The 48,721-nt window shown below is 58.5% G+C and carries 42 protein-coding genes and 3 tRNA genes (1 of these 45 cut by a window edge); 16 read left to right on the top strand and 29 right to left on the bottom strand.

The window, feature by feature from the left end; all coding sequences use genetic code 11:
• The coding region (locus FJW00_RS16875; RefSeq protein WP_140925018.1) for an aminotransferase class V-fold PLP-dependent enzyme at positions 1 to 691 on the top strand (691 nt) is incomplete at its 5' end.
• A 2-nt stretch (positions 692 to 693) separates the two neighbouring features.
• Positions 694 to 1,149: a cysteine desulfurase sulfur acceptor subunit CsdE gene (csdE, locus tag FJW00_RS16870; RefSeq protein ID WP_046102473.1), complete on the top strand. Its 456-nt coding sequence runs from the start codon at positions 694 to 696 to the stop codon at positions 1,147 to 1,149.
• Here csdE and tcdA read toward each other — a convergent pair.
• Both tcdA and mltA read right to left on the bottom strand, forming a co-directional pair.
• Positions 1,128 to 1,940, bottom strand: a complete 813-nt coding sequence (gene tcdA / locus FJW00_RS16865) for a tRNA cyclic N6-threonylcarbamoyladenosine(37) synthase TcdA (protein WP_046102474.1) — start codon at positions 1,938 to 1,940, stop codon at positions 1,128 to 1,130. The two genes, csdE and tcdA, sit on opposite strands and share 22 nt — an antisense overlap.
• Positions 1,941 to 1,988: 48 nt before the next feature.
• Positions 1,989 to 3,137 (bottom strand): murein transglycosylase A, encoded by a 1,149-nt coding sequence (gene mltA / locus FJW00_RS16860; protein ID WP_009087006.1) that lies wholly within the window; start codon positions 3,135 to 3,137, stop codon positions 1,989 to 1,991.
• Between the two features lie 203 nt (positions 3,138 to 3,340).
• Here mltA and FJW00_RS16855 point away from each other — a divergent pair.
• The 3 genes from FJW00_RS16855 to FJW00_RS16845 all read left to right on the top strand — a co-directional run bounded on the left by FJW00_RS16855 (position 3,341) and on the right by FJW00_RS16845 (position 3,690).
• A tRNA-Met gene (locus tag FJW00_RS16855) sits at positions 3,341 to 3,417 on the top strand.
• Positions 3,418 to 3,477: 60 nt separating this feature from the next.
• Positions 3,478 to 3,554, top strand: a tRNA-Met gene (locus tag FJW00_RS16850).
• 59 nt (positions 3,555 to 3,613) lie between these two features.
• A tRNA-Met gene (locus FJW00_RS16845) sits at positions 3,614 to 3,690 on the top strand.
• Positions 3,691 to 3,802: 112 nt separating this feature from the next.
• Here FJW00_RS16845 and amiC read toward each other — a convergent pair.
• Positions 3,803 to 5,047: an N-acetylmuramoyl-L-alanine amidase AmiC gene (gene amiC, locus FJW00_RS16840; RefSeq protein WP_046102475.1), complete on the bottom strand. Its 1,245-nt coding sequence runs from the start codon at positions 5,045 to 5,047 to the stop codon at positions 3,803 to 3,805.
• Between the two features lie 232 nt (positions 5,048 to 5,279).
• Here amiC and argA point away from each other — a divergent pair, with 232 nt between their 5' ends.
• The gene (gene argA, locus FJW00_RS16835) at positions 5,280 to 6,608 is read left to right on the top strand and encodes an amino-acid N-acetyltransferase (protein WP_009087010.1); all 1,329 of its coding nucleotides are present in this window, start codon (positions 5,280 to 5,282) and stop codon (positions 6,606 to 6,608) included.
• A gap of 52 nt (positions 6,609 to 6,660) precedes the next feature.
• Here the strand turns inward: argA and recD are convergent, their stop codons facing one another.
• The 12 genes from recD to rppH all read right to left on the bottom strand — a co-directional run bounded on the left by recD (position 6,661) and on the right by rppH (position 25,035).
• On the bottom strand, positions 6,661 to 8,502 hold the full coding sequence (gene recD, locus FJW00_RS16830; RefSeq protein ID WP_058958013.1) for an exodeoxyribonuclease V subunit alpha: 1,842 nt from the start codon (positions 8,500 to 8,502) through the stop codon (positions 6,661 to 6,663).
• Complete coding sequence (gene recB, locus FJW00_RS16825; RefSeq protein ID WP_140925015.1) at positions 8,499 to 12,038, bottom strand: exodeoxyribonuclease V subunit beta; 3,540 nt, start codon at positions 12,036 to 12,038, stop codon at positions 8,499 to 8,501. The genes recD and recB overlap by 4 nt, the downstream gene beginning before the upstream one ends.
• Positions 12,035 to 14,926 (bottom strand): pitrilysin, encoded by a 2,892-nt coding sequence (gene ptrA / locus FJW00_RS16820; RefSeq protein WP_140925013.1) that lies wholly within the window; start codon positions 14,924 to 14,926, stop codon positions 12,035 to 12,037. The genes recB and ptrA overlap by 4 nt, the downstream gene beginning before the upstream one ends.
• Before the next feature lie 108 nt (positions 14,927 to 15,034).
• A complete protein-coding gene (gene recC, locus FJW00_RS16815) occupies positions 15,035 to 18,412 on the bottom strand; it encodes an exodeoxyribonuclease V subunit gamma (protein WP_140925011.1) in 3,378 nt (1,125 codons plus the stop codon).
• 101 nt (positions 18,413 to 18,513) lie between these two features.
• Complete coding sequence (locus FJW00_RS16810) at positions 18,514 to 18,753, bottom strand: prepilin-type N-terminal cleavage/methylation domain-containing protein (protein WP_033736452.1); 240 nt, start codon at positions 18,751 to 18,753, stop codon at positions 18,514 to 18,516.
• A 46-nt stretch (positions 18,754 to 18,799) separates the two neighbouring features.
• Complete coding sequence (locus tag FJW00_RS16805; RefSeq protein ID WP_140925009.1) at positions 18,800 to 19,204, bottom strand: DUF2509 family protein; 405 nt, start codon at positions 19,202 to 19,204, stop codon at positions 18,800 to 18,802.
• On the bottom strand, positions 19,201 to 19,728 hold the full coding sequence (locus FJW00_RS16800; RefSeq protein WP_181161953.1) for a prepilin peptidase-dependent protein: 528 nt from the start codon (positions 19,726 to 19,728) through the stop codon (positions 19,201 to 19,203). The genes FJW00_RS16805 and FJW00_RS16800 overlap by 4 nt, the downstream gene beginning before the upstream one ends.
• The gene (locus FJW00_RS16795; RefSeq protein ID WP_140925007.1) at positions 19,725 to 20,195 is read right to left on the bottom strand and encodes a prepilin-type N-terminal cleavage/methylation domain-containing protein; all 471 of its coding nucleotides are present in this window, start codon (positions 20,193 to 20,195) and stop codon (positions 19,725 to 19,727) included. Before FJW00_RS16795 ends, FJW00_RS16800 begins: the two co-directional genes overlap by 4 nt.
• 189 nt (positions 20,196 to 20,384) lie before the next feature.
• On the bottom strand, positions 20,385 to 21,179 hold the full coding sequence (thyA, locus tag FJW00_RS16790) for a thymidylate synthase (RefSeq protein ID WP_009087035.1): 795 nt from the start codon (positions 21,177 to 21,179) through the stop codon (positions 20,385 to 20,387).
• Positions 21,176 to 22,057, bottom strand: coding sequence for a prolipoprotein diacylglyceryl transferase (gene lgt, locus FJW00_RS16785; protein ID WP_140925004.1), 882 nt, complete (start codon positions 22,055 to 22,057; stop codon positions 21,176 to 21,178). The genes thyA and lgt overlap by 4 nt, the downstream gene beginning before the upstream one ends.
• 191 nt (positions 22,058 to 22,248) lie before the next feature.
• Positions 22,249 to 24,495, bottom strand: a complete 2,247-nt coding sequence (gene ptsP / locus FJW00_RS16780) for a phosphoenolpyruvate--protein phosphotransferase (protein ID WP_009087039.1) — start codon at positions 24,493 to 24,495, stop codon at positions 22,249 to 22,251.
• 12 nt (positions 24,496 to 24,507) lie between these two features.
• On the bottom strand, positions 24,508 to 25,035 hold the full coding sequence (gene rppH, locus FJW00_RS16775) for an RNA pyrophosphohydrolase (RefSeq protein WP_009087042.1): 528 nt from the start codon (positions 25,033 to 25,035) through the stop codon (positions 24,508 to 24,510).
• 684 nt (positions 25,036 to 25,719) lie between these two features.
• Between rppH and mutH the strand changes: the two genes are divergently transcribed.
• The 4 genes from mutH (at position 25,720) to FJW00_RS16750 (ending at position 28,736) form a co-directional block, all read left to right on the top strand.
• Positions 25,720 to 26,397, top strand: a complete 678-nt coding sequence (mutH, locus tag FJW00_RS16765) for a DNA mismatch repair endonuclease MutH (RefSeq protein ID WP_058958022.1) — start codon at positions 25,720 to 25,722, stop codon at positions 26,395 to 26,397.
• A 99-nt stretch (positions 26,398 to 26,496) separates the two neighbouring features.
• A complete protein-coding gene (locus tag FJW00_RS16760) occupies positions 26,497 to 27,207 on the top strand; it encodes a TerC family protein (RefSeq protein WP_046102486.1) in 711 nt (236 codons plus the stop codon).
• A 118-nt stretch (positions 27,208 to 27,325) separates the two neighbouring features.
• Entirely contained in the window at positions 27,326 to 27,544 is a 219-nt protein-coding gene (locus FJW00_RS16755) for a YgdI/YgdR family lipoprotein (RefSeq protein ID WP_009087047.1), read from the top strand.
• 151 nt (positions 27,545 to 27,695) lie between these two features.
• Positions 27,696 to 28,736: an NADP(H)-dependent aldo-keto reductase gene (locus FJW00_RS16750; protein WP_009087049.1), complete on the top strand. Its 1,041-nt coding sequence runs from the start codon at positions 27,696 to 27,698 to the stop codon at positions 28,734 to 28,736.
• Between the two features lie 38 nt (positions 28,737 to 28,774).
• On the opposite strand, the gene FJW00_RS16745 is transcribed toward FJW00_RS16750, so the two are convergent.
• Positions 28,775 to 29,224 carry a GNAT family N-acetyltransferase gene (locus FJW00_RS16745; protein WP_046102487.1) on the bottom strand — a complete coding sequence of 150 codons (450 nt, stop codon included), beginning with the start codon at positions 29,222 to 29,224 and terminating at the stop codon, positions 28,775 to 28,777.
• 70 nt (positions 29,225 to 29,294) lie between these two features.
• Positions 29,295 to 30,554, bottom strand: coding sequence for a diaminopimelate decarboxylase (lysA, locus tag FJW00_RS16740; protein ID WP_140925000.1), 1,260 nt, complete (start codon positions 30,552 to 30,554; stop codon positions 29,295 to 29,297).
• 102 nt (positions 30,555 to 30,656) lie between these two features.
• Here lysA and FJW00_RS16735 point away from each other — a divergent pair, with 102 nt between their 5' ends.
• Positions 30,657 to 31,577, top strand: coding sequence for a LysR family transcriptional regulator (locus FJW00_RS16735; protein WP_140924998.1), 921 nt, complete (start codon positions 30,657 to 30,659; stop codon positions 31,575 to 31,577).
• Here the strand turns inward: FJW00_RS16735 and FJW00_RS16730 are convergent.
• Positions 31,574 to 32,737, bottom strand: a complete 1,164-nt coding sequence (locus FJW00_RS16730) for an MFS transporter (protein WP_111208376.1) — start codon at positions 32,735 to 32,737, stop codon at positions 31,574 to 31,576. The two genes, FJW00_RS16735 and FJW00_RS16730, sit on opposite strands and share 4 nt — an antisense overlap.
• Positions 32,738 to 33,086: 349 nt before the next feature.
• Between FJW00_RS16730 and FJW00_RS16725 the strand changes: the two genes are divergently transcribed.
• Positions 33,087 to 33,713, top strand: a complete 627-nt coding sequence (locus FJW00_RS16725) for a S1 family serine peptidase (protein WP_046102490.1) — start codon at positions 33,087 to 33,089, stop codon at positions 33,711 to 33,713.
• Here FJW00_RS16725 and FJW00_RS16720 read toward each other — a convergent pair.
• From FJW00_RS16720 to xerD, 6 genes are all read right to left on the bottom strand, one after another.
• On the bottom strand, positions 33,710 to 34,204 hold the full coding sequence (locus FJW00_RS16720) for a cupin domain-containing protein (protein ID WP_033736044.1): 495 nt from the start codon (positions 34,202 to 34,204) through the stop codon (positions 33,710 to 33,712). The two genes, FJW00_RS16725 and FJW00_RS16720, sit on opposite strands and share 4 nt — an antisense overlap.
• 145 nt (positions 34,205 to 34,349) lie before the next feature.
• Entirely contained in the window at positions 34,350 to 35,870 is a 1,521-nt protein-coding gene (lysS, locus tag FJW00_RS16715) for a lysine--tRNA ligase (RefSeq protein ID WP_009087062.1), read from the bottom strand.
• Positions 35,871 to 35,879: 9 nt separating this feature from the next.
• A protein-coding gene (gene prfB / locus FJW00_RS16710) for a peptide chain release factor 2 (RefSeq protein ID WP_111208374.1) occupies positions 35,880 to 36,978 on the bottom strand; the annotation gives its coding sequence in 2 pieces (ribosomal slippage) (positions 35,880 to 36,902 and positions 36,904 to 36,978; 1,098 coding nt in all).
• A gap of 225 nt (positions 36,979 to 37,203) precedes the next feature.
• Positions 37,204 to 38,940 carry a single-stranded-DNA-specific exonuclease RecJ gene (gene recJ, locus FJW00_RS16705; protein WP_046102491.1) on the bottom strand — a complete coding sequence of 579 codons (1,737 nt, stop codon included), beginning with the start codon at positions 38,938 to 38,940 and terminating at the stop codon, positions 37,204 to 37,206.
• A 3-nt stretch (positions 38,941 to 38,943) separates the two neighbouring features.
• Positions 38,944 to 39,657, bottom strand: a complete 714-nt coding sequence (gene dsbC / locus FJW00_RS16700) for a bifunctional protein-disulfide isomerase/oxidoreductase DsbC (RefSeq protein WP_009087068.1) — start codon at positions 39,655 to 39,657, stop codon at positions 38,944 to 38,946.
• 21 nt (positions 39,658 to 39,678) lie between these two features.
• Positions 39,679 to 40,572 carry a site-specific tyrosine recombinase XerD gene (xerD, locus tag FJW00_RS16695; protein ID WP_140924996.1) on the bottom strand — a complete coding sequence of 298 codons (894 nt, stop codon included), beginning with the start codon at positions 40,570 to 40,572 and terminating at the stop codon, positions 39,679 to 39,681.
• 102 nt (positions 40,573 to 40,674) lie between these two features.
• Here xerD and fldB point away from each other — a divergent pair, with 102 nt between their 5' ends.
• The gene (fldB, locus tag FJW00_RS16690) at positions 40,675 to 41,193 is read left to right on the top strand and encodes a flavodoxin FldB (protein ID WP_046102492.1); all 519 of its coding nucleotides are present in this window, start codon (positions 40,675 to 40,677) and stop codon (positions 41,191 to 41,193) included.
• 110 nt (positions 41,194 to 41,303) lie between these two features.
• On the opposite strand, the gene FJW00_RS16685 is transcribed toward fldB, so the two are convergent.
• Positions 41,304 to 41,714, bottom strand: coding sequence for a protein YgfX (locus FJW00_RS16685; RefSeq protein ID WP_140924994.1), 411 nt, complete (start codon positions 41,712 to 41,714; stop codon positions 41,304 to 41,306).
• Positions 41,689 to 41,955, bottom strand: a complete 267-nt coding sequence (gene sdhE / locus FJW00_RS16680) for an FAD assembly factor SdhE (RefSeq protein ID WP_009087078.1) — start codon at positions 41,953 to 41,955, stop codon at positions 41,689 to 41,691. Before sdhE ends, FJW00_RS16685 begins: the two co-directional genes overlap by 26 nt.
• Before the next feature lie 226 nt (positions 41,956 to 42,181).
• Here sdhE and ygfZ point away from each other — a divergent pair, with 226 nt between their 5' ends.
• Positions 42,182 to 43,168 carry a tRNA-modifying protein YgfZ gene (gene ygfZ, locus FJW00_RS16675; RefSeq protein WP_140924992.1) on the top strand — a complete coding sequence of 329 codons (987 nt, stop codon included), beginning with the start codon at positions 42,182 to 42,184 and terminating at the stop codon, positions 43,166 to 43,168.
• Between the two features lie 47 nt (positions 43,169 to 43,215).
• On the opposite strand, the gene trhA is transcribed toward ygfZ, so the two are convergent.
• Positions 43,216 to 43,881: a PAQR family membrane homeostasis protein TrhA gene (gene trhA / locus FJW00_RS16670; RefSeq protein WP_140029505.1), complete on the bottom strand. Its 666-nt coding sequence runs from the start codon at positions 43,879 to 43,881 to the stop codon at positions 43,216 to 43,218.
• Positions 43,882 to 44,049: 168 nt separating this feature from the next.
• Between trhA and FJW00_RS16665 the strand changes: the two genes are divergently transcribed.
• A complete protein-coding gene (locus FJW00_RS16665) occupies positions 44,050 to 44,769 on the top strand; it encodes a MurR/RpiR family transcriptional regulator (protein WP_140924990.1) in 720 nt (239 codons plus the stop codon).
• A gap of 115 nt (positions 44,770 to 44,884) precedes the next feature.
• Complete coding sequence (locus tag FJW00_RS16660; RefSeq protein WP_058958029.1) at positions 44,885 to 46,324, top strand: 6-phospho-beta-glucosidase; 1,440 nt, start codon at positions 44,885 to 44,887, stop codon at positions 46,322 to 46,324.
• A 30-nt stretch (positions 46,325 to 46,354) separates the two neighbouring features.
• Here the strand turns inward: FJW00_RS16660 and FJW00_RS16655 are convergent, their stop codons facing one another.
• Complete coding sequence (locus FJW00_RS16655) at positions 46,355 to 47,098, bottom strand: SDR family oxidoreductase (protein WP_140924988.1); 744 nt, start codon at positions 47,096 to 47,098, stop codon at positions 46,355 to 46,357.
• Between the two features lie 63 nt (positions 47,099 to 47,161).
• Positions 47,162 to 48,721 carry the 3' portion of an aminomethyl-transferring glycine dehydrogenase gene (gene gcvP / locus FJW00_RS16650; protein WP_140924986.1) on the bottom strand. It continues 1,314 nt past the right edge of the window, so the window shows 1,560 of its 2,874 coding nt (coding positions 1,315-2,874); its start codon lies beyond the right edge, outside the window; it ends in the stop codon at positions 47,162 to 47,164.

The following is a 48,721-nucleotide window of genomic DNA, read 5'->3' as shown; positions in this document are numbered from 1 at the left end:
TGGCGGTTGTCCCGATCTCGCCGGGGCGATTCAGCTGGCGCACGATGTGGGTGCCAGGGTGATGGTCGATGGCGCGCAGGGGGTGGTGCACTGCCCGCCCGATCTGCAGGCGCTCGATATCGACTTTTACGCCTTTTCCGGCCATAAAATTTACGCGCCGATGGGCATCGGTGCGCTCTATGGTAAAGCTGAACTGCTGGAGGCGATGGAACCCTGGCAGGGCGGCGGCAAGATGATTACCGATGTCGATTTCACGGGCTTTACGCCGCAGCCGGTGCCGTGGCGCTTCGAGGCAGGAACACCGAATGTGGCGGGCGTGGTGGGCTTAAGTGCCGCGCTGAGCTGGCTGTCGCAGTACGACCTGACGCAGATGGAGCGCTGGAGCCAGCAGCTGGCAACGCTGGCCGAGGAGCAGCTGGCGGAGCTGCCGGGTTTCCGCAGCTTCCGCTGTGGCAGTGCCAGCCTGCTGGCCTTTGATTTTGCCGATCAGCATCACAGCGATCTGGTGACGCTGCTGGCCGAACAGGGTATCGCGCTGCGGGCCGGTCAGCACTGTGCGCAGCCGCTACTGGCGGCGCTGGGCGTCAGCGGCACGCTGCGGGCTTCTTTTGCCCCCTATAATAACCTGCAGGATGTTGATGCGCTGGTGCGCGCCATGAAGAGCGCCGTCGCGCTGTTATCGGAGTTTTGATTATGTGTTCATCGCTGTTAGCGCCACACCCGTTTGGCGAGCAGATTACCGTTGCCAGCCTGACAGAGCGTTTCAGCCACTTTCATCAGTGGGAAGATCGCTATCGTCAGCTGATTCAGCTGAGTCGTCAGCTGCCGGCTCTGCCGGAAGCGCTGAAAACCGCGGACATTGAGCTGAGCGGCTGTGAAAACCGGGTCTGGCTGGGCAGCCAGCTGCGTGAGGATGGCGCGCTGCATTTCTACGGTGACAGCGAAGGACGCATCGTACGTGGCCTGCTGGCGGTACTGCTGACCGCTGTTGAGGGCCGGATGCCTGACCAGCTGCTGGCAGACGATCCCCTGACGCTGTTTGATACGCTGGGACTGCGCGCTCAGCTTAGTGCTTCACGCAGCAGCGGCCTGCAGGCGCTGGCCGACGCGGTCCGGCAGGCCGCGCGTCAGGCGCTGACGGCATCCTGACGGGCTGCGCGCGCCAGAAATTTCTTCAGCGCGTGCGAAACGGCGACAAAGCCAAAGCTGGCGGTCACCATGGTGGCCGCACCAAAGCCAGACGAACAGTCCATTCTCTTTGGCCCTTCTGCCGTGGCGCGTGACGCACAGACGCTGCCATCCGCCTGCGGATAGACCAGCGCCTCGGTGGAAAAAACGCAGTCGATGCCCAGTTTTCCTTTGCTGTTTTTCACCACGCCCAGACCTTTCAGTCGCTCACGCAGCTTTGCCGCCAGCGGATCCTGGATGGTCTTCGCCAGATCGGCGACCTGGATCTGGGTAGGATCAATCTGCCCGCCTGCGCCACCGGTGGTGATCAGCGGGATCTTATTGCGGCGACACCAGGCGATCAGCGCCGCTTTAGGCCGCACGCTGTCGATCGCGTCAATCACGTAGTCGAAACCGGCTGCCATCAGTTCAGCGGTGTTATCAGGCGTAATAAAGTCATCAATGCAAATCACGTCACAGTCAGGATTGATGGCGCGCAGACGCTCAGCCATCACCTCTGTTTTCGCCTTACCGACGTTGCCCTGCAGCGCATGAAGCTGCCGGTTGGTATTGGTGATGCAGACATCATCCATATCAATCAGGGTAATTTTGCCAATGCCGGTGCGCACCAGCGCCTCTGCGGCCCAGGAGCCGACGCCACCGATACCGATCACGCAGAAGTGAGCGTCAGCAAACCGTTGCAGCGCATCCTGACCATAGAGACGCGCCGTGCCGCCAAAGCGCTGATGCCAGGCGTCGTTTAACACTTTCATAGTTGAACCTGTTACGTCGTGCGGGCCCGCTGGCCCGCAGAGAAGAAATCAGTTAGCGCCCAGAAGCAGTGAACCACTGTTGCCGTTTTGCGGGCTGGAGAACAGCGGCTGACCGGCCCCCGGCGCGGCTTTGAGCACCCAGACGCGTCCGTAGTGATTATAGAAGCCCGCCAGATGCGCCGCGTCCGGGCCGATACCCTGATAGATATCAAAGTGCTGCCCTTTAATCGCACCGCCCACGTCGAGGGCCACCATCAGGCGCATCTCATACTTACCGTTGAATTTGCCCTTCTCATTCAGCTGTGGCACTTCAGCCAGCAGCACCGTGCCTGCCGGAATGATGGAGCGGTCAGAAGCCACAGAGGCTTTCGCTACCAGCGGCACCGCACTGGCACCGCGCACCGGCGTGAAAGGTTCCGCCTTAAAGAAGACGAAAGAGGGGTTTGTCTCCAGCAGCGCACGCACTTCCTGCGGCGAGTGCTCCTGCGCCCACTGGCGAATCGCCTGCATCGACATATCTTCGCGCTTCACTTCACCGCGATCGATCAGCTCCTTACCGATGCTGTGATAACCCCAGCCATTTTTACCGGCGTAACCAAAGAAGCTCATCGGGCGACCATCGCCAAAGTCGACGTAGCCACTGCCCTGCACATCCATCATGAAGTTATCAATCAGCGAGTTGCTGTAGGCGATGATGTAGCGGTCATCGAGTGCGCCACTATAGATAGAGGCGCGGCTCGGGAGTTTTGCACCACGTTTGCGCGGCGGCATGCGGTAAATCGGATACTGGAATTCACCCTGGCGGGTGTAGCGCGCCTGCACCACCGGCGTATAGTAACCGGTAAACTGCACGTTACCGTAGTTATCCGTGCCCTCCATCTGCCAGGCGTTCAGCCCGTACTGACGAAGCTGCCGGGTGTCGGCGCCCGCCATCAGCCAGCTCTCAATCGCGCTGTAGGTGCCGTTCTGGCGGCCATAGAGCGCAGACGAGGCGGACTGAATCTGACGAACCTGCTCGCCAAAGTCCCGGCCATTGACCGGCGCGCCTTTGGCATTGGGCTGATTCACCAGCGCCAGCGGCTGTTCCAGTTTGCCATCTTTATATTGCTGACCGCGATCGGTCGGTTTAGAGCTACAAGCCGCCAGCAGCGTAATCAACGCGCCAGTGAGTGCATACTTCACCCAATGTAATTTCATTCTCTTCTCTTTTTATAACTGTTCGCCACGCGACGATAGCAAAGCCCCCGGCAGAATGAAATGCATCCGCTTTGACCTCGCGCGGAACAGTTCAATAATTAGCCAGATGGGGGAATCCTTCAGCAACTGGCTGTTAATTTGGCTTTTATCTGCAAAAAGGGGTTGCATCAATCAGCGCGGAGAGTATAGTGCGCTTCCACGGACGCGGGGTGGAGCAGCCTGGTAGCTCGTCGGGCTCATAACCCGAAGGTCGTCGGTTCAAATCCGGCCCCCGCAACCAATACTTCTGTAGCACTCTGGCAGAAGTGACAATGTGAAAAGTCGCAAAGCGCAAGACGGACGCGGGGTGGAGCAGCCTGGTAGCTCGTCGGGCTCATAACCCGAAGGTCGTCGGTTCAAATCCGGCCCCCGCAACCACACTTTTGCAGCGGTTTCACAGATGTCAGAAAATAAAAAGTCGCAAAGCGCATGACGGACGCGGGGTGGAGCAGCCTGGTAGCTCGTCGGGCTCATAACCCGAAGGTCGTCGGTTCAAATCCGGCCCCCGCAACCACTATTTAAACACCTGAAAGGGTGTTTTTTTGTTTCTGCCCTTCCCCTTCTCTTCTGTTTTCTCTCTTCCATGGCGAAAAGTCTGCGGATAACCGGGGCTACCCGCACGTTAATTAGCGATGCGCCAGCGCGGCCCCGCTCTCCACATAGGCTTTGATGCCGTTCAGAATCGCCTCCGCAACCTGATGCTGATAGCGGGTGGTGCGTAACTTCCGCTCCTCCTCCACGTTACTGATAAACGCCGTTTCCACCAGAATAGAGGGGATATCCGGGGCTTTCAGCACGGCAAATCCCGCCTGATCGACAGTGCGCTTGTGCAGATGGTTAATGCGGCCCATGCGATGCAGCACCTCTTTACCGAACTTCAGGCTGTCATGGATCGTCTGACGCTGCACCATGTCGAACATGGTGTGATCGAGATAGCGGTCACCGCTTTTGCTGACGCCGCCAATCAGATCGGATTCATTCTGCGTCTGAGCCAGGAAACGGGCCGCGGCGGAGGTTGCCCCGCTGGTGGATAAGGCAAAGACTGACGAACCGCGCGCCGCCCGGCTGGTGAAGGCATCTGCATGGATGGAAACAAAGAGATCGGCGCGCTGTTTACGGGCTTTAGCAACCCTGACGCGCAGCGGAATAAAGACATCCTCATTGCGCGTCATGTACGCCTTCATGTTGGACTCTTTGTCGATCAGCGCTTTAAGCCGCCGTCCGATCTTCAGCACGATATCCTTTTCACGGGTCTTATATTTGCCGTGCGCGCCCGGATCTTCCCCGCCGTGCCCCGGATCGATCATGATGACAATCGGTCGATCGCGTCCCGCCCTGCCCGGCAGAGGGGCCTGAACTCCGGCGTCTTTCTCCAGCGCGCCCTGATTATAATCTTTCAGCAGCGCAAGCAGCGGATCGTCTTCCGCCTGGTTCTGGGTCGGATAGAGGTCCACCACCAGCCGGTGATTGATTCCGGCGACCGGGGCCAGATTAAAGATCTTCGGCGAAACGTTGCGCTTTAATTCGAGAACGACGCGAACCGTGTCGCTGTCGAACTGGCCGACCCGGGCATGTTTAATAAAGGGATCATCGACCCGCACCAGTTTGTTGACCCCTTTCAGGACCGGATTAAGGTGCAGGCCCTGAATATCTATGACCAGGCGTTCAGGATTGCTCAGCGCAAACTGCTTATATTTCAGCTCAACGCTGGACTCCAGCGTCATCCGTGAATAGGTCGATGAGGGCCAGATGCGCACGGCCACAATGTGATTTTTTGCCGCCAGCCCGGTGCGGCTGACGCTTAACAGCAGTAAGGCGCCTGTCCCCTGTAAAAATCGTCTGCGTGAAAAATGGGAATTAACGTCTGACATGCCGCTCCAGCTGCTGAGTAATGTCTAAAAAAGCGCCAGTTAATAAAATGGCGGCGAAAACTTTATCCAATCCCCGGAATGATGTCACTCCGGAAAACCTAAATAATGCAGGCTGTTAGCGGCTTTGACACTCATAAAAACGTAAATTTTCGTCAGGATTAAGGCTTGCAAAATGGCACGCAAAAGCATAAAAATACAAAAAATACGAATAAACATTCATTGAGGGTTGGCCGTGAAGGAACGTAGTACCGAGCTGGTTCAGGGGTTTCGCCATACCGTTCCCTATATCAATGCCCACCGGGGTAAAACCTTTGTCATCATGCTGGGTGGCGAGGCGATTGAGCATGAGAACTTCTCCGGCATCGTCAATGATATCGGCCTGCTTCACAGCCTGGGTATCCGTCTGGTGGTAGTCTATGGCGCCCGCCCGCAGATTGATGCCAGTCTGGCGCAGCAGCAGCTGGAGCCGGTTTATCATAAGTTTACCCGGGTGACCGACGCGCAATCCCTGGAGCTGGTAAAACAGGCGGCCGGCCGGCTGCAGTTAGATATTACGGCCCGCCTCTCGATGAGTCTGAACAACACGCCGCTGCAGGGTGCGCATATCAATGTGGTGAGCGGCAACTTCATCATTTCACAGCCGCTGGGCGTGGATGATGGCGTGGATTACTGCCACAGCGGCCGCATCCGTCGTATTGATGAGGCGGCGATTCATCGTCAGCTGGATAACGACGCCATTGTGCTGCTTGGCCCGGTGGCAGTTTCCGTGACCGGCGAGAGCTTTAACCTGACCTCCGAAGAGGTCGCCACCCAGCTGGCGATCAAACTTAAAGCGGAAAAAATGATCGGCTTCTGCTCTGAGCAGGGCGTGCTGAACAGCGACGGCGAGATCATTTCCGAACTCTTCCCGAACGATGCGCAGGCCCGCATCGACGAGATTGAAAAGGAAGGTGACTACCTTTCCGGCACGGTGCGTTTCCTGAGGGGGGCGGTGAAAGCCTGCCGCAGCGGAGTCCGCCGCAGCCACCTGATCAGCTATCAGGAAGATGGCGCGCTGTTGCAGGAGCTCTTTTCTCGCGATGGTATCGGTACGCAGATCGTGATGGAGTCGGCAGAACAGATCCGCCGCGCCAACATCAACGACATTGGCGGCATCCTCGAACTGATCCGGCCGCTTGAGCAGCAGGGCATTCTGGTTCGCCGCTCACGCGAGCAACTGGAGATGGAGATCGATAAATTCACCATCATTCAGCGCGATAACCTGACCATCGCCTGTGCGGCACTCTATCCCTTTATGGATGAGAAGATTGGCGAAATGGCCTGTGTGGCGGTGCATCCGGACTACCGCAGCTCTTCACGCGGTGAGATGCTGTTGCAGCGTGTGGCGCTTCAGGCGCGCCAGATGGGGCTGGAAAAACTGTTCGTGTTAACCACCCGCAGCATCCACTGGTTCCAGGAGCGCGGCTTTACGCCGGTAGATATCGAGTCACTGCCGGAAAGTAAAAAAGAGATGTACAACTATCAGCGGCGCTCAAAAGTGCTGATGGCCGACCTCACCTGATTTTACCCCTCCGGGGGAGAGCGATCATGGATGTGAACTCTCCCCCTCTCTTCTATCCTGCTGCGCTCAGGCGATCGACCAGACCACTGCGTCGCTGCGTCTGCAGCTGCACGGCGCGCTGAAACACACCCGGTTCGCTGTAGATAGTCAGCTGACGCCGCGCGCGCGTAATGGCGGTGTAAACCAGTTCGCGGGTCAGTACCGGCAGAGACTGAGTTGGCATGACCAGCGCAGTGTGGTCAAACTCCGATCCCTGTGATTTATGCACCGTCATGACCCAGGCGGTTTCATGTGAGGGTAAACGGCTCGGCTGAATCGCTTTGATCGTGCCATCCGGCAGCGGGAAAAAGACCCGGAGGTTGCCCTCATCATCACGCAGCGCTATGCCAATGTCGCCGTTAAACAGGCCGAGCGCGCTGTCATTACGGGTGATCATCACCGGCCGCCCGGCATACCAGCGGCTGCCGATGCCAGGACGACGGAGGCGCTGCAGCTGCATCAGCCGCTGTTCGATGCGCTGATTCAGCCCCTGCACGCCAAAGGGGCCGTCTCGCAGTGCACAGAGCAGCTGATAACGGCCAAACGCCGCAATCACCTCTGCGGGTGAGGCCTGCTCCCTGATCAGCTGCAGGAAGGGCTGATAACCGGCGGCGACTTCATCCAGCATCGCCTGATAGGCTTCCGCACTGTCCAGCGGCTGATAGCTGACATCCTCATAGGCCTCAGCAAACACCGCCCTGACCTCCTCCGCGTCACCACGATTAATGGCTTTTGCCAGCAGACCGATGCCGGATGAGGCGTCAAAACGGTAACTTTTCTGCAGCAGGCAGATGCTGTCGCGCACCGTCGGTGCCTGCAGATCGTCACTGCCCTGCAGGGTGCAACCGGTCAGCAGGGCAAGCTGTTCTGCCCGCGCCTGGCTGTAGCCACTTTCGGTACAGCGGCAGATGTCGCCCAATACCGCCCCCGCCTCAACCGAGGCCAGCTGGTCGCGATCGCCCAGAAACACCACGCGGGCATGCGGCGGCAGCGCGGCAATCAGTTTGGCCATCATCGGCAAATCGACCATCGAGGCTTCATCCACCACCAGCACATCAAGATGCAGCCGGTTACCGGCATGATAGCGCAGGCGCTGGGTATCCGGTTGCGCGCCCAGCAGGCGATGCAGGGTCGTGGCTTCAGCAGGAAAACGCTGACGCTCTTCGTCACTCACGGCCAGATCCTGCAGTGCCCTGCCCAGAGATTCGGTCAGCCGCGCGGCAGCTTTGCCGGTCGGGGCCGCCAGCTGGATCCGCAGCGCGCCGGGATGCAGACGAATCAGCGCCGCGAGCAGTTTCGCCACGGTGGTGGTTTTCCCGGTGCCGGGGCCGCCGGAGATCACCGCCGTCTTGCGGGTCAGCGCCACCGCCGCCGCAATCTTCTGCCAGTTTTCCGGCTGGTCACCAAACAGGCTGTTGAGCACCTCACCGGCGGCACGCATATCCAGCGCGGAGGTCATCTCCTGAGCGGCAAAAAAGTCGGCGACCCGGCCTTCGCTGTGCCACAGACGATGCAGGTAGAGACGCTGATTGCTCAGCACCAGGGGCGTCACCCGACTGCCGTCGCTGACCGCCGACCAGTCAGCAAGACGAGCTGACCAGTTATCGGGCGCACCAGCAGCCTGCCAGATCGCCTGAGCCAGTGCAGGCTGCCGGCCGGCAAACAGCCGGGCTTCACAGAGGTTGCTCAGCGGTAAACAGACGTGCCCCTCGCCCGCCTCGGCGCTGACGCAGGCCGCCGCGAGCAGCAGCGCAGGCTGTGATTCAGCAGCCACAAGGCGGGCAAACTGAATATCCAGCGGACGCAGGAGACGTTTGTCGACTGCCTGCAGCAGCAGACTCAGCATGTCACTCATCCTCTCTCTCCGTTCTTACCAAACAGTGCATCCATCTCCTCCACACACTCTGCGGAGGGGCGGGTAGCAAAAATGCCGTTGTCGGGCGAGCTGCCATCCATCCCGCGCAAAAACAGATAAAAGACGCCGCCAAAATCGCGATCGTAGCGGTAATCCGGCAGGCGATGGGTCAGATAGCGATGCAGCGCCAGCGTATAGAGCTGATACTGCAGATCGTAGCGGTGCCCGATCATCGCCTGCGCCATCGCCTCCTGGGTGTAAGCGCTGTGGCTTTCCCCCAGCCAGTTCGACTTGTAGTCGAGCAGATAATATTTTCCCTGCCAGCGGAAGACCAGATCGATAAAGCCCTTCAGCATGCCCCGCAACTGACGAAAATCCAGCGAGGCAGCCTGCTGAGAGAGGCTGTCGTGCCGCCGCAGCAGCGCATCCAGCCCGGCTGCCGTCAGCAGATTATCGATCGGCAGATAGAACGCCATCTCGATCAGCCGTTCGCTGCTTTTGATCGCCGACAGCGTCAGCCCCTCCGCGTTGAGCGGGGTCTCTAACACCCGCGCGATCCACGCCTCCAGCACCGGCAACCAGCTCAGCGGATAGCCATTGTGCTGCAGCTGATCTTCCAGCCAGATGCGGTCCGGCGGTTCAGTAAAGTCGATAGACTCAAACAGGCCGTGCAGAAACGTACCGGGTGCCGCACCGCGCGGAAAATGGTGCGGCGTCAGTGCCGTCTCTTCACCGCTCTCCTCTTCGCCCGCCGCGTCAATATCGAAGCTGGGCAATGCATCCAGCAGCGGCGAACTGTGGTGCTGCTGCAGGCCGGAATAACTGGTGACCCGCCAGACATCCGTTCGCGCCTGAGTCACGACGCGGCTGCTCAGGACGTCGTCACCCGGCTGCGCATCCTGCCATCGTTCGCCGGGCAGCAGATCTGCCTCGACCAGCGCAATGCCCGTCCCGGTTAACGCCTGCAGAGAACGGCTGAGCTGCTGCGCATCGGCCGCTTCGCCTTTCTGAATCAGATAGCCGAGCGCGCTCTTGTGCAGGTCGCTTTCGCCCTCTTTTTTGCGCGTGCCTTTGATCAGCGGCGCAATCCCGACGCTGCAGTGATACACCGAGCGGGTCAGCGCCACGTAGAGCAGGCGCAGATCCTCTGCCAGACGCTCCTCTTCTGCCAGCGCCAGGCTTTGTGCATCGCCCTGAACGTCCAGCAGGGCCGCAAAACTTTCGCGGTCGTGGTAAAGCGCACTGGCCGCTTCGCGGAATCCGGCAGCAAACGGCAGCCAGACCAGCGGGTATTGCAGCCCTTTCGATTTGTGGATGGTGATAATCTGCACCAGGTGGCGGTCGCTCTCCAGACGCAGCTGCTGGCTGGCGGCCTGGCTGTTCGGGCGGGCAATCTGCTGCGCCAGAAAACGCACCAGCGCGTGCGGGCTCTCCAGCTGCACTGAGGCTTCCTGCAACAGTTCCCCCAGATGCATCAGATCGGTCAGGCGCCGTTCTCCGTTCTCCGACGCCAGCATATTCTCCGCCAGCTGCCGTTTGATCATCACGTCGCGCAGCATCGGTAACACGCCGCGCTGGTGCCACAGCTGCTGCCAGACGGCAAACTGCTCGACCAGCGCATCCCACTCGCGTTCATTCTGGCTCAGCGTTTCCAGCGTCGCCGCATCAATGCCAAAGATAGAAGTCGCCAGCGCGCTGCGCAGTAAGCGCTCCTGCTCCGGGGCCTGAATCGCCTGCAGCAGCCAGAGTAATTCACGCGCTTCCGGCGTGGTATAGACGCTGTCGCGGCTGGAGAGGTAGACCGAGGGGATCGCCAGCGCATTCAGCGCATCGCGGATTAAGGTGGCTTCATTGCGGCTGCGCACCAGCACCGTGATATCGGAAGCCCGCACCGGCTGCAGCGCCTCACCTTTACCTGCAAAGGCGCGCCCCTGCTGTCCGGCCACCAGCCAGCGGCTGATGTCGGCGGCACATTGCTGCGCCATAAACTGCTGATAATCACTGCTGCCGACGCCCTCACCGGGTTGCAGCCAGAAGCGTAACGCCGGTTGCGGCTGCCCATCATAAATCAGTTTCAGTGACTGATTGGGTGCCGCAGGCTGCACCGGCTGAAAAGGGATTGCCGAGAACAGGAACGGTGACTCAAGCTGCGAGAAGAGGCGGTTAACGCTTTCGACCATTTCCGGCGAAGAGCGCCAGTTCGTATCCAGCGTGTAGTGAGCACTGACTTCGTTTCTGGCCCGCAGATAGGTAAAGATATCCGCGCCGCGAAAAGCGTAGATCGCCTGTTTCGGGTCACCGATCAGAAACAGCGCCTGCTCCGGCTGATTCACATAGAGCGTGCGGAAAATACGATATTGCTGCGGGTCGGTATCCTGGAATTCGTCAATCAGGGCGACCGGGAAACGCGCCCGGATGGTTTCCGCGAGCAGAACCCCGCCAGGCTGTTGCAGAGCCTCATCCAGCTTACTGAGCAGGTCGTCAAAACCTAACAGAGCCCGCAACCGCTTCTCGCGCTGAACCGTAGCGCGTACATCGATCAGCGCCTGAGCAATGATCACATCCCGCAGCGACAGCGGCTCTGCCAGAAACTGGTCGATCGCCTCAAACAGGGCGTGACGTGGTGCTTCACCCTTTTTGGTTTTCTCCTCCAGCACCTGCTGGCCAAACCGCTCCAGCTCTTTCGGCAGCTGATAATCCAGCGTCTCACTGCTGGCCCACTGGGTGACTCTGGCTACCCAGTTGGGCAGATGTTTACTGCTGTAGCTGCGCTTATCCACGCCTGAGGCGCTGATGATGCCTTCAACGTCGCGACTCAGCGCCTGCCACTGCTGTTTGATGGCTTCGATGCGCGCCAGGTTGCGGGCATGGCGGGAGGCCAGCGTCTCATCGGCCGCGGGCGGTCGTTTCAGTCCTGGCGTTTCGCCCTGAAGCCAGGGACGCAGCGTGGTCAGCAGGCTGTCCGGCCCGCTCCACTCCGCGGCGATAATCCGCGCCACATCCAGCGACAGCGGATAGCACTGGCGACGCCAGAAGTCGGCGGCGGACTGCTTCAGCAGCGCCTGCTCATCTTCGATCAGCTCCTGCTCAAACAGCATGCCCGACTCAAACGCATTCAGATTGAGCATCCGCTGACAGAAGCCGTGGATGGTAAAGATGGCGGCTTCATCCATCTGCCTTTCGGCGGCCAGTAGCTGCGCCGCGGCCTGACTCAGATCCGGCATCTGCTCCAGTAATCGCTGATGCATCGGATTGCTGCTTTTGCCGCGGATACAGGCCAGACGCAGCTGGTGGATGTTCTCGCGGATACGGCCGCGCAGCTCGGCGGTGGCGGCCTCGGTAAAGGTCACCACCAGAATCTCTTCAACCGAGAGCGGCCGGCTGTAGGCGTTTTCTTCGCCCAGCCCCAGCAGCAGGCGCAGATAGAGCAGGCCAATGGTAAAGGTTTTTCCGGTGCCGGCAGACGCCTCAATCAGCCGCTCACCCCTGAGCGGCAGCGTTAAAGGATTCAGCGATACGGGGGGTAACTGCGTCATTGGGTCTCACTCTTCACCGGCAGCGACTGCTGCAACTGCGCCACTTCATCCCAGGTTTTCCAGCCAGGCTGCCGGGCATAGTCAATTTTGCCATTGTTACTGCCCGCAATCTGCGAGGTCATGACCATGCCATTATGTTCGATAACCGCCTTGCGGAAAAAGTCTGCCACGCTGGCCGGGGTGAGCAGCTGCACCTGCTCTATCACTTTCTGCCGGGTATCAAACGTCTCATTCTGACGATCGAAGTCACGGCTGTAACGATCGGCTTCTTCATCCAGCGTCTGGGGACGCTGCTGCAGGTCATTGATCATCGCCTGCTGATACTGCGCAAAATCGGCCTGGCTCATGTTGCGCAGACGTTTTTCCGCCTCGGGATAGAACGCCTGGTAACGCTGCAGCAGCCAGTCGGGTTGCCGGCTGTTACTCTGCAGCAGGAAGCCAACGCCCCACTGTCGGCCGACCGGCATCTGGAAGGCAAACACCGCATAGCCGAGCTGCTCTTTTGTGCGCAGCTGGTTGTAGAACCACGGCTGCACGATCTGGCTCAGCATGGAGCTGTTGGCCATGCTCTGATATTCGCTGTAACCCAGCGGAATATAGAGCGCGGCAAGCGCCGAGTCGGTACTGCTGCCCGGCTGCTGCAGATTGGCCTTCAGCGGTTTATCGAACGAGACATACTGACTCTGCCAGTCGCGGGTCGCGTGACTCTGCATCTGCTGTTTAAGTTCATGTCCCAGCTGCGTTACGCTGTCTGCACTGAGGTTGCCGACCACCAGCATCTCTGGCGTCGCATCGCGGAACAGTGCGTCGCGGTAAGCCGTCACCTCATCAAGCGTGATCGTGCTGACCAGTCTGCGGCGCGTCTCGCGCTGGGTATAAGGCAGCTGAGAGAGCATCTGCATCGGCTGAATCGCCTGTTCAAACGCCTTGCCCTTTTCCGCCGCCTCCAGCCGCTCCAGATACCAGGATTTTGCCTGCGCCAGTTGCTGCTCTGTCGGCTGGAAGTGGGCATACCCTTCGACCAGTTTCTTCAGCAGCACCGGCAGGCGCTGCGTGAAGCCGCTGGCATTAAACACCAGACCTTCATCTTCACCGGTTGAAAAGCTGATGCCGCCCACCGAAGCCTGCGAATTAAGCTCGTCCAGCGCCAGGCTGGAGAGGTAGTCATTCAGGCCGAACAGCACCTGCTGACGCGCATCGCTGATGGCGTGCCTGTTGCGTAAGGCCAGGGTGATCGCCGCCTTTGGCTCGCGGGCATAATAGCGGCTGGGCATCCAGTAAATGCGCATGCCGTCGTCGTTAGCCAGTCTGACCGGATGCTGCCAGGTTTTACCGTCAGCGGGCAGCAGCGTGAAGTCGTCCGGGATATAGGGGTTCAGCGCAGGCATTGCCAGCGCGATCTGACTGGCGCGCTGCTGCCAGTCAGCAAAGGTCTGCGGCGTGATTTTCTCTGCCTGATAAGGCGCGTCCACAAAGTAGGCTTTTTTATTGTGCGGCTCCTGCGGGCTGATGTACCAGATACGCGCACGTTGCGGCGTCATCTCCTGCAGGCGGGCAGCGATCGCGGCGGCATCGTACTGATCGGCCAGGTAAGGCGCATCCAGCGTGTGTTCCACCGGCACCCGCAGCATGGTGTCGGCCAGCCACTCAATGTAATCCATATCGCGGGTGATGGAGGGATAGCGGAAGTCGAGCGCCAGTACGTGAGAGACCTCATCGAAATAGCGCCTATCGTCGCCCTGCTGACGCAGCAGATTGATGTAGCTGAATACCGCCGCTACCACTTCATCACGCTGCGCCAGGCCTTTATCCGTCAGGGAGACCGTAATGGCAAACACGCCGCTGTTACGTTCGGTCATCGGGTCGGCGCCGGCATTGACACCGTCCGCCAGCCCCTGCTTCTGCAGCCAGTCGGTCAGCGTATTTTTGCTGCGATTACTGATTAAGTAGCTGATCAGCGTGTCCGTTTTACTGCGAAAACGATCGCTGTTGTTCCCGATGCGGAATTCAATTTTGAGCTGCTTGCGCGGCTGGGCGGGCACATAGTGAATGATGATGCCCTGCTGGGCATCGGTGACCACCGGCACGTTAATCTCCGGCACGCTGGCATGGTGATTTTTGATGCGGCCAAAGGTTCTGGCCGCAATCGACGCCATCTCCGGCAGCGGTTTGTTGCTGTAGATGACCGCCTTCATCAGGTTGGCGGAGTAATGCGTGTGGTAGAAGTCCAGCAGCGCCTGGTGCAGTTTACTGCCCGGCTTATCTTTCAGGGTCTCTAAATTACCGCCAGAAAAACGCGACGCCGGGTGTGCCGGGTTCAGGGTTTCGGCGCCGACCTGAGCCATGCGCAGGCCATCACGCGCGCGCGCCATGGTCAGCTCGGCATTGACGGCGTGACGCTCGCGGTCAGCGTTGACCGGATCCAGCAGCGGTGCCGCTACGGCATCCGCCAGGCGGTCGACCGCCGGTTCCAGCGCCGCATTTTCCACTTCCAGATAAAAGGCGGTGCGATAAGAGGCGGTGCTGGCATTGTGGCTGCCACCATGCTTTTTCAGGAACTCGGCCAGGTTGTCCGGCTGCGGGTAGCGCTTTGAGCCCATCAGCACCATATGTTCGAGGTAGTGAGCCAGTCCCGCCTGCTGATCGGGATCGTCCAGCGATCCAATCGGCAGCGTCAGCGCCGCCAGCGATTTCGGTGCCACCGGATCGGATACCAGCAATACCGTCAGTCCGTTATCGAGACGGATGGCCTGATAGTTTCGGGGGTCCTGGTCACTTTTGCGAATGGTGTCGTTAACTGGCTGCCAGCCTGCAGATGTCTGCGCCAGGGCTGTGCAAGCCACCAGGCTCAACAGTAGTGCCGCTATCCAGCGTGCGTGTAGCCGCATGTAAACCCCTCTTGTTTCCCGATAAGCCGCCAATTACTGACGCGGCGGCTCAAAGCCAGGCAAAAATTTCTGTGTGTGTAGTCAGTCTGCAAAATGCGCTCTGACCTGCTATTCATCATCCTGATGTGCGGCCAGCACCGGCAAATACCAGCGCTGCGCCGCCTCAGTGATCTGCTGCAGTTGCGCCTCATCCAGCACGCGGCAGAGCCGCTGCAGATAGGGGTCGCTGCCCTCTCCCTCCACCTGGTAGCTGCCTGACCAGGCCGTCAGCAGGCGATTGCGCGCCTTCAGCTGCGTGGCCTCATCCGTGAGTAACTGCTGGCTCTTTTTGTCGTAGCTGGCGGTCAGCCATGCACCGCCACTTTTACTGAGCAGCATCAGCGGCTGACGCAACCCGTCGAGGTAACCGGCGATATAGTCATTCAGGGCGGCCATCGCCTCTGACTGCGGCACGGCAGGAAAACACCAGCGGCTCTGCTGGCGGCCATACATACGGCTGCTGCCGGTGCCGCCCAGCGCGCAGTAAATCAGATGCTCCAGCCAGAGCAGCAGGCCATCGTTCATGTTGAGGACGCCAGGCCGCCAGCGCAGGAGCCCGTCGCTCTGCACCTGCGTCAGCCAGCCGGTTAAGCTGACCTGCTCCAGTTGCAGATTCACTTCCCAGCTCTCGCCGTCGCTGCGCTGGTTCACCACTTCCGCCGCCACTTCCTGCATCTCATCACGCTGCGCCTGCCAGAAGAGTTCGCCAAATGCGCCGTAGGGCAGATTACCGGCGGCGCGATGGTGCGCATAGAGCCGCTGGGTATCCTCGCCTTCGACCAGGGCATTCAGCAACTGGGCATTGATCTGGTAACGCTCCAGGTTGTCGAGCGCAAAAGGTTCGCTGTCGGGCAGCTCATCCTCCTCCAGCCAGAAGCTCACGCCGAGACGCTGGTGGAACCAGGCGCGAACCGGGTGCCGCCAGAAGCGCAGAAAGGCCTCTAAGGTGAGCGCATCAATGTCCGGGGCCGTCAGCGGCTGGACAAATTCGGGTTGCGGCTGCCCCGCCCCCTGGGCGGCAGGCAGCCACTCGCGGGCGAAGCTCTGCAGTCTGGCGGCAGGCTGGAAGTTCTCAGCGGCAAACGGCATCCTGCTGTTGAGGTGCTGCAGATGCGCCCGCACCCGTCCGGCACTCTCATCCAGCTCCAGATGACCATCCCCCTCCAGGTAAAAACTCTGTCCGATGTAATCCAGCAGTTCTGTGACCAGCACCGAGGGATAGCGTTCCGTATTATCCTGAATCGCCCGGCCGATATAGCTGATGTAGAGCTGCTGCTGAGCGGAGAGCATCGCCTCAAGAAACAGGTAACGGTCATCATCACGGCGGCTGCGGTCGCCTTTACGGGACTGCTGCTGCATCAGATCAAAGCCTAACGGCGCAAGCGTGCGCGGATAGACGCCGTCGTTCATTCCCAGCAGACAGACCAGCTGGAACGGTATTGAACGCATCGGCATCAGGGTACAAAAGTTGATCTGCCCGGCCAGAAAGCGCTGGCTGATGCGCTGCTGATCGAGCCGGCTGCGCAGGTCGTCGCGCAGCAGCGCCACCGGGATCGCCTCCTCAAACCGCGCATCCATTCCGTACTGAATCAGTTGCTGCCACTGCTCTTCCACCAGCAGTAAAGCGGCCTCGGTTTCCGCGTCAGGCGTGAAGAAGGCGTTCAGCAGTTCCCGGCACATCGGCAGCCACTCCGCCAGCGGGCGGGGTTCCGCCAGCCGCTCACGCCAGTGATTCAGCCGCGCGAGCAGCTCAGCCAGATGGCCCGCCAGCTCCCCCACCAGGCCACTCGACTCGTCATAAGGTAGAATCCCCTCCCAGTCGCCGTTGTGGCTCTCCATCGCATAACCCAGCAGCATACGCTGCAGGCCAAAGCGCCAAGTGTGCTGGCCGGTAATCGGCAGTGAGAGGGCTTCAACGCTGGCATCATCCAGCCCCCAGCGAACGCCTGACTCGCTGACCCAGCGCCGCAGCAAACGCAGGCCGCTTTCATCAATGGCGAAGTGGGACGCCAGCGCCGGCACATCCAGCAGCGCCAGCACATCTTCTGAGACAAAACGGCTGTCCGGCAGCGCCAGCAGATGCAGAAACGCCACGATGGCCGGATGCGCCTGACTGGCCCGCCGGTCTGAAATCGCAAAAGGCAGATAGCGATCGGCGGGCGCATTGGCGAACACGGCCTGAATGAACGGTGCGTAAGCGTCGATGTCGGCCACCATGACAATAATGTCGCGTGCTTTCAGCGTCGGATCAGCCTCCATCATCGCCAGCAGATGATCCTGCAGCACCTCAACTTCGCGCTGCGCACTGTGGCAGACCTGCACCACGATCGAACGATCCGCCGGATCGAGGAGGCGCTTGCGATCGCTGTGCGCCAGTTCCGCCGCGTTCAGCCCGATGATGGCACTGTCCTGCAGATTGAGAAGATCGTACTGCATGCAGTGCAGCAGGTTGTCCGGCTCTACATCCACAAAGGCATCGATGTCGTCGCTGGCATCCATCTGGCTGAGCAGAAAGAGGTTGTCACGCCCCAGCTTGCCCCATGAGGCCAGCAGCGGATTCGTCAGTTGCTGTTCACCGGCTTCGTTAAACAGCTGCGGCGCCTGCTCTGCGTCCCGGAACAGTCCACGCGCCGCCTCAGCGTCATGGCGGCGGCGCTGACGGCTTTGCAGCTTCGCCAGGAAGGCGTAGTCCTGAATATCGCCCCAGTAGTCGCGGCAGGGATTGGTAAACAGCAGGTGGATGTCGATGTGACGTCCCAGCGCCTGTAGCGCCTGCAGATAGATCGGCGGCAGTGCGGAGATACCACAGATAAAGACCCGCCTGGGCAGGTTTTCCGGCGTGCTCTTCGCCTGCTCCAGCGTGCGGATAAATCGCGCATAGAGATTCGCGCGGTGCCATTCCGGCTGTCGCAGCGTGCGTGTGTAGCTCACCAGATCGCGCCACAGGGCGGCCTGCCAGCGCTGCGCTTCGCCCAGCCCGTCGATACTTTCGCCGCGCTCCCAGCTGTTGAGCCAGTCAGCGCGATAGACCAGATACTGGTCAAACAGATCCGCCACACGGGAGCTGAGCTGAAACAGTTTGCGCTTGTCGCCGTCGTCATGGAGATAGTGACGTAAGGAGGTAAACTCCTCCTGCTCCAGCATCACCGGCAGCCGGTGCATCAGCTTCCAGCTCATGCTGGCCTTACTGAAGGCACTCTCTACCGGGATGTCGGGCAGCACGCGCACGAACATCTCCCAGATAAAACTGGCGGGCAGCGGAAATTCGATGTTGGCTGCAATGCCAAAGGTCTGCGCCAGCTCCATCTGCAGCCACTGCGCCATACCCGGACTCTGCACCAGTATCATTTCTGACGCGAAAGGGTCATCAAGAGGATCATGTTTAATCACCGCAGCCGCGAGAATCTTCAGCACATCGAGCTGATTTGAGTGATAGACGTGAAACATGACAACTCCTGTGGTAACTCAGAACATGACTGCGGTATTGCGGCCCTGTCACTTTACCGCGTATCGCTGTTGAAACCCATCAAAAGGGCGTCCCGCAGGCGTTAACATCGCAGTCGGCTCAGGGAGGCATGACGCCCGAAGGGACCGGTGACGTCGGCCCGTTCCAGCATGCAGCCCGCGGGCCCCGGCTGCTGTTGCAGCGTGGATTGCCAGCCCGCAACCTCATGCCCCGCCAGGCGCTGTTCAGCGACGTACCAGGCCTCCTGCTGCGCCCACTGCTGACTGAATCCCCGCGCCAGAGCGCGATGATAGTGCAACAGCGTGCTGCTGCTTAATGCCATCAGCAACAGAGCAAATAACACCTCTGGAAGTGAGAAGCCTGCGCCTTTACAGACAGGCGGCGGGAGGGGTGAGCGGGCAGTAGTCAATCCAGCCGTGCGGCAACGCGCGGATCTGATTGTCCCGTAACCGGACCCACTGCCAGACCGCCATGCCACTGCCGCTGGCTTCTCCTTTAAGCAGACCTTCATCTTTTTTACTCCGTTTCAGGCAACTGACCCAGCCCTGACGCACCTCCTGCTGACAGCCTGAATCCGCATGCGCTGACCAGCTCAGCGTTAAGCCCCATTGCAGCGCAGACTGCGCCCGCCAGAAATCCTGGATAAACTGCTGTTCATCCGCCAGCACGCGCATACCCTGCTCTGACAGCCTGCGGCTGGCGTGCAGCGCCACGCTGCCCATCACCATGATCATCAGAACCATGCCCAGCGCGCTGCTGCCTCGCTGCTTCACAGGTTCTCTCCTTCTACCCAGCGCTCTGTCATTTCGTGCCAGCGTCCGGCCCGCCCCTGCAGCGTGATCCTGATCTGTCCGCCCTGTCGGCTGACGCTGAACTGCTCCACGCGCATAAACGCGGGGTCGGAGAGCCGCTCCCAGCCCGCAGCGTGACACTGGTCCACACCCCGCTGCATCTCCAGTTGCTGCTGTCGCAGGCGATAGCCGTAATAGTCACTTTCAGCATGGCCGACCCCTTCCCACTTTCCATTGCTGTTTTCATCCCAGCGCAGCAGCAGGCAGTTCTCATGCAGAGTGAGTGCGCCACTGCCGCACTCGCCGTGACAGTAACCGGCACGCCGCACCGCCTTTTCCAGGGTAGCCATCATCTGCTGTAACTCCTGACGCAGCTGTGCCCGCTGCAGCATCCCAGCGTTCTCTGTCAGCAGCCGCGGCAGAAAGCGCCCGGCACTCAGCATCACGACCGCGCTGATGGCCAGGGCGACCAGCATCTCCGGCAGGCTGAATCCGGCGACTTTCAACGGCAGTTCTCCTCATCGTTCAGGCAAAGACGGATACGGGCTCTGGCGGAGATAATCAGCCAGATGCGCCCGGCAGCATTGCCCAGCTCAATGCTGCCCGCCCTGGCAACATTACGACGACCATAGAAGCCCGGTTCACCACGCAGCCTGTACAGCGTTACCCCGGCATGGGGAGCGATGAAATGGAGCCGTTTTCCGCCGTCACAACCGGCCGCAGGCAGGCGGCCTGCCCCGATGCACCAGGGGATGCCTGGCTGCGACCACAGGATCAGGTCACGGTTTTGCCGGTTGGCCTGCGCACGCAGCCGCAACAGGAAGCCCTGCAGTTGCTGTGCGCTGTCGCGCAGTTGCTGCCGCTGTTGCCAGCGCTGCCAGCCATGCAGTGCGGCAAGGCTCAGCATGCCGGCAATCACCATCACCAGCAGCAGCTCCGGCAGGGTAAAACCCCGAACGTTTGCACTTTTCATGGCATCAGACTGGCGGGAATGAGCGGGTGAGACAAGCCGCAGCGTCACGGGCTGGAGAGGCTGTCGCAGAGAACCGGCGTGACAGACAGGCAATCTCAGGAAGCGTGCGCGCGATGCCGCAGATGTTCCGGACAACAGGTAAAAAAAAAGCCCCGGCGGAGTGCGCCAGGGCTTGATGTTTATCGCGGGTCAGATGGCGACGGGGGCTTTGATCGCAGGATGCGGATCGTAGCCTTCAATCTCAAAATCGTCGAACTGATAGTCAAACAGTGACGCCGGTTTGCGTTTGATAACAAGCTTCGGCAGCGGACGCGGTTCACGGGTCAGCTGCAGACGCGCCTGCTCCAGATGATTGCTGTAGAGGTGCGTGTCACCGCCGGTCCAGACGAAGTCACCCACCTCCAGATCGCACTGCTGCGCCACCATATGCACCAGCAGCGCATAGCTGGCGATATTAAACGGCAGGCCCAGGAAGATGTCGCACGAGCGCTGATAGAGCTGGCAGGAGAGCTTGCCGTTCGCCACATAGAACTGGAAGAAAGCATGGCAGGGTGCCAGCGCCATCTGGCTCAGTTCGCCGACGTTCCAGGCTGAAACGATGATCCGGCGTGAGTCGGGATCGCGCTTCAGCTGCTCCATCACCTGGCTTAACTGGTCAATTTCCTGACCGCTGGCCGTTCCCCAGCTGCGCCACTGTTTGCCATACACCGGGCCGAGATCGCCCTGCTCATCGGCCCACTCATCCCAGATGGAGACCTTGTTATCTTTCAGATAACCGATGTTGGTGTCCCCTTTCAGGAACCACAGCAGCTCATGAATGATTGAGCGGATGTGGCATTTCTTGGTGGTGACCAGCGGAAAACCATCCTGCAGATTGAAACGCATCTGGTGACCAAAAATTGAAAGCGTACCGGTGCCGGTACGGTCAGCTTTTGGCGTGCCTTCGTTCAGCACATGCTGCATCAAATCCAGATACTGTTTCATTTTTCCTCGCGAAATTGTGGCTGCGGGCGACGACGATACGCCCAGATCATCATAATTATACCGGCAATAATCATCGGCACAGAGAGGATCTGTCCCATACTGATACCGCCTTCAAACAGGCCCAGCTGAGCATCCGGCTGGCGGAAGAACTCAACGATAATGCGGAATGCGCCATAGCCGATCAGGAACAGGCCAGACACGCTGCCCATCGGACGGGGTTTACGGATAAACAGGTTCAGAATGATGAACAGCACTACGCCTTCCAGCGCCAGCTCATACAGCTGCGACGCATGACGTGGCAGCACGCCGTAGGTGTTGAGCAGCGCCTGATATTGCGGATTGGTGGCGGCCAGTGCCACATCTTCGCTGCGGGAGCCGGGGAACAGCATCGCATAGCGGAAGTTCGGATCGACACGACCCCAGAGTTCGCCGTTGATGAAGTTACCGAGACGCCCGGCACCCAGACCAAACGGGATCAGCGGTGCAATAAAGTCGGAAACCTGGAAGAAATTACGTTTAGTCCGGCGGGCAAAAATCAGCATCACCATAATCACCCCGATCAGGCCACCGTGGAATGACATGCCGCCATCCCAAACTTTGAACAGATAGAGGGGATTTTCCAGGAAAAGCGGCAGGTTGTAGAACAGCACATATCCAATACGTCCACCCAGGAAGACGCCCAGGAAACCCGCGTAAAGCAGGTTCTCAACTTCCTCTTTTTTCCAGCCGCTGCCAGGCTTGTTAGCACGGCGTACCGCCAGCCACATGGCGAAAACAAAGCCCACCAGATACATCAGACCGTACCAGTGAAGCGAAACCGGTCCAATCGAGAAGATCACCGGATCGAACTGCGGAAATGCAATATAGCCGTTATTCATCTTTCACCGTCTATTTTTCTACCCTGAAAAGGGGCGTTGTCAGGCACATAAATTAAGGCTGCGCATCATAGCACAGCCGGTTTTTTGAATTGTCGTGCAAATGTAAACACGAATAACGCGCAGAGGCAGAACGTGAAGAGCGTGAGCTCCCGCCCGGGACAGGACGAAAATTCAGCCTGTCAGAATGGCGCTTAGCGCCCGCCGCGAATCAGGCCACCCAGGCCGCGCCGCTCCATAAAGGCCGACACCAGATGGCGCACTTCGGTGGCGGTATGCGCATTCATTCCCTGCTCGCTGAGCTTCTGCGTTTCTTCGTGATCCAGATGACGCAGCAGATATTTCACCCGCGGGACATTTTTTCCGTTCATGCTGAGATGGCGATACCCCAGCCCGATCAGCAGCGCCACGCACATCGGATCGCCAGCCATTTCACCACACAAACACAGTTCAAGATTCGCGAGACGGGCTTCCTGCGCGATGGCATTCAGCGCACGCAGCATCGCCGGATGCAGCGAGTCGTACAGGTTCGCGACACGGGTATTGTTGCGGTCTACCGCCAGCAGATACTGCGTCAGGTCGTTGGTGCCGACCGAGATAAAATCGATCCGCGACGCCAGATGCGGGATCATAAACAGCATGGAAGGCACTTCGATCATCACCCCAATGCGCGGCGCGGGGATCGGGTAGCCCAGCATCTCCTCCACTTCGCGACCGGCGCGATCGATCAGCCGTTTCGCGTCGTCGATCTCGTCGATGTGACTGATCATCGGCAGCAGAATGCTGAGATTGCCGGATGCCGCATTGGCACGCAGCATGGCGCGCACCTGCACCAGAAAAATTTCTGGCTGATCGAGCGTCAGGCGGATGCCGCGCCAGCCCAGGCAGGGGTTCTCTTCACTGATCGGCATATAGGGCAGCTGCTTATCCGCCCCGACGTCCAGCGTTCGCAGCGTGACCGGCTTGTTGTGAAACAGCTGCAGCATGCCCTGATACTGCGCCACCTGCTCCTCTTCCGACGGGAAACCGTTCTGCAGCATAAACGGAATTTCGGTGCGGTAGAGCCCGATGCCATCCACCCAGCTGCCGAGCGCCTGCTCATGCTCCGGGCTTAATCCGGCATTGAGCATCACCTGCACCCGCTCGCCACTTTTCAGTTCGCCCGGCTGATCGACAACCCCTTCCGCCATCCTGCTCAGCGCATTCTCTTCGCTGATCAGGCGCTGATACTCCTGCACCAGCACCGGCTCCGGATCGATCAGTAGCTCACCGCGATAGCCATCGACAATCAGCAGACGTTTGTTGAGCTGATGCGGCTGGATATCCGCGCCCATCACGGTCGGGATCCCCATCGCCCGGGTCAGGATCGCCGCATGGGAGTTGGCTGCACCATCCCGCACCACCACGCCTGCCAGCCGCTCCTGCGGCAGCTCAGCCAGCGTCGTTGCGGTCAGCTCATCGGCCACCAGTACGAAGCGTTCCGGCCAGGCGTTGGTGCCGACCAGCGAGTCATCAAGGTGAAACAGCAGACGCTGGCCCAGCACCCGCAGATCGCCTGCGCGTTCACGCAGATAGTTATCCGTCAGGCTGGCGAACTGCTTAGCAAACTTCTCGATCACCTGTCTGACCGCCCACTCGGCGACCGATCCGCGTTCGATCTCATCGAACAGATCTTTCTTCAGCCGGGCATCGGTCAGCAGGTGGGAGTAGAGGTCGAAAATGGCCGCGCTCTCTTTCTGTGCGCTGGCGCTGAACCGTTTACTGAAGCGGCGAAACTCACTCGCGGCCTCGGTCATGGCGATCGACAGTCGCTCACGCTCACGCTGCACATCCAGCGTGGAGGCGGCGGAAACCTGATCGAGCAGCGGCTGCGTCTCATCGACCCAGCCTGGTGCCACCGCCACGCCAGGCGCGGCCGCAATCGCGCGCACCCGCGTCTGCCGGAACTGACCAAACAGCTGACCCATCTGAGACTGCGACAGCAACGCCGCCATCTGGGTCGCCAGGGTGACCAGAAACGACTCTTCGCTTTCATCAAACTGACGGTGTTCGCGCTGCTGCACCACCAGCACGCCAAGAAGCTGACGACGGCTGATAATGGGCACGCCGAGGAAGGAGCGATAGCGCTCCTCTTTCACTGCGGGGATATATTTGAAGCTGGGGTGGCTCTGGGCGTCCGCAAGGTTAATCGGCTCGGCCAGACGGCCCACTAAACCGACGATCCCCTCGTCAAACGCCAGCGTCACAGTGCGGCCACGCGGTTTTTTGAGTCCGCGCGTCGCCATCAGGTAATAGCAGCGACGATCGTGGTCGGCGAGGTAAACGGAACAGACTTCCGTTTCCATCGCCAGACAGATCTCATTGACCAGAATGTCGAGTGCTTCATTGAGACGCGGCGCACTCGCCACTTTTTCTACAATTTCGCGCAACTGAGTGAGCATAAAGGGCGTGGCCTATCCTCTCTTACGTCGATGGGCAGGATTGTTTCGCTGCCCCGCACTCTCCTGCATAGACATCACCACGCCAGCGAATTCCTTCATCACCCGGCGGTAGACGTCGCGTTTAAAGGAGACAACCTGACGCACCGGATACCAGAAACTGACCCAGCGCCAGCCATCGAACTCCGGCGTGCTGCTGTGCTGCACATTGATATCCGCGTCATTACACATTAACTGCAGAAGAAACCACTTTTGTTTCTGGCCGATACATACCGGCTTTGTGTCCCAACGCACCAAACGTTTTGGCAACTTGTAACGCAGCCAGTTACGGGTAGAGGCAAGTATTCGGACATCTTTCCGGTGCAATCCGACCTCTTCAAACAGTTCGCGATACATCGCCTGTTCTGCGGTTTCACCGGGATTGATGCCTCCCTGAGGAAATTGCCAGGAGTGCTGTCCAAAGCGCCTGGCCCATAACACTTGTCCCTGCCGGTTACAGATTACGATACCAACATTCGGGCGGTAGCCATCATCATCGATCACCGGACTACCTCAAAGCAAAATTTGAATAAGCTGATTGTTTCACACTCCTTACAGGCGGTAAACCACTGGATTCATGGGGGGTTGCGCCGTCTCTGTCGGGATAACTCACAGAAAATGGTAAAGTTATGAACAGTAATCAGAAAAATGATCGATCTTATTCACCTTTTCTGTGGATAGCTTTGTGCAGAACACGGGAGTTAACTGAATAACCTTTTCAGCGCACTCTGAACCGCTGAAAAGAGGCCGCATTTTATGCCGTTGATTTAAAACATAATAACTTTAAGTTCGCCACGTTAATGCGTTTCCTGGCAGGCGGATAAATTCACGCCCGCTGACAATCGGTTAAAATATCACCACACCGCTTTTTATCCACAGAGAATCGCTCAGGGTTAGGCCAGAGCGACGAAATTATGGTCAGATCGTGAAAAGTCAAGGCTGTAAATGGAACCAGTACCGCATCGGTAAGGGGGTTATCCCATTTTTCTGTGGATAACCGGGCTGGAGATCCTGTTCATTGTTGCGGGTAAGCCGGGATAACCCTGGCAGCCTGAGGGTGACATCCTGCGGATCCACTAAAAAAAGCACGATCTATCATGTTATTATCGAAGCCCGATAGGGTTTGTTTCAGCCGCACAGGTTACCCTCTTTTTATTGTTCAAATTTCAACCAGCAAGAGTTATCAACATGAGTCACCCGCCAGGCCCGCCTGAAAATGAAGCCAGCCTGCTGGCCCGGGCGCAGGAGTTAGCCGGATTAACACTGGAAACGCTGGCCGCTCGCGCCGGGCTGCCTATGCCTGCCGATCTTAAACGCGATAAAGGCTGGGTCGGGATGCTGCTGGAGTGGCATCTGGGCGCCAGCGCAGGCAGCAAAGCAGAGCAGGACTTTGCCCATCTGGGTATCGAACTGAAAACCATTCCGATTGATGCACAGGGCAAACCGCTGGAAACCACCTTTGTCTGCGTCGCCCCCCTGACCGGCAACAGCGGCGTGACCTGGTCGAACAGCCACGTGCGGCACAAGCTGGCGCGGGTGTTATGGATCCCGGTGGAAGGCGAGCGTGAGATTCCACTGCGGCATCGCCGTGTCGGCGCGCCGCTGTTGTGGAGCCCCGATGCAGAAGAGGAGGAGATGCTGCGTCAGGACTGGGAGGAGCTGATGGATATGATCGTGCTGGGTCGCGTTGAGCAGATCACCGCCCGGCATGGCGCCTGGCTGCAGATTCGACCCAAGGCCGCCAACAGTAAAGCGCTGACGGAGGGCATTGGCGATCAGGGCCAGCCGATCATGACCCTGCCGCGCGGTTTCTATCTGAAGAAAAGTTTCACCGGCCCCCTGCTGGCGCGTCATTTTCTTCTCTGAACTCCCCCGACCTGGCGGAAATGTCGCAATTTTGTGGGTGATCGGTGCAGCCATTGCGTATAATCGCCGTTTACTTTTCGTTTAGGATTGAATGTCGGTATGTTTGAGTGGATTTCCGATCCCAACGCCTGGCTGGCGCTGGGCACCCTGACCATCCTTGAGGTGGTGCTGGGTATTGATAACATCATTTTCCTGTCACTGGTGGTCGCGAAACTGCCTAAACACCAGCAGGCCAGCGCCCGTCGCATTGGCCTGATGGGCGCGATGCTGATGCGTCTGGCCTTACTGGCCTCAATCGCGTGGGTTGCCCGTCTGACTAATCCGCTGTTTACGCTGCTGGATCACCCCTTCTCGGCGCGCGATCTTATCCTGCTGTTCGGTGGCCTTTTCCTGCTGTGGAAATCGAGCATGGAGATCCATGAAACGATTGAAGGCGGCGAAGGGGAACACAATACCCGCGTTCACTCCTTCCTCGGCGCGATTGTGCAGATCATGATGCTCGACATTATTTTCAGCCTGGACTCCGTTATCACCGCCATCGGCCTCTCCGATCATCTCTTCATTATGATGGCGGCAGTCGTGATCGCGGTGCTGCTGATGATGTTCGCGGCGCGGGTTATCGGTGAGTTTGTCGATCGCCATCCGTCAGTGAAAATGCTGGCCCTCTCTTTCCTGATTCTGGTCGGTTTTACCCTGATTCTGGAGAGTTTTGCGGTCCACGTACCAAAAGGTTACATCTATTTCGCCATGTTCTTCTCAATGGCGGTTGAGTGCCTTAACCTGATGCGCAGTAAGAAAAAGCCCGCCTGATAAAGTCAAGGGCGAGCCTGCTCGCCCGGATATTTTCAGAATTCTGCGATTAATCCTGCCGGCAAAACCATTTATTACTACACTTTTTGCACTTGACGATTTGTGAGGGGAAGGCGTGATGAAAGGGCTGGCAGGATTAGCAGCGGTAGTGATAACCGCAGCGTTATTAAGCGGATGCAGTTCAGATTATGTGATGGCGACCAAAGATGGCCGCATGATTATGACCGAAGGCAAGCCGAGCATTGATAAAGAGACCGGCCTGGTGGAATACACCGATCAGTCAGGTCACGCAGTGCAGATTAACAGCGATGAGGTTTCAACGATCATTGAACGTTAAGTGCCTGATTTAATCATCTGCCACCCATTCTGCGCTGGCAGATGATTTCCCCGATTTTTCCCCCTTCCTTCCCCGCCATGGCTCGCGCTATAGTCCCTCAGGACACAACATTCCATTCGCTCTATTCCCGATAAAGAAAAGGAAGCTGGCAATGCACTATCATCGTATTCCCCACAGCACGCTGGAAGTGAGTCAGCTGGGGTTGGGCACCATGACGTTCGGCGAACAGAACAGCGAAGCTGACGCGCATGCTCAACTGGATTTGGCTATCCGTTCCGGCATCAACTTTATTGATACTGCCGAGATGTATCCGGTGCCACCGCGCCCGGAAACCCAGGGTCTGACCGAACAATACATTGGCAGCTGGCTGAAACAGCGCGGCAGCCGCGACAAAATCATTCTGGCCAGTAAAGTCGCCGGCCCTTCCCGTGGCAACGACGCCTCAATCCGTCCGGACATGGCGCTGGATCGCAAAAACATCCGTGCCGCCCTCGACGCCAGCCTGAAACGGCTGAACACCGACTATCTGGATCTCTACCAGCTGCACTGGCCGCAGCGCCAGACTAACTTTTTTGGCAAGCTCGGCTACCAGTACAGCGAAACCACCGCGCAGGTGACCCTGCTGGAGACCCTGGAGGCGCTGACCGAACAGGTGCGGGCAGGAAAGATTCGCTATATCGGGGTCTCGAACGAAACGGCGTGGGGGGTAATGCGCTATCTGCAACTGGCGGAGAAGCATGAGCTGCCGCGCATCGTCAGCATTCAGAACCCCTACAGTCTGCTGAACCGCAGTTTTGAAGTGGGTCTGGCCGAAATCAGCCAGCATGAGGGCGTTGAACTGCTCGCCTATTCGAGCCTGGCGTTTGGTACGCTGAGCGGTAAATATCTGAATGGCGCGCAGCCTGCGGGCGCACGCAACACCCTGTTCAGCCGCTTCACCCGCTACAGCGGTGAGCAGTCACAGCAGGCAATTGCTGAGTATGTGGCGCTGGCCCGACAGCATCAGATTGACCCGTCGCAGATGGCCCTCGCCTATGTGCGTCAGCAGCCATTTGTTGCCAGCACGCTGCTGGGTGCCACCACCCTTGAGCAGCTGCAGACAAATATCGACAGCTTCAATCTGACCCTGAACGCCGAGATTCTGGAAGGGATTGAGGCGATTCACCGTCGTTTTACCTACCCGGCTCCCTGAGTGCGACTGCCAGCTGCCGCAGAGGCGGCTGGCTTCTCTCACAGCGCGCGGCAGTAGAGCGAGACAGGCTTGTCAGGATACTCCAGTGCTTCTCCCGCCGCCTGCCAGCCAAATCGTTCGTAATACCCTCTGAACGCCGACCATAGCCACAACCGTGGAAAGCCCCGCGCCTTTGCATAGCCGATAACGTGCTGCTGCAGCGCCTCGCTGACTCCTCTGCCACGCGCCGATTCATCCACATAGAGCGCCGCCAGCCAGGGGAAGAGATCCTGACGACTGATCAGATCGCAGCGCCAGAATCCCACTGTACCGATCGCCCTGCCCGCTTCCACGGCCACAAAGGTGACGGGAAACTCTGCCCCTGTCAGGCTGCTGTTAACCACGCTCGCAAAGAACGCCCGGCTGCTGGCCTCACCGAATGCCCGCCACTGCCAGTCAGTAACCTGATCGGCAAAGTGGGGCGCGTCGCTGAGCAAGACAATCTCCATCACCTGCTCTCCTCTGAAAAACGCTGACGCGGTAAGCCCGCGTACAGGCCGCCCGGTCGTACTGTATCGCTTATTCGCCAATCTCCAGTGCCAGCAACGACTGAATGGTCTGCGCACGGCGGATTTCGCGCGGCTGGCCCTGCTCAAACAGCACTTCCGGGATTAACGGACGGCTGTTGTAGTTTGAGGACATCGAGGCACCATAAGCGCCCGTGTCGTGAAATACGAGGTAGTCGCCGACGCTGGCCGCCGGGATCGCACGCGGTTCTACCATACCGCCTTCCAGCTGGGTAAAGACATCGCCCGACTCACACAGCGGCCCCGCGACGACCGTGTCGATCGTCTGCTGCTCATCAATCGCGCGATCATCACCCGCCATCAGCGAGATGTGGTGATAGCTGCCATACATGGAAGGACGCATCAGGTCACTGAAACCGGCATCGACCAGCACAAAGTGACGGCTGCCCATCGACTTGACCGCTCTCACCTGAGAGACCAGCACACCTGACTCAGCCACCAGGAAACGGCCCGGTTCAATCTCCAGCTTGACCGCGTGCCCCAGATGCTGAGCAATCCGCTGCCGGGCCGCATCCCAAAGGCCGAAATAGTGATCGGTGTCGATCGCCTCTTCGCCATAGCGATAAGGGATAGAGAGGCCGCCGCCTGCAGAGATTGCCGTCAAATCCTGACCGGACGCCATAACCAGTCCGACCATCGCATCGCAGACCTGCTGCAGGTGCGCATAATCGACGCCCGAACCGATATGCATATGGATGCCCACCAGCTGCAGGCCGTGCTGCTCAATGGCGGCCAGCGCCGCGGCTAAATCACCGTGCCAGATACCGTGCTTGCTGTTTTCGCCGCCGGTATTGGTTTTCTGGCTGTGACCATGACCAAAGCCAGGATTGACCCGCAACCACACTGCGTGACCGGGTGACACTGCGCCAAGCTGATGCAGCATATCGATTGAACCGGCGTTCACCGGAACCTTCAGCGCCGCAACCCGCTCCAGCGTCGGCTGGTCAAACAGATCGGCGGTAAAAACAATCTCATCGCCACCCGGCTGGTAGCCCGCCGCCAGCGCACGTTCGATTTCACCCAGCGAAACCGAATCCACTTTGACCCCCGCCGCCCGCATCAGGCGCAGGATATGAATATTTGAGCAGGCTTTCTGCGCAAAACGTATGACGTCAAACGCCTGCAGCTGCGCAATGCGTGCCTGGATAATCTGCGCGTCATAGGCCCAGAATGGCCCGGCGTAACGGCGGGCCAGCGGCAGCAGATGAGCGGCGTTGAGGGCGGTTTCGGTACTCTGTAAGGAACGTGGCATGACAATTCTCCTGTGGCGATAGTTCCATTAAGCCAGAATCATGCCATAGCGAAAAATATCTGTTTTAATAGCATCTATGCAGAATGGATATAGGATAGCGGCATGGCGAACATCAACTGGCGACATATTGAAATTTTTCATGCGGTGATAACCAGTGGCAATCTGACTCAGGCCGCCACGCTGCTGCACACCTCTCAGCCGACGGTGAGCCGGGAGCTGGCGCGGCTGGAGCAGCAGCTGGGACTACAGCTGTTTGAACGGGTACGCGGCCGGCTGCAGCCGACGGTACAGGGATTGCGCCTGTTTGAAGAGGTGCAGCGCTCCTGGTACGGTCTGGATCGCATCCGGGAAGCCGCAGAGGGACTTCGCCAGTTTCGTCAGGGCGAGCTGTCGATTGCCTGCCTGCCGGTTTTTTCTCAGTCGCTGCTGCCGCCGCTGTGTCAGCCCTTTTTAGCACGTTACCCTGACGTGAGCCTCAATGTGATCCCGCAGGAGTCGCCGCTGCTGGAGGAGTGGCTCTCAGCACAGCGCTACGATATCGGTTTAACCGAAACCCAGCACGCCCCGGCCGGTACCGATCGTCTCGCCCTGCTGACCTGTGATGAAGTGTGCGTTCTGCCACAGCACCATCCCCTGAGTCAGCGTGCCGTGCTGACGCCGCATGATTTCGCTGGCGAGCGGTATGTCAGCCTCTCGCGCAGCGACAGCTATCGTCAGCTGCTGGATGCGCTGTTTCAGGAGCAGGGGGTTGAACGGCGGCTGGTGATAGAGACGCACAGCGCAGCCTCGGTGTGCGCCATGGTCAGGGCGGGTACAGGCATTTCGATTGTTAATCCGCTGACGGCGCTGGATTACGCCGACAGCGGATTGGTGATGCGTAAGTTCAGCGTAGCAGTGCCGTTTACCGTCAGCCTGGTCAGGCCGCGGCACCGACCCGCCTCAGCGCTGGTCGATGCCTTTGTCAGCCATCTGCAGGAGCAGGTGACCGCCTTTCCGGCACGTATCGCCGCCCGCCTGGCTTAGGCGCGGACGCTGGCAGCCGGGCGGCCTGGTTTGCGGAAGGTCATCAGGCAGACCAGCAGGCCGATGAGCGCTAGCGCAGCCGCCGCGACCGGCACCGCCGTCAGGCCATAACCGCGACCGATAACCGCACCGCCGACCCAGGCACCCAGCGCATTGCCCACGTTAAAGGCCGCAATATTCAGGGTGGAGACCAGATTAGGAGCCTCTTTACCGTGACGGACCACGTTGATCTGCAGGCCCGGTACCGTGGCGAAGGTGGCCATCGCCCAGAGGAACAGGGTAATCTCCGCCAGCCACAGCGCGTGGCTGGTCCAGCTGAAGAGCAGAGAGAAGATGGCGATCAGCGAAAAACTGAGGATCAGGCTGAATGAGACTTTCCAGTCCGCCAGTTTGCCGCCAAGGATATTCCCCACCGTCAGGCCCGCACCAATCAGGAACAGCGTCCAGCTGACGCCGCGGTCGCTGATCCCGGTGATCTCTAACAGCAGAGGCGCAATGTAGCTGAACAGCGCAAACATCGCCGCCGCGAAGCAGACCGTCATCAGCAGAGAGAGCCACAGTTTTCCGTTAGCCAGCGCGCCAATTTCACTCGCCAGATGAACCGGCTTCTCCTGTTTGTTTGTCGGCAGGCTGACAATCAGGGCGATAAAGGCCAGCACACCGATCACCGCCACACCCCAGAACGTGGCCCGCCAGCCAAACATCTGACCGAAGCTGGTGCCCAGCGGCACGCCCAGCACGTTAGCCAGGGTCAGTCCGGTAAACATCAGGGCGACAGCGGAGGCCTGACGTCCGGCTGGCACCAGACTGGCGGCGACGACCGCACCGATACCGAAGAAGGCCCCGTGACAGAGCGCGGTGACGATACGTGCCAGCATCAGCAGGTTGTAGTTGTACGCAAGCGCGCAGAGCAGGTTGCCGACAATAAAGATCACCATCAGCAGAATCAGCGTTTTTTTACGCGGCAGTCTGGCGGTGAGCAGCGCCATAATCGGCGCACCGATCGCCACGCCCAGCGCATAGCCGCTGATCAGCCAGCCCGCCGACGGAATGGAAACCTGAAGGTCGCGCGCCACGTCAGGCAGCAATCCCATGATGACAAATTCGGTGGTTCCGATGGCGAACGCACTCAACGCCAGCGCCAGTAATGCAACAGGCATAACACTCTCCCAGTCTTATTTGCAGGTGAACCGCGCGGACACGCAGCCCCTCGACGCTTATTAAAATTTGATCTGCGTCACAGTGAGTATTACAGCACAGCCCGGATAAGCGACATAGCCTGCGTAGCGCAAAGGATTATTGCCGTTGCCGCAATAATCCTCGCCTCCTGATGCTCTCTCTCGCTATCTGAGGGGCAGCGGCTGCCCTGTCTGCATCGCGTCAGGTTGCCATTTCCCGTTAACCGGTTACCTTTTTTATATGTGATTCATTAATTATTCCGCAACGTTGCCGATATATCCCTAATCAATTGCCAGGTGTAGTTATCAACTTCTGACGCAGGGAGAGAGAATGCAACGACTCATAGCCTTGATGGTCTTTGCTCTGACCGGCTGCTCGGTTGGTCATTATGAGTACAGTAAAGAAGCTGAAAAGCGGGTTGATATGACCGTGACCGGCATTCCGACCATACTGGGTATCGGCACGCTCGGCACCACCATCCCGCTGACGCCGGAGTACAGCCTGACCGCCGCCCATGTGGCGAAGTTTTCGCTTTATCGGGTCAAAGCCTGGCATCCGCAATGCGACCTGGCGGTGGTCTACCACAAAAACAGCGAAGCAAACCTGCCTCCCAGCTTCCGCAACAGCCATATCGGCGACAGGGTGAACCTCTACGGCTACAGCTTTATTTCGGCGATGCCGGTCAGTTCCAGCGGGCAGAACCTCATCAATACCACGCTGGCGAACAGCTGGAACAAGCCAGACTGCGTCGTGGTAGCGGCGAATGCAGGAGTGGTAAAAGGCATGTCAGGCGGTGCGGTTTATAACGCCTCTGACGATACGCTGGCGGGGGTGATTGTGGGCTACAGCAATAACATCGATGACAATGTCACCGGTAAGACGCTCTACAAGAACGTTGCGCTCTATGTGCCCTATTCCCGCTTTCAGACCTGGCTGGATCAGGCGATTAAATCCTAAGATTTTTTGTCGGGCAAACCAGGATGGTTGCCCATAGGATGTTCGGGCGGATTGAGCCATCTGTCTTCACGGGTTGCTTCGTAGTCCGGGTTAAGAGGGTAAGCAATACGATTTTCAGGCTTACTGGTTTCCCCCACCACTAAAAAACGTGCCTCATGCTCACTGTTGTTTATAAAGGTGTGGCAAATGCCAGTGCCCGCCGGAAAAGCCACGGCATCACCTGGCGACAACGGGTACAGCTCGCCGTTGATCCAGGCATCAGGATGACCTTCAAGCACAAAAATGAACTCTTCTTCTGCGCTTTCTGCGTGGGGATAAGACATGCGACGTCCGGGCAACAGCCTTTCATGATGAATGCCAAGGCGGGTTAATCCCAGCAACCTACCCAGTGGAGCACCAATCGACATGCGCTCATCGCTGTCGGCATAATGTTCATTATCTTCACCTTCCAGCGCTTGCCAGTGGCGAATGCAGTCGGGACGTTGCATCATGTTTGCTCCTGGTTAAGGTATTCAGCCTGGCATAGGGAGCAGCACGGCTCAAGCACAAGCATCGCGAGGCGAAAAGCAGTGTCTGATTCTGGCATAGGTATAAAAAAAGCCGGGATATCCCGGCCTTTTCTGTTAACAGTCAGACTTACTTGCTGCCTGGACGCAGTGCCGGGAACAGGATGACGTCACGGATGGTGTGGCTGTTGGTAAACAGCATCACCATACGGTCGATACCGATACCCAGACCGGCGGTTGGCGGCAGACCATGTTCCAGTGCGGTAACGTAATCTTCGTCATAGAACATCGCTTCGTCGTCACCGGCATCTTTGGCATTTACCTGCTGCAGGAAACGCTCAGCCTGATCTTCCGCATCGTTCAGCTCCGAGAAGCCGTTACCGATTTCACGACCACCAATGAAGAACTCAAAGCGATCCGTGATTTCCGGGTTCTCGTCGTTACGACGGGCCAGCGGCGACACTTCTGCCGGGTATTCGGTGATGAAGGTTGGCTGAATCAGATTCGCCTCTGCCGTCTCTTCGAAAATCTCCGTTACGACGCGGCCCAGACCCCAGCTCTTCTCAACTTTGATGTGCAGTGATTGCGCAATCGCCACCGCTTTATCAAAGTCTTCCAGATCGGCCAGATCGGTTTCAGGACGATACTTTTTGATCGCTTCGCGCATGGTCAGTTTTTCAAACGGCTTACCGAAATCAAACTCCTGCTCACCGTAAGGCACCACCGTGCTGCCCAGCACATCCTGCGCCAGCGTGCGGAACAGGCTCTCGGTCAGCTCGATCAGATCTTTGTAATCCGCGTAGGCCATATAGAGTTCCATCATGGTGAACTCTGGGTTATGACGTGGCGAAATCCCTTCGTTACGGAAGTTACGGTTGATCTCGAACACGCGATCAAACCCGCCCACCACCAGACGCTTCAGGTAAAGCTCCGGGGCAATACGCAGATACATGTCGATATCCAGCGCATTGTGATGGGTGATGAAAGGACGCGCAGACGCGCCGCCCGGGATCACCTGCATCATCGGCGTTTCCACTTCCATAAAGTCACGGCTCACCATGAACTGACGGATACCGGCCATGATCTGCGAACGAATGCGGAAGGTATTGCGCGACTCATCGTTGGCGATGAGGTCGAGATAGCGCTGACGGTAACGGGTTTCCTGATCGGCCAGGCCGTGGAACTTGTCCGGCAACGGACGCAGGGCTTTGGTCAGCAGGCGCAGTTCAGAACAGTGAATCGACAGTTCGCCGGTTTTGGTTTTAAACAGCTTGCCGCGCGCGCCGAGGATATCGCCGAGATCCCACTTTTTGAACTGCTCGTTGTAGATCCCTTCCGCCAGGTCATCACGCGAAACGTACAGCTGAATGCGGCCACCCACATCCTGCAGGGTCACGAAAGAGGCTTTACCCATGATGCGACGGGTCATCATACGACCCGCCACACTCACTTCGATGCCGAGATCTTCAAGCTCTTCGTTGCTCTTCTCGCCATAGCTGGCGTGCAGCTGGTCAGAGAGGCTGTCACGACGGAAATCGTTAGGAAACGCCACGCCATTTGCACGCAGCACGCTCAGCTTTTCGCGACGCGTTTTCAGTTCGTTATTTAACTCAACGGCGGCGTCAGCGCTCTGCGGTTGTTGTTCAGACATGTCGGTTCCTTATAACCCTGCTTTTAAACTAGCTTCAATGAATCGATCCAGATCGCCGTCCAGTACAGCCTGGGTGTTACGCGTCTCTACGCCGGTGCGCAGATCTTTGATGCGGGCATCATCAAGCACGTAAGAACGGATCTGACTTCCCCAGCCGATGTCAGACTTGTTGTCTTCCAGCGCCTGTTTCTCAGCATTTTTCTTCTGCATCTCAAGCTCGTACAGCTTCGCCTTCATCTGCTTCATCGCCTGATCTTTGTTCTTGTGCTGAGAACGGTCGTTCTGACACTGAGTCACCGTTCCGGTCGGAATGTGGGTAATACGCACCGCAGATTCCGTCCGGTTAACGTGCTGACCGCCCGCGCCCGATGCGCGATAGACGTCAATACGCAGATCCGCCGGGTTGATGTCGATATCAATATCGTCATCCACTTCCGGGTAAATAAAGGCGGAGCTGAATGAGGTGTGACGACGGCCGCCGGAGTCGAACGGACTCTTACGCACCAGGCGATGGACGCCGGTTTCCGTGCGCAGCCAGCCGAAGGCGTAGTCGCCTGACACGCGAATGGTCACGGATTTGATGCCCGCGACTTCACCTTCAGACTCTTCGATAATTTCGGTTTTGAAGCCTTTTGCTTCGGCCCAACGCAGATACATACGCATCAGCATGCTGGCCCAGTCCTGCGCTTCGGTGCCGCCGGAACCGGCCTGCAGGTCGATGTAGCAGTCAGCGCTGTCATACTCGCCGGAGAACATGCGGCGGAACTCCAGTTCGCCCAGCTTGCCCTCAAGCACGTCCAGCTCGGCAACCGCTTCGTTGAAAGTCTCTTCGTCTTCCGCTTCGACGGCCAGCTCCAGCAGACCCTGCACATCTTCCAGGCCCTGCGCCATCTGATCCAGCGTCTGCACGATCGCTTCCAGCGAGGCGCGCTCTTTGCCCAGCGCCTGAGCACGCTCAGGTTCGTTCCAGACATCGGGCTGTTCCAGCTCGGCGTTTACTTCTTCGAGGCGTTCTTTCTTGGCATCGTAGTCAAAGATACCCCCGAAGAACGTCGCTGCGCTCACTGAGGTCCTGAATACGGTTTTTGACCGGGTTGATTTCAAACATGGCTTTAGCGTCTTTCTTATGTTCGATGGGACAGGAAATTTAACGCACAAGTTTACCCGAAACTGGCGGCAGTTTGTAGCGTTGAGACAGGGGGGATGCGGGAACGGCGTGACGCGCCGCATTTTCTTCCCGGCTGATGGCGCTGTGGCCCCGTCAGAGGAGACAACGGAAGGCAGTCAGGCATGCGCACCTGCCATCACCGCAGAGGCGCAAACCTGACAGAACCTAGTTCAGCGGCCAGAGATGGTCGATGATCAGCTGTACCGAGCGGTTACCGCGATACTCGTTGATATCCAGCTTATAAGCCAGTTCGACCTGACGCACGCTGCTGTCGGGCCACAGTGTGGTATCGACATTAAAGGCGATACCGTCGATCAGCGGACCGCCGTCTAGCGGTTCGACCATTACTTTCAGATGCCGCTCGCCCACCAGCCGCTGTTGCAGCAGCTTAAACCGGCCGTCGAAGGCCGGTTCCGGGAACGCCTGGCCCCAGGGGCCCGCCTCACGCAGCATCTCAGCCGTCTGCAGCGAAAAATCCTGCGGTTGCAGCGCACCGTCAGACCAGATGATGCCCTGCAGCGATTCGCCGTCCAGCCACTCACCGACCAGGTCGGCAAAGCGCTGACGAAACTCCTCGTAGCGGTCCGTTTCCAGCGATAAGCCTGCCGCCATCGCGTGGCCACCAAACTTCAGCATCAGGCCGGGGTTCAGGGTATCCAGCCGCTCCAGCGCATCACGCAGATGCAGACCGGCAATCGAACGTCCCGAGCCTTTCAGCGTGCCATCGCCCGCGGGGGCGAAGGCAATGACCGGACGATGAAAACGCTCTTTCAGTCGTGAGGCCAGAATGCCCACGACGCCCTGATGCCACTCGGGATGATAGAAGGCCAGTCCCAGCGGCAGATCGCGCTGCTCACGCTCCAGCGCCTGACACAGCGCCAGCGCCTCGCTCTGCATGCCCTGCTCGATCTCTTTTCGCGTCTGGTTGAGTGCGTCCAGCTCACTGGCTAACATCCGCGCCTGACTCAGGTCATCAGTCATCAGCAGCGCCACGCCCACCGACATGTCGTCGAGCCGCCCCGCGGCATTAAGCCGTGGCCCCAGCGCAAAACCGAGATCGCTGGCCGCCAGCTGACGCGCATCGCGATTCGCAATCTCCAGCAGCGCCCGGATGCCTGGCCGGCATTTTCCGGCCCGGATACGGCTCAGCCCCTGCCATACCAGAATACGGTTGTTAACGTCGAGCGGCACCACATCGGCGACCGTGCCGAGCGCCACCAGGTCCAGCATCCCGGCCAGATTTGGCTCGGCGCGGGTAACGCCGAACCAGCCCTGGGTGCGCAGATGGGCGCGCAGCGCCAGCATCAGATAGAACGCAACGCCAACGCCCGCCAGCGCCCGCGAAGGAAAATCGCAGTCGGGCAGGTTAGGATTCACGATCGCCTCAGCGGCCGGTAAGGTCTCGCCCGGCAGGTGATGGTCGGTGATCAGCACCGGAATGCCGTGCTGATGCGCGTACTCCACCCCGGCGTGGGAGGAGATGCCGTTATCGACCGTCAGGATCATGGCGGCGCCCCGTGCACGCGCCTGCTCTACCACTTCCGGGCTGAGGCCATACCCATCTTCAAAGCGATTCGGCACCAGATACTGCACGTTACTGCCGCCCATACTGCGCAGCGCCATCACCGTCAGCGCGGTACTGGTCGCGCCATCGGCATCAAAGTCGCCGACCACCATGATGCGACGGCCATCCAGCAGCGCCTGATGCAGTAGCGCAACGGCACTCTCAATCCCGCTTAAGGATTGAAACGGCAGCAGATTTTTTGCACCGCGCTCCAGCTCTGCGGCATCGCGCACACCGCGGTGCAGATAGAGTCGCTTCAGCAGCGGCGGCAGGGTCGCCGGCAGCGCATCGTCTACCGTCACCTCACGGCGACGGAGTTCCACATCCTGTTTTACCACCGATTAACCACCACGCTTCTGATTGTCCAGCACCTGCTTCAGCTCCTGCGGCGTCTGATAACCGGGGATCATCATGCCGCTGTCGGTGAGCATGGCCGGGGTGCCCTGAATGCCGAACAGCACGCCCAGTTTGTAGTGCTGAGCAATATCAATTTTGCAGCTGTCGGGCGCAGCCATCTTCGGCGCATTGCCTTTCATCGCCTCGTCAAAGGCTTTGTTGCGGTCGGCGCTGCACCAGATCGCTTTCATCGCCGGTGCGATCTGACCATTCAGCCCTTCCCGCGGAAACGCCAGGTAGCGCACGGTGATACCCAGTGCGTTGTAGTCCGCCATCTGCTCGTGCAGCTTGTGACAGTAGCCGCAGGTAATGTCGGTAAAGACGGTCACGACATGCTGCTCTTTAGGCGCTTTGTAGACGATCATCTCCGGCACCAGCGCCTCGACCTTTTTGTCGAGCAGCTTATTGGTGACGTTAACCGGCTGAGTGCCGCTGACGTCATACAGCGGACCCTGAATCATATGTTTACCGTCGTCGGTCACGTAGAGCACGCCGCTCTCTGACAGCACGGTTTTGAACCCTGGCAGCGGGGACGGGCTGATCTCTGTCTGATTCAGCCCGAGCTTTTTCAGGGATTGCTGGATAGCGCTGTCATCGGCCTGAGCAAGACCGGAAAAGGCGCTGGCTAACAGGGCCAGCATGGCAAAATGCTTGTTCATCGTTGTCCTTATGGCCGCGGTTCAGGCTCGCGGATGGTGTTGTTGATGCAACTGACGCAGGCGCTCGGTGGCGACATGCGTATAAATTTGCGTGGTGGAGAGATCGCTGTGCCCCAGCAACATCTGTACGACACGTAAATCGGCGCCGTGGTTCAGCAGATGCGTGGCAAAGGCATGGCGCATCACATGGGGTGATAACTTTTCGGCGTCGATGCCCGCCAGCGTGGCGTAATGCTTAATCCGATGCCAGAAGGTCTGCCGCGTCATCTGCTGCGCCCGATTACTGGGAAACATCACGTCCAGCGTCTGACCATTAAGCAGCCACGGGCGACCATGTTCCATATATTGCTCCAGCCAGTAAACCGCTTCTTCACCTAATGGCACCAGCCGCTCTTTATCACCTTTACCGATTACCCGGACGACGCCCTGACGCAGGCTGATGTCGCTGAGCGTCAGCCCTGTCAGTTCGGAGACGCGCAGGCCGGTGGCATAGAGCAGCTCCAGCATCGCCTTATCGCGCAGCTCCAGTGGGATATCGGTATTGGGTGCCTGCAACAGCCGCTCGACCTGCGCCTCAGTGAGATCTTTCGGCAGTCGCTGTGGCAGTTTGGGTGCCGAGAGCAGCGCACTGGGATCGTCGGGGCGCACTTTTTCACGGTACAGATACTGGAACAGGCGACGCATGGCGCTGAGCAGCCGCGCTGAGCTGGTCGCCTTGTAGCCTCCTTCCAGCCGTTCAGCCAGAAACTGCTGCAGATCGGCTGGCGTCACGCTGAGCAGCGTCAGCTGGTGATGCGCCAGCCAGCCGGTCAGCGTCTGGAGATCCTGGCGATAGGAGAAGAGCGTGTTCTGCGCCAGATTGCGCTCAATCCAGAGCGCATCAAGAAACTGTTCTGTCAGTTCGCTGTCCTGCACGTTATCTCCGCCGTCTGGTGTAAAATCATGCTCATTATGCCTGATTCAGCAGCGCTTCTGGTACAATTGCGCCAAAGTCAGTATTTACAGAGTGTTATCTGCATGAAAATCGGTCTGTTTTACGGTTCCAGTACCTGTTACACCGAAATCGTGGCGGAGAAAATTCGCGATTTCATCGGCGACGAGCTGGTCACGCTGCATAACGTTAAGGATGATGACCCGCGTCTGATGGAGCAGTACGATTTGCTGATCATGGGCATCCCCACCTGGGATTTTGGTGAGTTGCAGGAGGACTGGGAGGCGATCTGGACGCAGCTGCCCGCGCTGAATCTGCAGAATAAGATTGTGGCGCTGTATGGTATGGGCGATCAGATTGGCTACGGTGAATGGTTTCTGGATGCGCTCGGCATGCTGCACGATTTGCTGCAGCCGATGGGGGTACGTTTCGTAGGCTACTGGCCGCTGGAGGGCTATGAGTTCACCAGTCCCCGACCGCTCACTGCCGATGGCACACAGTTTGTCGGCCTGGCGCTGGATGACGTGAATCAGTTTGAGGTGACTGATGAGCGCGTTGAGCAGTGGTGCGAGCAGGTGCTAACCGAGACTGCCGGACTGCTGTAACCCTCTTCAGCCGTTGCGGCCGCCAGCCACCTACGGAGACGGCGCGGAATGCCTGACAGAACCTGACCGGCCGCGGGTCAGTCGACATGCGCGCTTATGCCTCTTCGCCGTTAATGTCGCGGCCTGCTGAAGCAGCAGGCGCGCAACGCCCGCCATTCGTCAGGCTGCATAGCGTCCTGCATCAGCCACCAGCGCAGCCTGTCACCCTCTTCGCTCTTCGCCACCAGCAGCACGCCTGCCGGTAACCAGCGCAGTGGCTGAGTGGGACGCCAGCGTTTTCCCTGCCAGATCCAGCAATGGACACTTTCCCGCTCCAGCGTCCCATGCCGCAGCCTCAGCCGCCGGCAGACACGACCGCCCTCCGCCAGCAACAGCAGGATCATTCCGCTCCGCAGCAGCTCCCCACCCACGGGCAGCGCCATCAGCAGCACGCCCGAGACGGCAGCCACCAGCCAGACGCACAGCACCCCGCACGCCAGCCGGGAGGGCCGCAGCTTACATTGCCACCGGGCCGCGCTCATGGTTGCGCTGCTGGATGAGATTGACCATCCGCTTAAGCTCAGGATCCTTTGGCTCGCCGTGATTCATCAGCCAGTTGAACAGATCGGGATCGTCACTCTTCAGCAGCGCGACAAAGACCTGCTTATCGGTGTCGCTCAGCGTGTCATACTCAAATTTGAAGAACGGCATAATCGCCACATCCAGTTCCAGCATGCCGCGACGGCAGGCCCACTGAATACGTGATTTATCATTAATATCCATGCATCAGTTTCCACAGTTCACAACGTGGCGCTTAGTGTAACCTGGTTTACTACGGCTCGCAGGCGCTGCGTCGCATGCTGTGCAACCTGCCACATTTCAGGCGGCCTCTTTGCAGGGCTATCACGCCTTTTGTGCGCCGTTTTCCGTAAACAGTTTGCATTGCCAGGCGGCTCTTTTAACATTGAAGACATTGTTCCGGATGAACCTTCTTACACAGGATATCTCCATGCCCACTTTTACTTTACCGCCGCGCCAGCCTGCCGCGTCGTCCCGTCTGCCGCTAACCCTGATGTCACTGGACAGCTGGGCACTGGTTTCGATTACCGGTGCGGACAGCACTGCCTACCTGCAGGGTCAGTTAACGCTGGATGTCGCGGCGCTGGATGCCAATCATCACTCCCCCGCCGCGCACTGCGACGCCAAAGGCAAAATGTGGAGCAATCTGCGTCTGTTTCATCGCGGTGAAGGGTATGCCTACCTGATCCGGCGTGAACTGCGCGACACCCAGTTGGCCGAGCTGAAGAAATATGCGGTGTTTTCAAAAGTCACGATGATGCCCGACGATGAAGCACTTCTGCTGGGTGTGGCCGGTTTCCAGGCGCGTGCTGCCCTGGCTAACCTGTTTGAGGCGTTGCCTGACAGCGAGAAACCAGTGGTGCATCAGGGTGAGACTACCCTGTTGTGGTTTGCGCATCCGGCCGAACGTTTTCTGATTGTGACATCACCGGCCCAGGCCGACGTGCTGAAGCAGAAACTCAGCGAGGATGCGCAGTTCAACGACAGCCAGCAGTGGCTGGCGCTGGATATCGAAGCCGGTATTCCGGTGATCGTTCCCGCCACCAGCGTGCAGTTTATTCCGCAGGCCACCAACCTGCAGGCGCTGGATGCCATCAGCTTTAAAAAAGGCTGCTATGCCGGACAGGAGATGGTGGCACGGGCGAAATATCGCGGTGCTAACAAACGCGCCCTTTACTGGCTGGCGGGTAAGGCAAGCCATCTGCCTGAGGCCAACGCGCCGCTGGAGCTGCAGATGGGTGAGCGCTGGCGTCGTACCGGCAGCGTGCTGGCGGCTGTGCAGCTGGATGATGGCACCAGCTGGATTCAGGTGGTGCTGAACAACGATCTGGAGCCGGACAGCGTGCTGCGGGTTGAAGGCGATGAAGGTGGTCATCTGACGGTGCAGCCCCTGCCCTATTCGCTGGATGAGAGCTGAGTCACCTTCTGGCCCTGGCATCACGTCAGGGCCACATTCGCGAAGCGTCAGCGTACATAGAAGTAGATGGCGCAGAAATGACAGAGTGAGCCGCCCAGCACGAATCCATGCCAGATGGCATGATTGTAGGGAATGCGGCGTGCCACATAGAAAATCACCCCCAGCGAGTAGATTATCCCGCCTGCTGCCAGCAGCCAGATACAGGCTGGCGGCATAATCATGGCCAGCTGATAAACCACGATCAGCGACAGCCACCCCATACAGAGATAGGTCACCAGCGACAGCACTTTAAAGCGATGGGCAATGGTAAGCTTAAACAGAATACCGGCCAGCGCCAGCCCCCAGATTACCGCCATTAATCCATACGCCAGCGGCGTCCTGAGTCCCACCAGCAGAAACGGCGTGTAGGTTCCGGCGATAAGCAGATAGATCGCGCAGTGGTCGAACGTTTTCAGCCAGGGCCGGACCGGGCCATCGGGAATGGCGTGATAGAGCGTCGAAGCCAGAAACAGCAGGATCATACTGCCGCCATAAAGGCTGTAGCTGACAAAGGTCAGAGTATCCGCCTGGCGTTCGATGGCCTGATGAAGCATCAGCACCAGGCCAGCGATGCCTGACAGACAGCCCAGACCATGACTGATACTGTTGGCAATTTCTTCGCCGAACCAGTCGTCCGCTGCGGGTCGTGGTTTGTGAGAAAGTGTGGGGGTCATAAGTGTGTCCTGAACAGCGTAATCGCAGTGATAATATTCTCCAGCCGGGTTGATAACGATTTCAGTGTACACCTGTACGCTAAAATTATCTTATGAAATTCTGTAACCGTTAAACCGGCTGCTGAATCTGATAAACTGACCCCAGGTCAACCGTTCAACGAGTCATCCATGTTTTCGCACCGCGATCTCGCCCGTCTTAACGATCTGGAAATGCAGGTCTATCAGTTCATCATTAAACATCGTGAAGGCGTCAGTTATATGACCATCCGCGAACTGGCTGAGCAGGCGGGAGTCTCCACGACCACCGTGCTGCGCTTCTGCCGTAAGATGCACTGTGAAGGCTGGTCAGAATTTCGCATTCGTCTGCGCTTAGCCGAACAGCAGCATACGCCTCAGCTGAATACCGCCGGGGTGAGCGAGATGCTGAGTTTCTTTAACAGCATTAACAATCCGGCGTTTGAACAGCTCATCGATCAGGCCGCACAGAAAATTGCTCAGGCTGAGCAGGTTTTCTTTATTGGCGTCGGCACATCAGGCAGCCTGGCGAAATATGGCGCCCGCTTTTTCTCTAACCTCGGTAAATTCAGCCACGCAATTGATGATCCCTATTATCCGATCAGTCCCGATCTCTATCAGAACGCGATTGCGATTATTTTATCCGTCTCCGGTGAAACCGAAGAGATCCTGCGTATTGCCAGCCAGTTCAGCCTGAACAAGTGCAGAATCATTGCGATAACGAATACTGAGAGCAGTTCGCTGGCGAAAATCGGCGATTTTACCCTCTGCTACCATGTGCCGATTATTCGTCTGGCTGACAATACAGACATTACGACACAGGTTCCGGTAACCTATATTATTGAGGCGATCGGCCGCCAGCTGCGAAAATAAAACAGCCTGTTTTTCACAGGTAACAAACGCCATTTTTCGCGCGATGTTATATCGTGACTTTCATTATTGCCTTGCTACACTCATCGCAATTTCTTTATCCGGAACGGAGTGAAACATGAGTGCAGAATTGCAGTTACCCAAAGACTTTCTCTGGGGTGGCGCGGTGGCAGCGCATCAGGTTGAAGGCGGCTGGGATCAGGGCGGCAAAGGAGTCAGCATTGCAGACGTGCTGACCGGCGGCTCACATGGTGTTGATCGGGTCATCACCGATGGCGTGCAGCCCGGCCATTTCTATCCGAACCATCAGGGCGTGGAGTTCTACTCTCACTATAAAGAGGATGTCGCGCTGTTTGCCGAGATGGGCTTCAGATGTTTCCGCACCTCCATTGCCTGGACCCGCATCTTCCCGAACGGGGATGAGCAGCAGCCCAACGAAGCGGGCCTGCAATTCTATGACGATCTGTTTGATGAACTGCTGAAGTATGGCATTGAACCCGTCATCACCCTCTCTCACTTCGAAATGCCGTATCACCTGGTTAAAGAGTATGGCGGCTGGCATAACCGCAAAGTGGTCGACTTCTTTGTGCGCTTCAGTGAAGTGGTGCTGAAGCGCTATAAAAACAAAGTGAAATACTGGATGACCTTTAACGAGATCAACAACCAGCGCAACTGGCGCTATCCGCTGTTCGGATACTGCTGCTCAGGGGTGATCTTCACTGAACATGAGAAGCCTGAAGAGGCGATGTATCAGGTGATGCACCATCAGTTTGTTGCCAGCGCAAAAGTGGTGAAACTCGGACACGACATCAATCCGGACTTTCAGATTGGCTGCATGATCGCCATGGTGCCGGTCTACCCGTTCTCCTGCCATCCGGATGATGTGGCCCTGGCGCAGGAAGCGATGCATCAGCGCTATGTGTTCAGTGATGTGCAGATGCGCGGATACTATCCGGCCTATACCCTGAAAGAGTGGGCGCGCAAAGGGTATGACATTCAGATGGACGCTGACGATGCCGAAACGCTGCGTCAGGGCTGCGCAGACTACGTTGGCTTCAGCTACTACATGAGCAACGCCGTGAAGACCGATGCCAGCGGCGTTGACGATCCGATTACCGGCTTTGAAGGCGTAGTGAAAAACCCGCATGTGAAAGCCTCCGACTGGGGCTGGCAGATCGATCCGGTTGGCCTGCGCTATGCCCTGAACGACCTTTATGAACGTTATCAGAAGCCGCTGTTTATTGTGGAAAATGGCTTTGGCGCGATCGATAAGCCGGGTGCCGACGGGATGATTAACGATGATTACCGCATCGACTATCTGCGCGCGCACATCGAAGAGATGAAGAAAGCCGTCAGCTATGATGGCGTCGAGTTAATGGGCTACACCCCGTGGGGCTGCCTGGACTGCGTCTCGTTCACCACCGGACAGTACGACAAGCGTTACGGCTTTATTCATGTGAATAAAAACGATGATGGCAGCGGCGACTTTTCCCGTGCGAAGAAGAAGAGCTTTGGCTGGTATCAGCAGGTTATCGCCAGCAACGGCGAAAACCTCTGACGCGCCCCGCCGCCGCGGCGGCGAAACGCCTCAGCGCCCACCGGCAGCGTCAATGATGCTGCCGGTCACGTATGAGGCCGCTTCACTGGCCAGCCAGACGATCGCTTCCGCAACCTCCTCCGCTTCTCCGCCTCGTCCCATCGGAATCGCACTGGCAAGCCGGTCTACTCTGCCCGGCTCGCCGCCGTCGGCATGCATCTCTGTATAGATGAAGCCCGGCCGGACACCGTTTACCCGGATGCCCTGTTGCGCCACTTCCAGCGACAATCCTCTGGTCAGGGTATCCATCGCCCCTTTTGAGGCGGCGTAATCGACATATTCGCCCGGTGCACCAGTGCGGGACGCCGCCGATGAAACGTTCACGATCGCCCCGCCCTGGCCGCCATGATGGGTACCCATCCGCTTAACCGCCTCCCGGCAGCAGAGAAAGGTGCCGATAACATTGGTGGCAAACACCTTTTGCAGACGCGCCGCATCCAGCTGTTCGGTGCGGCACTGCTGAAACAGAATACCGGCGTTGTTCACCAGCAGCGCCAGCGGTTCCGCCTGCTGATCGAGCTGCGCAAACATCGCCTTCACCGCCTCTTCATCCGCAATATCAGCCTGAATCGCAAAGGCTTCCCCGCCCTGCTGCCGGATTTGGCTGACCACCTCCTGCGCTTCTGCCTCGCGCTGGCGATAGTTCACCGCGACCCGATAACCGCGAGCGGCCAGCAGCCGCGACGTTGCCCGGCCGATGCCGCGGCTGCCTCCCGTAACCAGTGCCAGTTTCATACTGTTTCTCCATAAAAAAGGGCCGGAAACCGGCCCCTGGGGATGAGATTCTGCCGCCGCGATTTACTGATAGTCGCTGATCGGTACGCAGGAGCAGAACAGATTGCGGTCGCCAAAGACATCGTCAAGACGCTTCACCGTCGGCCAGTACTTGTTGTGGCTGCCCGCCGGGAAGACCGCCAGTTCACGGCTGTAAGGGTGAGACCACTCACCGACAATTTCCAGCTGGGTGTGCGGTGCATTTACCAGCGGATTGTCGTCCAGCGGCCATTCCCCGGCCGCCACCCGGTCAATCTCGATGCGGATCGCCAGCATCGCATCAATAAAGCGATCCAGTTCGATTTTGCTCTCCGACTCGGTTGGCTCCACCATCAGGGTGCCCGCGACCGGGAAGGACATGGTCGGCGCGTGGAAGCCGTAATCGATCAGGCGCTTGGCAATATCCAGCTCGCTGATGCCGGTCTGCTCTTTCAGCGGACGAATGTCGAGAATACATTCATGCGCCACGCGGCCGTCGCGGCCGGTATAGAGCACCGGATAGGCGGACTGCAGGCGGCTGGCGATGTAGTTAGCATTCAGGATAGCGACCGAGCTGGCCTGTTTCAGCCCCTCGGCTCCCATCATACGAATGTACATCCAGCTGATAGGCAGGATGGAGGCGCTGCCAAACGGTGCAGCGGAGACCGCGCCCTGCTGCGTCAGCACACCGTCGATCTGCACCACGCTGTGACCCGGTACAAACGGAGCCAGATGCGCCTTGACGCCAATCGGTCCCATACCCGGGCCGCCACCGCCGTGCGGAATGCAGAAGGTTTTGTGCAGATTGAGATGCGACACATCCGCGCCGATATATCCCGGCGTGGTGATGCCGACCTGCGCATTCATGTTTGCGCCATCCAGGTAGACCTGACCGCCATACTGATGAACAATCTGGCACACTTCGCGGATGGTCTCTTCATAGACACCATGGGTAGAGGGATAAGTCACCATGATGCAGGAGAGTTTATCACCTGCCTGAGCGGCTTTTTCGCGCAGGTCACCCAGATCGATGTTGCCCTGTTTATCACAGGCCACCACCACCACATCCATACCCGCCATCTGAGCAGAGGCCGGGTTAGTGCCGTGGGCCGAGCTGGGGATCAGGCAGAGATGGCGATCCCCCTCGCCGCGACTTTCATGATAGCGGCGGATCGCCAGCAGTCCGGCGTACTCCCCCTGCGCCCCGGAGTTGGGCTGCATACAGAGCGCATCATAGCCGGTGAGTTGCACCAGCCACTGTGAAAGCTGACCGATCATCTGCAGATAACCAGCGGCCTGTTCAGCCGGGCAGAAAGGATGCAGCTCAGCAAACTCCGGCCAGGTGATCGGGATCATCTCCGCCGCGGCATTGAGCTTCATCGTGCAGGAGCCGAGCGGGATCATTGCCTGGTTCAGCGCCAGATCTTTTTTCTCCAGGCTGTGCATGTAGCGCATCATCTCAGTTTCGCTGTGATGACGGTTGAAGACCGGATGAGTCAGAATGTCGCTCTGGCGCAGCAGGCCGGCTGGAATAGCGTGGCCTTCGCTGGCGACTTCGCTGTCGAGTTTGTCCAGGCCCGGACGCTGATCGTCACCCAGCAGAAT

This window comes from Pantoea anthophila, from assembly GCF_006494375.1.
GTDB classification, from domain to species: Bacteria; Pseudomonadota; Gammaproteobacteria; order Enterobacterales; family Enterobacteriaceae; genus Pantoea; species Pantoea anthophila.
The sequence above is the reverse complement of the archived record's forward strand: the minus strand, read 5'-3'. Positions and strand labels throughout refer to the sequence as shown.

Coding starts and splice junctions, on each gene's coding strand:
- csdE (WP_046102473.1), top strand. CDS start 694: ATGTGTTCATCGCTGTTAGCGCCACACCCGTTTGGCGAGCAGATTACC.
- tcdA (WP_046102474.1), bottom strand. CDS start 1,940: ATGAAAGTGTTAAACGACGCCTGGCATCAGCGCTTTGGCGGCACGGCG.
- mltA (WP_009087006.1), bottom strand. CDS start 3,137: ATGAAATTACATTGGGTGAAGTATGCACTCACTGGCGCGTTGATTACG.
- amiC (WP_046102475.1), bottom strand. CDS start 5,047: ATGTCAGACGTTAATTCCCATTTTTCACGCAGACGATTTTTACAGGGG.
- recD (WP_058958013.1), bottom strand. CDS start 8,502: ATGAGTGACATGCTGAGTCTGCTGCTGCAGGCAGTCGACAAACGTCTC.
- recB (WP_140925015.1), bottom strand. CDS start 12,038: ATGACGCAGTTACCCCCCGTATCGCTGAATCCTTTAACGCTGCCGCTC.
- ptrA (WP_140925013.1), bottom strand. CDS start 14,926: ATGCGGCTACACGCACGCTGGATAGCGGCACTACTGTTGAGCCTGGTG.
- recC (WP_140925011.1), bottom strand. CDS start 18,412: ATGTTTCACGTCTATCACTCAAATCAGCTCGATGTGCTGAAGATTCTC.
- FJW00_RS16810 (WP_033736452.1), bottom strand. CDS start 18,753: ATGGCATTAAGCAGCAGCACGCTGTTGCACTATCATCGCGCTCTGGCG.
- FJW00_RS16795 (WP_140925007.1), bottom strand. CDS start 20,195: ATGAAAAGTGCAAACGTTCGGGGTTTTACCCTGCCGGAGCTGCTGCTG.
- thyA (WP_009087035.1), bottom strand. CDS start 21,179: ATGAAACAGTATCTGGATTTGATGCAGCATGTGCTGAACGAAGGCACG.
- lgt (WP_140925004.1), bottom strand. CDS start 22,057: ATGAATAACGGCTATATTGCATTTCCGCAGTTCGATCCGGTGATCTTC.
- ptsP (WP_009087039.1), bottom strand. CDS start 24,495: ATGCTCACTCAGTTGCGCGAAATTGTAGAAAAAGTGGCGAGTGCGCCG.
- mutH (WP_058958022.1), top strand. CDS start 25,720: ATGAGTCACCCGCCAGGCCCGCCTGAAAATGAAGCCAGCCTGCTGGCC.
- FJW00_RS16760 (WP_046102486.1), top strand. CDS start 26,497: ATGTTTGAGTGGATTTCCGATCCCAACGCCTGGCTGGCGCTGGGCACC.
- FJW00_RS16755 (WP_009087047.1), top strand. CDS start 27,326: ATGAAAGGGCTGGCAGGATTAGCAGCGGTAGTGATAACCGCAGCGTTA.
- FJW00_RS16750 (WP_009087049.1), top strand. CDS start 27,696: ATGCACTATCATCGTATTCCCCACAGCACGCTGGAAGTGAGTCAGCTG.
- FJW00_RS16745 (WP_046102487.1), bottom strand. CDS start 29,224: ATGGAGATTGTCTTGCTCAGCGACGCGCCCCACTTTGCCGATCAGGTT.
- lysA (WP_140925000.1), bottom strand. CDS start 30,554: ATGCCACGTTCCTTACAGAGTACCGAAACCGCCCTCAACGCCGCTCAT.
- FJW00_RS16735 (WP_140924998.1), top strand. CDS start 30,657: ATGGCGAACATCAACTGGCGACATATTGAAATTTTTCATGCGGTGATA.
- FJW00_RS16730 (WP_111208376.1), bottom strand. CDS start 32,737: ATGCCTGTTGCATTACTGGCGCTGGCGTTGAGTGCGTTCGCCATCGGA.
- FJW00_RS16725 (WP_046102490.1), top strand. CDS start 33,087: ATGCAACGACTCATAGCCTTGATGGTCTTTGCTCTGACCGGCTGCTCG.
- FJW00_RS16720 (WP_033736044.1), bottom strand. CDS start 34,204: ATGATGCAACGTCCCGACTGCATTCGCCACTGGCAAGCGCTGGAAGGT.
- lysS (WP_009087062.1), bottom strand. CDS start 35,870: ATGTCTGAACAACAACCGCAGAGCGCTGACGCCGCCGTTGAGTTAAAT.
- dsbC (WP_009087068.1), bottom strand. CDS start 39,657: ATGAACAAGCATTTTGCCATGCTGGCCCTGTTAGCCAGCGCCTTTTCC.
- fldB (WP_046102492.1), top strand. CDS start 40,675: ATGAAAATCGGTCTGTTTTACGGTTCCAGTACCTGTTACACCGAAATC.
- FJW00_RS16685 (WP_140924994.1), bottom strand. CDS start 41,714: ATGAGCGCGGCCCGGTGGCAATGTAAGCTGCGGCCCTCCCGGCTGGCG.
- sdhE (WP_009087078.1), bottom strand. CDS start 41,955: ATGGATATTAATGATAAATCACGTATTCAGTGGGCCTGCCGTCGCGGC.
- ygfZ (WP_140924992.1), top strand. CDS start 42,182: ATGCCCACTTTTACTTTACCGCCGCGCCAGCCTGCCGCGTCGTCCCGT.
- trhA (WP_140029505.1), bottom strand. CDS start 43,881: ATGACCCCCACACTTTCTCACAAACCACGACCCGCAGCGGACGACTGG.
- FJW00_RS16665 (WP_140924990.1), top strand. CDS start 44,050: ATGTTTTCGCACCGCGATCTCGCCCGTCTTAACGATCTGGAAATGCAG.
- FJW00_RS16660 (WP_058958029.1), top strand. CDS start 44,885: ATGAGTGCAGAATTGCAGTTACCCAAAGACTTTCTCTGGGGTGGCGCG.
- FJW00_RS16655 (WP_140924988.1), bottom strand. CDS start 47,098: ATGAAACTGGCACTGGTTACGGGAGGCAGCCGCGGCATCGGCCGGGCA.